This is a genomic window from Streptomyces sp. NPDC025638 (assembly GCF_055558775.1).
This window is the reverse complement of the sequence record NZ_JBVHLX010000016.1, coordinates 1-57,671: the sequence shown is the minus strand read 5'-3', so window position 1 is coordinate 57,671 and position 57,671 is coordinate 1. Positions and strand designations below refer to the sequence as shown.

General features: G+C 70.9%; 45 protein-coding genes and 6 pseudogenes (1 of these 51 running past the window's edge). 36 read left to right on the top strand and 15 right to left on the bottom strand.

Features of this window, described 5'->3' with window-relative positions; all coding sequences use genetic code 11:
- The 5 genes from ACZ4EG_RS34875 to ACZ4EG_RS34855 form a co-directional block, all read left to right on the top strand.
- Positions 1–283: the final stretch of an ABC transporter permease gene (locus ACZ4EG_RS34875; protein WP_467793455.1), read on the top strand. Its footprint begins 752 nt before the window's first position; only the last 283 of its 1,035 coding nucleotides appear in the window; the start codon falls outside the window, past its left edge; it ends in the stop codon at positions 281–283.
- Positions 280–1,233 carry a carbohydrate ABC transporter permease gene (locus ACZ4EG_RS34870; RefSeq protein ID WP_467793454.1) on the top strand — a complete coding sequence of 318 codons (954 nt, stop codon included), beginning with the start codon at positions 280–282 and terminating at the stop codon, positions 1,231–1,233. Before ACZ4EG_RS34875 ends, ACZ4EG_RS34870 begins: the two co-directional genes overlap by 4 nt.
- 132 nt (positions 1,234–1,365) lie before the next feature.
- Entirely contained in the window at positions 1,366–3,333 is a 1,968-nt protein-coding gene (locus ACZ4EG_RS34865; RefSeq protein ID WP_467793453.1) for a beta-galactosidase, read from the top strand.
- Positions 3,330–5,543, top strand: coding sequence for a glycosyl hydrolase family 95 catalytic domain-containing protein (locus ACZ4EG_RS34860; protein WP_467793452.1), 2,214 nt, complete (start codon positions 3,330–3,332; stop codon positions 5,541–5,543). The genes ACZ4EG_RS34865 and ACZ4EG_RS34860 overlap by 4 nt, the downstream gene beginning before the upstream one ends.
- A gap of 152 nt (positions 5,544–5,695) precedes the next feature.
- Complete coding sequence (locus ACZ4EG_RS34855) at positions 5,696–6,415, top strand: glycoside hydrolase family 12 protein (RefSeq protein ID WP_467793451.1); 720 nt, start codon at positions 5,696–5,698, stop codon at positions 6,413–6,415.
- 52 nt (positions 6,416–6,467) lie between these two features.
- Here the strand turns inward: ACZ4EG_RS34855 and ACZ4EG_RS34850 are convergent, their stop codons facing one another.
- The gene (locus tag ACZ4EG_RS34850) at positions 6,468–8,510 is read right to left on the bottom strand and encodes a glycoside hydrolase family 31 protein (protein WP_467793450.1); all 2,043 of its coding nucleotides are present in this window, start codon (positions 8,508–8,510) and stop codon (positions 6,468–6,470) included.
- Positions 8,511–8,562: 52 nt separating this feature from the next.
- Positions 8,563–9,585, bottom strand: a complete 1,023-nt coding sequence (locus tag ACZ4EG_RS34845; protein WP_467793449.1) for a LacI family DNA-binding transcriptional regulator — start codon at positions 9,583–9,585, stop codon at positions 8,563–8,565.
- Between the two features lie 256 nt (positions 9,586–9,841).
- Here ACZ4EG_RS34845 and ACZ4EG_RS34840 point away from each other — a divergent pair, with 256 nt between their 5' ends.
- Complete coding sequence (locus ACZ4EG_RS34840) at positions 9,842–10,651, top strand: GH12 family glycosyl hydrolase domain-containing protein (RefSeq protein ID WP_467793448.1); 810 nt, start codon at positions 9,842–9,844, stop codon at positions 10,649–10,651.
- Between the two features lie 123 nt (positions 10,652–10,774).
- The gene (locus ACZ4EG_RS34835) at positions 10,775–12,706 is read left to right on the top strand and encodes an acyl-CoA dehydrogenase family protein (RefSeq protein WP_453554466.1); all 1,932 of its coding nucleotides are present in this window, start codon (positions 10,775–10,777) and stop codon (positions 12,704–12,706) included.
- 1 nt (position 12,707) lies between these two features.
- On the opposite strand, the gene ACZ4EG_RS34830 is transcribed toward ACZ4EG_RS34835, so the two are convergent.
- A complete protein-coding gene (locus ACZ4EG_RS34830) occupies positions 12,708–13,157 on the bottom strand; it encodes a lamin tail domain-containing protein (protein WP_467793519.1) in 450 nt (149 codons plus the stop codon).
- Positions 13,158–13,355: 198 nt separating this feature from the next.
- On the opposite strand from ACZ4EG_RS34830, the gene dxr reads away from it, so the two are divergent.
- The 6 genes from dxr to ACZ4EG_RS34800 all read left to right on the top strand — a co-directional run bounded on the left by dxr (position 13,356) and on the right by ACZ4EG_RS34800 (position 20,758).
- Positions 13,356–14,624: a 1-deoxy-D-xylulose-5-phosphate reductoisomerase gene (gene dxr, locus ACZ4EG_RS34825; protein WP_467793447.1), complete on the top strand. Its 1,269-nt coding sequence runs from the start codon at positions 13,356–13,358 to the stop codon at positions 14,622–14,624.
- A gap of 8 nt (positions 14,625–14,632) precedes the next feature.
- Positions 14,633–15,922, top strand: a complete 1,290-nt coding sequence (locus ACZ4EG_RS34820; protein WP_467793518.1) for a M50 family metallopeptidase — start codon at positions 14,633–14,635, stop codon at positions 15,920–15,922.
- A gap of 169 nt (positions 15,923–16,091) precedes the next feature.
- Positions 16,092–17,249, top strand: coding sequence for a flavodoxin-dependent (E)-4-hydroxy-3-methylbut-2-enyl-diphosphate synthase (gene ispG / locus ACZ4EG_RS34815; protein WP_390712399.1), 1,158 nt, complete (start codon positions 16,092–16,094; stop codon positions 17,247–17,249).
- A 187-nt stretch (positions 17,250–17,436) separates the two neighbouring features.
- Positions 17,437–18,285, top strand: coding sequence for a GNAT family N-acetyltransferase (locus ACZ4EG_RS34810; RefSeq protein WP_467793446.1), 849 nt, complete (start codon positions 17,437–17,439; stop codon positions 18,283–18,285).
- Between the two features lie 126 nt (positions 18,286–18,411).
- A complete protein-coding gene (locus tag ACZ4EG_RS34805) occupies positions 18,412–18,981 on the top strand; it encodes a GNAT family N-acetyltransferase (RefSeq protein WP_467793445.1) in 570 nt (189 codons plus the stop codon).
- Positions 18,982–19,054: 73 nt separating this feature from the next.
- Positions 19,055–20,758 carry a proline--tRNA ligase gene (locus tag ACZ4EG_RS34800; protein ID WP_453554475.1) on the top strand — a complete coding sequence of 568 codons (1,704 nt, stop codon included), beginning with the start codon at positions 19,055–19,057 and terminating at the stop codon, positions 20,756–20,758.
- Between the two features lie 9 nt (positions 20,759–20,767).
- Here the strand turns inward: ACZ4EG_RS34800 and ACZ4EG_RS34795 are convergent, their stop codons facing one another.
- The 4 genes from ACZ4EG_RS34795 to ACZ4EG_RS34780 all read right to left on the bottom strand — a co-directional run bounded on the left by ACZ4EG_RS34795 (position 20,768) and on the right by ACZ4EG_RS34780 (position 23,184).
- Positions 20,768–20,920: a hypothetical protein gene (locus ACZ4EG_RS34795; protein WP_467793444.1), complete on the bottom strand. Its 153-nt coding sequence runs from the start codon at positions 20,918–20,920 to the stop codon at positions 20,768–20,770.
- A gap of 284 nt (positions 20,921–21,204) precedes the next feature.
- Positions 21,205–22,113, bottom strand: a complete 909-nt coding sequence (locus ACZ4EG_RS34790; protein WP_453554479.1) for an aminoglycoside phosphotransferase family protein — start codon at positions 22,111–22,113, stop codon at positions 21,205–21,207.
- A 43-nt stretch (positions 22,114–22,156) separates the two neighbouring features.
- Positions 22,157–22,654 (bottom strand): ferritin-like domain-containing protein, encoded by a 498-nt coding sequence (locus tag ACZ4EG_RS34785; RefSeq protein WP_467793443.1) that lies wholly within the window; start codon positions 22,652–22,654, stop codon positions 22,157–22,159.
- On the bottom strand, positions 22,651–23,184 hold the full coding sequence (locus tag ACZ4EG_RS34780) for a hypothetical protein (protein WP_467793442.1): 534 nt from the start codon (positions 23,182–23,184) through the stop codon (positions 22,651–22,653). The genes ACZ4EG_RS34785 and ACZ4EG_RS34780 overlap by 4 nt, the downstream gene beginning before the upstream one ends.
- 220 nt (positions 23,185–23,404) lie before the next feature.
- Here ACZ4EG_RS34780 and rimP point away from each other — a divergent pair, with 220 nt between their 5' ends.
- From rimP to ACZ4EG_RS34735, 9 genes are all read left to right on the top strand, one after another.
- Complete coding sequence (rimP, locus tag ACZ4EG_RS34775; protein WP_467793441.1) at positions 23,405–23,908, top strand: ribosome maturation factor RimP; 504 nt, start codon at positions 23,405–23,407, stop codon at positions 23,906–23,908.
- A gap of 2 nt (positions 23,909–23,910) precedes the next feature.
- Positions 23,911–24,897, top strand: a complete 987-nt coding sequence (gene nusA, locus ACZ4EG_RS34770; protein ID WP_453554486.1) for a transcription termination factor NusA — start codon at positions 23,911–23,913, stop codon at positions 24,895–24,897.
- Positions 24,898–24,999: 102 nt separating this feature from the next.
- Positions 25,000–25,296 (top strand): YlxR family protein, encoded by a 297-nt coding sequence (locus tag ACZ4EG_RS34765; protein ID WP_363298644.1) that lies wholly within the window; start codon positions 25,000–25,002, stop codon positions 25,294–25,296.
- 146 nt (positions 25,297–25,442) lie between these two features.
- Positions 25,443–28,520 (top strand): translation initiation factor IF-2, encoded by a 3,078-nt coding sequence (gene infB / locus ACZ4EG_RS34760; RefSeq protein WP_453554490.1) that lies wholly within the window; start codon positions 25,443–25,445, stop codon positions 28,518–28,520.
- Positions 28,521–29,023: 503 nt separating this feature from the next.
- Positions 29,024–29,317 (top strand): DUF503 domain-containing protein, encoded by a 294-nt coding sequence (locus ACZ4EG_RS34755; protein ID WP_453554492.1) that lies wholly within the window; start codon positions 29,024–29,026, stop codon positions 29,315–29,317.
- 59 nt (positions 29,318–29,376) lie between these two features.
- A complete protein-coding gene (gene rbfA, locus ACZ4EG_RS34750) occupies positions 29,377–29,838 on the top strand; it encodes a 30S ribosome-binding factor RbfA (protein ID WP_467793440.1) in 462 nt (153 codons plus the stop codon).
- A complete protein-coding gene (gene truB / locus ACZ4EG_RS34745; protein ID WP_467793439.1) occupies positions 29,835–30,740 on the top strand; it encodes a tRNA pseudouridine(55) synthase TruB in 906 nt (301 codons plus the stop codon). Before rbfA ends, truB begins: the two co-directional genes overlap by 4 nt.
- Positions 30,741–31,016: 276 nt before the next feature.
- Positions 31,017–34,628, top strand: coding sequence for a trypsin-like peptidase domain-containing protein (locus tag ACZ4EG_RS34740; protein WP_467793438.1), 3,612 nt, complete (start codon positions 31,017–31,019; stop codon positions 34,626–34,628).
- Between the two features lie 128 nt (positions 34,629–34,756).
- On the top strand, positions 34,757–35,704 hold the full coding sequence (locus ACZ4EG_RS34735; RefSeq protein ID WP_453554499.1) for a bifunctional riboflavin kinase/FAD synthetase: 948 nt from the start codon (positions 34,757–34,759) through the stop codon (positions 35,702–35,704).
- Positions 35,705–35,787: 83 nt separating this feature from the next.
- Here ACZ4EG_RS34735 and ACZ4EG_RS34730 read toward each other — a convergent pair whose 3' ends face one another.
- From ACZ4EG_RS34730 to ACZ4EG_RS34720, 3 genes and pseudogenes are all read right to left on the bottom strand, one after another.
- The gene (locus tag ACZ4EG_RS34730; RefSeq protein WP_467793517.1) at positions 35,788–38,586 is read right to left on the bottom strand and encodes a MinD/ParA family ATP-binding protein; all 2,799 of its coding nucleotides are present in this window, start codon (positions 38,584–38,586) and stop codon (positions 35,788–35,790) included.
- Positions 38,587–39,246: 660 nt separating this feature from the next.
- A pseudogene (locus ACZ4EG_RS34725) lies at positions 39,247–39,375 on the bottom strand (SCO5717 family growth-regulating ATPase); the annotation flags it as partial.
- Between the two features lie 316 nt (positions 39,376–39,691).
- Positions 39,692–40,054 (bottom strand): annotated as a pseudogene (locus ACZ4EG_RS34720) (hypothetical protein); the annotation flags it as partial.
- Between ACZ4EG_RS34720 and ACZ4EG_RS34715 the strand changes: the two are divergent.
- Positions 39,999–40,217, top strand: a pseudogene (locus ACZ4EG_RS34715) (hypothetical protein); the annotation flags it as partial. The pseudogenes ACZ4EG_RS34720 and ACZ4EG_RS34715 overlap by 56 nt on opposite strands.
- Here the strand turns inward: ACZ4EG_RS34715 and ACZ4EG_RS34710 are convergent.
- Positions 40,214–40,453 (bottom strand): annotated as a pseudogene (locus ACZ4EG_RS34710) (type VII secretion protein EccE); the annotation flags it as partial. The pseudogenes ACZ4EG_RS34715 and ACZ4EG_RS34710 overlap by 4 nt on opposite strands.
- A gap of 146 nt (positions 40,454–40,599) precedes the next feature.
- On the opposite strand from ACZ4EG_RS34710, the gene ACZ4EG_RS34705 reads away from it, so the two are divergent.
- On the top strand, positions 40,600–40,896 hold the full coding sequence (locus ACZ4EG_RS34705; RefSeq protein WP_467793437.1) for a hypothetical protein: 297 nt from the start codon (positions 40,600–40,602) through the stop codon (positions 40,894–40,896).
- Positions 40,897–41,381: 485 nt separating this feature from the next.
- On the opposite strand, the pseudogene ACZ4EG_RS34700 reads toward ACZ4EG_RS34705, so the two are convergent.
- Positions 41,382–41,651: pseudogene (locus tag ACZ4EG_RS34700) on the bottom strand (hypothetical protein); the annotation flags it as partial.
- 434 nt (positions 41,652–42,085) lie between these two features.
- On the opposite strand from ACZ4EG_RS34700, the pseudogene ACZ4EG_RS34695 reads away from it, so the two are divergent.
- The 3 genes and pseudogenes from ACZ4EG_RS34695 to ACZ4EG_RS34685 all read left to right on the top strand — a co-directional run.
- Positions 42,086–42,523: pseudogene (locus tag ACZ4EG_RS34695) on the top strand (EsaB/YukD family protein); the annotation flags it as partial.
- A complete protein-coding gene (locus ACZ4EG_RS34690) occupies positions 42,498–42,689 on the top strand; it encodes a hypothetical protein (protein WP_467793436.1) in 192 nt (63 codons plus the stop codon). The pseudogene ACZ4EG_RS34695 and the gene ACZ4EG_RS34690, both read left to right, overlap by 26 nt.
- A gap of 76 nt (positions 42,690–42,765) precedes the next feature.
- A complete protein-coding gene (locus tag ACZ4EG_RS34685) occupies positions 42,766–44,253 on the top strand; it encodes an outer membrane protein assembly factor BamB family protein (protein ID WP_467793435.1) in 1,488 nt (495 codons plus the stop codon).
- Positions 44,254–44,304: 51 nt separating this feature from the next.
- Here the strand turns inward: ACZ4EG_RS34685 and ACZ4EG_RS34680 are convergent, their stop codons facing one another.
- Positions 44,305–44,601 carry a DUF397 domain-containing protein gene (locus tag ACZ4EG_RS34680; protein ID WP_467793434.1) on the bottom strand — a complete coding sequence of 99 codons (297 nt, stop codon included), beginning with the start codon at positions 44,599–44,601 and terminating at the stop codon, positions 44,305–44,307.
- Positions 44,602–44,754: 153 nt separating this feature from the next.
- Here ACZ4EG_RS34680 and ACZ4EG_RS34675 point away from each other — a divergent pair, with 153 nt between their 5' ends.
- From ACZ4EG_RS34675 to ACZ4EG_RS34650, 6 genes are all read left to right on the top strand, one after another.
- Positions 44,755–46,242, top strand: a complete 1,488-nt coding sequence (locus ACZ4EG_RS34675) for an outer membrane protein assembly factor BamB family protein (RefSeq protein WP_467793433.1) — start codon at positions 44,755–44,757, stop codon at positions 46,240–46,242.
- Positions 46,243–46,441: 199 nt separating this feature from the next.
- On the top strand, positions 46,442–46,729 hold the full coding sequence (gene rpsO / locus ACZ4EG_RS34670) for a 30S ribosomal protein S15 (RefSeq protein WP_263213330.1): 288 nt from the start codon (positions 46,442–46,444) through the stop codon (positions 46,727–46,729).
- A 302-nt stretch (positions 46,730–47,031) separates the two neighbouring features.
- The gene (locus ACZ4EG_RS34665; RefSeq protein WP_453554537.1) at positions 47,032–49,278 is read left to right on the top strand and encodes a polyribonucleotide nucleotidyltransferase; all 2,247 of its coding nucleotides are present in this window, start codon (positions 47,032–47,034) and stop codon (positions 49,276–49,278) included.
- Positions 49,275–50,654: a M16 family metallopeptidase gene (locus ACZ4EG_RS34660; RefSeq protein WP_467793432.1), complete on the top strand. Its 1,380-nt coding sequence runs from the start codon at positions 49,275–49,277 to the stop codon at positions 50,652–50,654. The genes ACZ4EG_RS34665 and ACZ4EG_RS34660 overlap by 4 nt, the downstream gene beginning before the upstream one ends.
- Positions 50,655–50,707: 53 nt before the next feature.
- The gene (gene dapB, locus ACZ4EG_RS34655; protein WP_453554541.1) at positions 50,708–51,460 is read left to right on the top strand and encodes a 4-hydroxy-tetrahydrodipicolinate reductase; all 753 of its coding nucleotides are present in this window, start codon (positions 50,708–50,710) and stop codon (positions 51,458–51,460) included.
- 17 nt (positions 51,461–51,477) lie between these two features.
- Positions 51,478–51,930 carry a tetratricopeptide repeat protein gene (locus tag ACZ4EG_RS34650; RefSeq protein ID WP_453554543.1) on the top strand — a complete coding sequence of 151 codons (453 nt, stop codon included), beginning with the start codon at positions 51,478–51,480 and terminating at the stop codon, positions 51,928–51,930.
- A gap of 731 nt (positions 51,931–52,661) precedes the next feature.
- Here ACZ4EG_RS34650 and ACZ4EG_RS34645 read toward each other — a convergent pair.
- Complete coding sequence (locus ACZ4EG_RS34645) at positions 52,662–53,210, bottom strand: hypothetical protein (RefSeq protein WP_467793431.1); 549 nt, start codon at positions 53,208–53,210, stop codon at positions 52,662–52,664.
- Positions 53,211–53,300: 90 nt separating this feature from the next.
- Positions 53,301–53,537, bottom strand: coding sequence for a hypothetical protein (locus ACZ4EG_RS34640; RefSeq protein WP_453554547.1), 237 nt, complete (start codon positions 53,535–53,537; stop codon positions 53,301–53,303).
- Between the two features lie 210 nt (positions 53,538–53,747).
- Between ACZ4EG_RS34640 and thyX the strand changes: the two genes are divergently transcribed.
- The 3 genes from thyX (at position 53,748) to ACZ4EG_RS34625 (ending at position 57,395) form a co-directional block, all read left to right on the top strand.
- Positions 53,748–54,488, top strand: a complete 741-nt coding sequence (thyX, locus tag ACZ4EG_RS34635; RefSeq protein ID WP_453554548.1) for an FAD-dependent thymidylate synthase — start codon at positions 53,748–53,750, stop codon at positions 54,486–54,488.
- A gap of 193 nt (positions 54,489–54,681) precedes the next feature.
- Positions 54,682–55,581 (top strand): 4-hydroxy-tetrahydrodipicolinate synthase, encoded by a 900-nt coding sequence (gene dapA / locus ACZ4EG_RS34630; protein ID WP_263213342.1) that lies wholly within the window; start codon positions 54,682–54,684, stop codon positions 55,579–55,581.
- 128 nt (positions 55,582–55,709) lie between these two features.
- Positions 55,710–57,395: a ribonuclease J gene (locus ACZ4EG_RS34625; RefSeq protein ID WP_467793430.1), complete on the top strand. Its 1,686-nt coding sequence runs from the start codon at positions 55,710–55,712 to the stop codon at positions 57,393–57,395.
- Positions 57,396–57,671: the final 276 nt, after the last annotated feature.

Sequence of the window (57,671 nt, the reverse complement as noted above, 5' to 3'; positions counted from 1 at the left end):
CACCCTGCCCGCGCTGCGCCCGGTGATCGCCCTGCTCCTGGTGCTCCGCGTCGGCGACGCCCTCACCGTCGGCTTCGAACAGATCCTGCTGCAACGCGATGCCGTCGGGCCGGGCGCGGCGGAGGTCCTCGACACCTTCGTGTGGTGGAACGGAGTGCGCAACCAGGACTTCGGCTACGCGGCGGCCGCCGGACTGATCAAGGGCGTCGTCAGCCTCGGCCTGGTCCTCGCCGCGAACAAAGTGGCTCATCTCATGGGCGAGCAGGGGGTGTACAAGAAGTGACCGCCGTGATCGACAGGCCGCCGAACGACGAGCCGCCGAACGCCGGGCCCCGCCGGTGGCAGGCGCCGCCTCGCCCGGTGTGGGAGGAGCGACCCGGCAGGGCCGGCCTCGCGGGCAAGGGCCTGGTCCTTGCGCTCGCCTGCCTGGGCATCCTCTTCCCGCTGTGGATCGTCCTCGTCACCAGCCTCTCCTCACGCAGGACCATCGACGAGGCCGGCGGTCTGGTGATGATCCCCAAGGGCATCACCTTCGTCGCCTACCAGGAACTCCTCAGCGGCGGACAGGTCACCCGCGCGGCGGTGATCAGCGTCCTGATCACCCTCGTCGGCACGCTGTTCTCGATGACGGTGTCCGTCCTGTGCGCGTACGGCCTCTCGCGCACCGGGTCGCTCGGGCACCGCTGGCTGCTGATGATCCTGCTGGCCACGATGTTCTTCAGCGCGGGCCTGATCCCGACGTATCTGCTGGTGCAGTCGCTGGGCCTGACCGACACCTACCTCGCCCTGATCCTGCCGAGCGCGATCAGCGTCTTCAACATCCTGGTCCTGCGCGGGTTCTTCATGGGCATTTCGCAGGAACTCATCGACAGCGCGCGGATCGACGGCGCGGGTGACGTCCGGATCCTGTGGCAGATCGTCATGCCGCTCTCCAGGGCGGTGCTCGCCGTGATCACCCTGTTCTACGCGGTGGGCTACTGGAGCGCCTGGTTCAACGCCTCGCTGTACCTCAACGACCAGGACATGATGCCGCTGCAGAACGTCATGATCCAACTGGTCCAGAAACAGGAGGCCCCGGTGGGCCTGGGCCAGGCGATCAAGACGGGCCAGCTGTCGGGGCTCGCGGTGCAGATGGCGGTCATGGTGATGGCGCTGCTGCCGGTGGCCGTGCTGTCTCCCTTCGTCCAGCGGCACTTCAAGAAGGGCATGCTGACCGGCGCGGTGAAGGGCTGAAGCCCGAGCCGGGTGAGCGCCGTCGGGGTGCCGGCCGCGATGCGTCCGCTGCCGCGTCGTGGCTGGTCGCGCAGTTCCCCGCGCCCCTTCGGGGCGCGTCCCGATCCCAACCCGCCTGCGAGGAACCCCAAGATGCCCAAGCTGAGCGACGTCACCCGTGGCCGCGTCCTCTTCGGTGGTGACTACAACCCCGAGCAGTGGCCCGAGGAGACCTGGCGCGAGGACGTCCGGCTCATGCGGGACGCGGGGGTCAACTCGGTGACGATGGGCGTCTTCTCCTGGGCGAAGCTCGAACCCCGGCCGGGGGAGCGGGACTTCGGCTGGCTGGACACCCTCATGGATCTGATGCACACGGCCGGCATCGGCGTGGTCCTTGCCACCCCCACCTCCTCGCCCCCGCCCTGGATGGGCCGGCTCCACCCGGACACCCTGCCCCGCGACGCCGACGGGCGCACCGAGTGGTGGGGCGGCCGCCAGCACTTCTCGCACTCCAGCGCCACCTACCGGCGCTACGCGGCCGCCATCACCGAGGACCTCGCCGCCCGCTATGCCGGCCACCCGGCTCTCACCCTGTGGCACATCAACAACGAGTACTGCACCTTCGACCACGGCGACGAGGCGGCCGCCGCCTTCCGCCGCTGGCTGCGCGACCGGTACGGCACCCTCCGCGCCCTCAACACCGCGTGGGGCACGGCCTTCTGGGGCCAGGGACACGACAGCTGGGACGGCATCCTCCCCCCGCGCCGCACCCACTACCTGAAGAACCCGGCCCAGGTGCTGGACTTTCGCCGCTTCACCTCCGACATGCTCCTGGAGTGCTTCACGGCCGAGCGCGACATCGTCGCCCGGCACACCCCGCACATCCCGGTCACCACCAACTTCATGCCGCTGTGGACCGGCCAGGACGCCTGGCGCTGGGCCGAGGAGGAGGACGTCGTCTCGGTCGACCTCTACCCCGACCCGCGCGACCCCCTCGGCCCGCAGCACGGCGCGCTGATCCAGGACCTCACCCGGTCCCAGGGCCGCGGTCCCTGGATGCTCATGGAACAGGCGGCCGGACCCGTCAACTGGCGGGGTGTGAACCACCCCAAGCCCCGCGGCCTCAACCGCCTCTGGTCCCTCCAGGCCGTGGCCCGCGGCGCCGACGCCGTCTGCTACTTCCAGTGGCGCCAGTCCCGGCAGGGCGCGGAGAAGTTCCACTCCGGGATGGTCGGTCACGCGGGGGAACGGGGCCGTACGTACCAGGAGATCAGACGGCTCGGCGCCGAACTCGCGCTCATCGGACCCGAGGTGGCGGGCGGCCGCATCCACTCCGACATCGCGATCCTGCACGACTGGCACGCCTGGTGGGCCGGCGCCCAGGAGGGCCGCCCCTCCACCGAGGTCGACCACCCGGCCCTCCTGCACGCCTGGCACCGCGCCCTGTGGGAGTCCCACCTCACCACCGACTTCGCCCACCCGGAGCACGACCTGTCCGGCTACAAGCTCGTCGTCGTCCCCCAGCTCTACCTCCTCACCGACACGGCGATCGAGAACCTCCTCGCCCACGTCCGCGGCGGGGGCACCCTGGTCTGCGGCTTCATGACCGGAGTCGCCGACGAGGACGACCGGGTGCGGCCCGGCGGCATGGACGTCCGGCTGCGCGAGCTGTTCGGCATCCGCACGCTGCACGAGTGGTGGCCCCTGGACGCCGGGGAGACCGTCGCCTGCGACGGCTTCCGCGGGACCCTGTGGTCGGAGGAGATCGAGGCCGCGCCCGACGCCACCGAGACGGTCCGCTACAAGGGTGGGGAACTCGACGGCCTGGCCGCCGTCCTGCGCAAGGGGCATGCGTGGTACGTCTCCACGCTCCCGGAACCCGAGGCGCTGCGCGGACTGCTCGCCCGTGTCGCCGCCGACGCGGGTGTCCGCCCGGTGCTCGACAAAGTCGTGCCGGGCGTGGAGGCCGTCCGCCGCGGCGATCTGCTGTTCCTGCTCAACCACGGGCGCGAGTCGGTCACCGTCGAGTGCCCCGGCACCCACCGCGACCTGCTCACCGGCACGACGGTCACGGACGAGATCACCCTCGGCCGCTACGGCGCGGCGGTGCTCGGGCCATGACCACCGGCCCCGTCCACGGAACCTGGGAGCCCCTCCCGGCCGCCCGCTGGGAGGACGCCTTCCTCAGCGGCAACGGCCACCACGGCACCCTTGTGTTCGGCAATCCGAACGCCGACCGTGTCATCGTCACCCATCACACCCTCGTCCGCCCCAACGGCGGCGAGTCGGCCCGTCCTCCGCAGCTCGCCGCCGAACTCCCCGCCCTCCAGGACCGGTTGCTCGCGGGCGACCGGATGGCCGCCGAGGGCTTCACCGACGGCCGCCCGCTGCAGTGGGTGCAGCCGTTCCACCCCGCCTTCCAGATACGGCTGCGGCGGCCTCCCGGCGACCGGCACGACTATCGCCGTTCCCTCGACTTCGCCACCGGCGAGGCGACGGCCCGCTGCGACGGCTGGACCAGCCGGGTCTTCGTCTCCCGGGCGGACGACGTGATCGTCCAGCAGGTCACCGCCACCGACCTCACGCTCGACATCCGGCTGGACCATCGGCTCCCGGGCGCGCCCACCGGCCTGGGCGTCGGCCACGGCGCCCTGCGCACCCCCGAGGGCGCCGTGCTCAGCCTCCGTGCCCGTTATCCCGGCAGCGACCGCGCCTACACGGGCGTGACCCTGGTCGCGACCGGCGGGGGTACGACGACCCTCGTCCCACCGGGGGTGCGCCTCCAGGGCGGCGAGTCCGTCCTGCTGCTCACCCGGGTACGGCGTCACACCGGGGAACCGGCCGTCGTCGAGGAGGCACGGGCCCTGCGCGACCTCCTCACGGAAGCGCCGGGACCACGGTCGTACGAGGACCTCCTCGACCGCCATCTCTCCCTCCACCGCACCGCCTACCGCCGCGTGACCCTCGACCTCGGCGCCGATCCGGCCGAACGTGCCCTGCCCGGCTCCGCCCTGCTGGAGCACCCGCTCGGCCCGGCCCTCCTGGAACGGCTCTTCGCGGCCGGCCGCTACCACCTGCTCTCCGCGAGCGGCCTGTTTCCGCCGAGACTCACCGGCCTGTGGACCGGTGACTGGAACACCGCCTGGTCCGGCGCCTTCACCACCGACGCCAACCTCAACCTCCAGACGGCCTCGGCGGCGGCCGCCGCGCTCCCCGAAGTCACCGCGGCACAGGCCGAGCTGATGCAGCGTCAACTCGCCGACTGGCGTGACAACGCCCGCACGATCTTCGGCGCCCGGGGCGTGGTCGCGCCCTCGCACACCGACGGCGAGTCCGGGCTGTCGTACCACTTCAGCCGCGAGTACCCGCTGCACCTGTGGACCGCGGGCGCCGACTGGCTGCTCAAGCCGCTCGTCGACCACGAGGAGACCAGCGGTGAGCGGGACCCGCGCACCGCCGCCGCCCTCGCCGAGGTCGCGCGGTTCTACGAGGACTTCCTCACCCGCACCGACGAGCACGGGCACCTGGTCGTCGTCCCCTCCTACTCACCCGAGAACCGGCCCGTCGACGCGAGCTGGGGCGCGATCAACGCGGCCATGGACCTCTCCGCCGCCCGGCACGCCCTGCTCACGGCCGCCGCCCGCCATCCGGAGCACGCCGACGCCTGGCGTGCTCTCGCCGACCGGCTGCCCCCGCACCGCGTCAACGCCGACGGCGCCCTGGCCGAATGGGCCCGGCCGGGCCTGGAAGACACCTACGACCACCGCCACCTCAGCCATCTGTACGGGGTCTGGCCCCTCGACGAGATCAACCCGTACGACACCCCGGACCTGGCAAAGGCCGCCCACCGCGCCCTCGAACTGCGCGGCTCGGAGAACCACTCGGCCCACGGCCATCTGCACCACGCCCTGATCGCCGCCCGGCTCAGGGACACCGACCGGGTCGCCCGCGCCCTCGCCCGGGTGCTGGAGGGCGACTTCTTCCACGCATCCCTGATGAGCACCCACTACCCCGGCCGCGACGTCTACAACGCGGACGCCGCGCACACCCTGCCCGCCGTGCTGATCGAGATGCTCGTCCAGTCGACCCCCGACCGGCTGGTCCTCCTGCCCGCGCTCCCGGCGGCGTACCCGGAGGGCGAACTCCGCGGTGTGCGCACCAGGTTCGGCGCGGAGATCGACCTGACCTGGAGCCCCGGCGGTGCCACGGCGGTCGTCCGACCGACCCGCACCCACCGCATCGACCTGCGGACTTCCTCCGGCGCACAGCCGCTCGACCTGGTCGCCGGAGAAGAACACGTCCTCAACGTGGGACGTGGTGACTTCCCGTGATTCCCCTCAATCCATGGAAGGGACACCGTGACTCCGCCCTGAATGGGGCTTCCAGCTCAAAAGCCGCGGTCCAGCCCGAACCGATCCCTCGCGGGACGGACAGAAAGTAGCGCAGGCCGGGGAAGCGATTCCCCTCATCGAACAGGAGAGTCATGCTCGCACTCGTACCCGACAAAGTCGGCAAGGCCCTGCTCGCCCCCGCCCTGGCGCTCGGCGCCACCGTCGCACTCGCCTCCGCCCCCGCCCCCGCCTCGGCGGCCGTGTGGAGCTCCTGCGACCAGTGGGGCAACACGACACTGAACGGCTACACCCTCTACAACAACATCTGGGGCTCCGGCGCCGGCAGCCAGTGCGTCTGGGCCAACTCCGGCACCAACTGGGGCGTCTGGGCCGATCACCCCAACACCGGTGGCATCAAGTCCTACCCCAACGCCAAGAAGGTGATCAACAAGCCGATCACCTCCCTCGGATCGCTCACCAGCAGCTACAACGTCACGGTGCCGTCGTCCGGCGCGTACAACACCTCGTACGACATCTGGGACACGGCCTACCGCTACGAGATCATGCTCTGGGTCAACAAGACCGGAGCCGTCGGCCCGCTCGGCACCTCGCAGGGCACCCTGACGCTGGGCGGGCACACCTGGACCGTCTACAAGGGCAACAACGGCTCCAACGACGTCTTCTCGTTCGTCCGCACCTCGAACTCGACCTCCGGCACGGTCAACGTCCTGCCCATCCTGAAGTGGATCAAGGACACCAAGGGCTGGTTCGGCAACGTGACCATCGGGGACGTGCAGTTCGGCTACGAGATCACCAGCTCGTCCGGCGGCCTGAACTACACCACCAACAGCCTGACAGTCAGCAGCAGTTGACCCCGTTGTGCCGAGGTGCCGGTTCCGGGCAGGGGCCGGCACCGCGGCGCACTCACTCCGCGATCGGCAGCTTCGCTCCGTCCCGCAGGAACAGGGGGATGCGGTCCAGGGGGGCGTCGACCGTCACCGCCGTGCCGCCCTCGTACGGGGCACCGGTCCATGCGTCCGTCCACCACGCGCCCGCCGGGAGGTAGGTCGTGCGGCCCGCGGAGCCCGCCGTCAGCACCGGGGCGACGAGCAGGTCGCGGCCGAAGAGGTAGGCGTCGTCGACCGACCAGGACGCCTGGTCCTCGGGGAACTCCAGGAACAGCGGGCGCATCACGGGCAGGCCCTCCTCGTGGGCCTCCCTCATCACACTCAGGACGTACGGCTTGAGGCGCTCGCGCAGCCGCAGGTACTTCTCCAGCACGGCGCCCGCCTCCTCGCCGTACGACCAGACCTCGTTGGGGCCGCCCGTCATGTCCGGGCCCAGCGGCATGCCCGGGTCGCGGAAGCCGTGCAGCCGCATCAGCGGGGACAGCGCGCCGAACTGGAACCAGCGGACCATCACCTCGCGGTACGCCGGGTCGTCCGGGTCGCCGCCGTGGAAGCCGCCGATGTCGGTGTTCCACCAGGGGATGCCGGAGAGGGACGTGTTGAGGCCGGCCGCTATCTGGCGGCGCAGGGTCGCGAAGTCGGTGCCGATGTCACCGGACCACAGGGCGGCGCCATGGCGCTGACTGCCCGCCCACGCCGAGCGGTTGAGGGTGATCACCTCGGTCTCGCCGGCCGCGCGCAGGCCCTCGTCGAAGACGCGGGCGTTCTCGCGCGGATAGAGGTTGCCGACCTCCAGGCCGGGGCCGGCCCAGTAGCGCAGGTTCTCCTGGAAGCCGGGCTTCAGCTCGGGCTCGCAGGCGTCCAGCCAGAAGGCCGTGATGCCGTACGGGTCCAGGTAGTTCTCCTTGATCCGGGACCAGAGGAAGTCACGGGCGTCCGGGTTCGTGGCGTCGTAGAAGGCCACCTGGACGGTCGAGGCGACCTCCTTGTCGGGCCAGTCGGCGTGCGCCATCGGGCCGTACTGCGTGCCGATGAAGTAGCCGCGCTGCTCCATGACCGAGTGGTTCTCGGACAGCGGGGACACCGACGGCCACACGGACACCACCAGCTTGATGCCGAGCTCCGCCAGCTCCCGCACCATCGCCGCCGGGTCCGGCCACTCCTTCGGGTCGAACTTCCACTCGCCCAGATGGGTCCAGTGGAAGAAGTCGCAGACGATGGCGGACACGGGCAGCCCACGGCGTCTGTACTCCCGTGCCACGGCGAGGAGTTCGTCCTGGGTGCGGTAGCGCAGCTTGCACTGCCAGAAGCCCGCCGCCCACTCGGGCAGCATCGGCGTGCGGCCGGTCACCTCGCTGTAGCGGCGCTGGCCGTCGGCCGGGGTGCCCGCCGTGATCCAGTAGTCGATCTGGCGGGCCGAGTCCGCCACCCAGCGGGTGCCGTTGCCGGCCAGCTCCACCCGGCCGATCGCCGGGTTGTTCCACAGCAGGGTGTAGCCGCGGCTGGAGGTGAGGACCGGGATGCCGACCTCGGCGTTGCGCTGGACCAGATCCAGGACCAGGCCCTTCTGGTCGAGCCGGCCGTGCTGGTGCTGGCCGAGGCCGTAGAGCTTCTCGTCGTCGTAGGCGGCGAAGCGCTGCTCCAGACGGTGGTGGCCGCTGCCGGCCGCGGTGTACAGGCGCGGGCCGGGCCACCAGAAGTGGGCGCGCTCCTCGGCGAGCAGTTCGCTCCCGTCAAACGTGCGGACGAAGCGGATCAGGCCCTCGGCGCTCACCTCGGCCGTGAGGGCGCCGACCGTCAACCGCCCCTGTCCGTCTTCGGTCTTGACGGTGTACGGCGTCGCCGGGGCGTCGTCGAGCAGCGCGCCCGGGAGCCCCTGGAGTATCGGGCCACCGATGCGTGCCCGGACCCGGACCGCGTCCGGACCCCATGGCTCGATGCGTACGGTCTCCTGACGGCCACTCCACTCCAGCGCGCCGTCCCGCTCGCGGAAGGTGCCGACGGTGGGTGACGACTGCGCGAGGCTCACCTGGGGCTGGTTTTCGGCAGGCTGATTCACGAAGGGTGCTCCCGAAACGACATGAGGTGCCCCGGAGGGCAGCGAAGGCTGGTCAGGAGGAGGCGGGGGCGGCCGGGGCCGGACCCGAGCTGGCCCGTACCGTCAACTCGGGCGCGATCAGCACCACTTCGTCGGTTCCACGGCCGTCGAGCTTGGCCACCAGGTGCTCCACGGCGTACCGGCCCATCTCCTGCGCGGGGATGGCCACGGACGTCAGCCGCACCGACGCCTGGACGGCGACCTGCTCCGGGCAGATCGCGACCACGGACACGTCCTCGGGCACGGCCCGGCCCTGCTGGCGCAGCAGGGCGAGCAGCGGCTCGACCGCGGACTCGTTCTGCACGACGAACCCGGTGGTGCCCGGGCGCTCGTCGAAGATCCGGGCGAGGGTGACGGCGATCGCGTCGTACCCGCCCTCGCACGGGCGGTGCAGCACCCGAAGGCCCAGCTCCCGCGCGCGGGAACGGAGTCCGTCGAGGGTGCGCTCGGCGAAGCCGGTGTGCCGTTCGTAGACCGCGGGCGCCTCTCCGACGACAGCGATGTCGCGGTGACCGAGCCGGGCGAGGTGCTCGACGCACAGGGCGCCCGTCGCCGTGAAGTCCAGGTCGACGCAGGTCAGACCGGTGGTGTCGGCAGGCAGCCCGATGAGGACCGACGGCTGGTCGGTGCCGCGCAGCAGTGGCAGCCGCTCGTCCTCCAGCTCGACGTCCATCAGGATCATCGCGTCGGCGAGCCCGCTGCCGGTGACCCGGCGCACCGCGTCGGGGCCCTCCTCGCCGGTGAGCAGCAGGACGTCGTACCCGTGCGTGCGCGCCGTGGTGGCCACCGCGATGGCGATCTCCATCATCACCGGCACGTACATGTCCGTCCGCAGCGGAATCATCAGCGCGATGATGTTCGACCGGCTGCTGGCCAGGGCACGGGCTCCCGCGTTCGGGTGGTAGCCGAGCTCCCGGATGCTCTGCTCGACCCGCTGCCGGGTGATGGCGGAGATGGACCGCTTGCCGCTGAGGACATAGCTCACCGTGCTCGCCGAGACTCCGGCGTGCTGGGCGACCTCGGCGAGGGTGACCATCCAGCTCTCCAAGATGTGTGAAGCGCTTCGACAGTGCGCATTGCTGACAAGGGTGAGTACAAGGCTGAGTGAGGGTGTATCGACAGTATCTTCAGCGGGGGTGGGTGTCCATAGGCTGTCGAAGCGCTTCGACAGCTTTTCCCGAAGGTAATCGCGGTGGGAGCGCGGCGAGAGGGCGGCGAGAGGGCGGCAACCTTTCGGCCGGGTGGCGACCACAGACAGGCGGCACACGAACCGTCCCCCGGAAGGACCCCCGATGCAACACCGCAGACCGCGCCTGTCCACGAAGGCGAAGACGCTCGTCGCGGCCTCGGTCGCCCTGGCGGCCGCGGCGGGCGTCACCGTGGCGCAGGCCGGCGAGTCGAGCAAGAAGTGCACGGCCTTCGACACCATCGCGCTCGGCAAGTACTACCTGAACAACAACCTGTGGGGCCAGGACAAGGGCACCGGTACCCAGTGCGTCTGGGACAACTCCCGAAGCGGCCCGACGATCTCCTGGGGCACCAGCTACAGCTGGGCGAACAGCGCCAAGGGCACCGACTCGGACGTGAAGTCGTACGCCAGTACGGTCCTGGGCTGGCACTGGGGCTGGAAGGCCGACAAGGGGAGCACCGGGCTGCCGATCCGGGTCGGCGACCGCAAGAAGGTCACTGCCAAGTGGAGCTTCTCGGTCGGTTCGAACCCGGGCACCATGAACGTGGCCTACGACCTGTGGCTGCACGCCAAGGGCACCGCGGACTGGCAGGACCAGCCCACCGACGAGGTCATGATCTGGCTGAACCGCCAGGGCGGCGCGGGACCGCTGGGCACCAAGTACGGCAGCGTCAGCCTGGGCGGCTCCATGTGGGACATCTACCGGGGCAACATCGGCTGGAACGTCTACTCCTTCGTCCGGCGCACCAACACCACCGGCGCCACACTGAACCTCGACGACTTCACCCAGGCACTCGTTCGGCGCAAGCTGTTGAGCGATGACAAGTACGTCTCCGGCATCGAGTCCGGGACCGAGGTGTTCAAGGGCTCCGGGCGGCTCGATACGAAGTCGTACTCCGTCGAGATCGGCTGATACACGCGCCGATCGGGCGCGCGAGGACTGGTGGGGGCGGCCCGTTTCGGGTACCAACGATCCAGTAGCACTGGTCAGTAGCGAACGGTCCCCGACAACCCTATTCGCGGCGAGGTGAGCCTCATGTCCGCCCCCATCACCAAACCCACGGTCACCGAGCGGGAGGCCCGGCAGGTCGCGGAGGCCGCCCGGGAACAGGACTGGCGCAAGCCCAGCTTCGCCAAGGAACTGTTCCTCGGCCGCTTCCGGCTGGACCTCATCCACCCCCATCCGCTCCCGGCGGACGAGGACGTGCAGCGCGGGGAGGAGTTCCTCGCCAAGCTGCGCGACTTCTGCGAGACACGGATCGACTCGGCCCGCATCGAGCGCGAGGCGCGGATCCCGGACGAGGTCATAGACGGGCTCAAGGAGCTCGGCGCCCTCGGCATGAAGATCGACACCAAGTACGGCGGGCTCGGCCTCACCCAGGTGTACTACAACAAGGCGCTCGCCCTGGTCGGCTCGGCCTGCCCCGCGGTCGGCGTGCTGCTCTCGGCGCACCAGTCGATCGGCGTACCGCAGCCGCTGAAGCTGTTCGGCACGCAGGAGCAGAAGGACGCGTTCCTGCCGCGCTGCGCCCGCACCGACATCAGCGCCTTCCTGCTCACCGAGCCCGACGTCGGCTCCGACCCCGCCCGCCTGGCCACGACCGCGGTGCCCGACGGGGGCGACTACGTCCTCGACGGGGTGAAGCTGTGGACCACCAACGGCGTGGTCGCCGACCTGCTGGTGGTCATGGCCCGGGTGCCGAAGAGCGAAGGCCACAAGGGCGGCATCACGGCGTTCATCGTGGAGACGAACTCGCCCGGCATCACCGTGGAGAACCGCAACTCCTTCATGGGGCTGCGCGGCATCGAGAACGGCGTCACCCGCTTCCACCAGGTCCGGGTGCCCGCCGCCAACCGCGTCGGGCCGGAGGGCGCGGGCCTGAAGATCGCGCTGACCACGCTGAACACCGGGCGGCTGTCCCTGCCCGCCTCGTGCGTCGCCGCCGGCAAGTGGTCTTTGAAGATCGCCCGGGAGTGGTCCGCGGCGCGCGAGCAGTGGGGCAAGCCGATCGCGCAGCACGAGGCGGTCGGGTCGAAGATCTCCTTCATCGCGGCCACCACCTTCGCCCTGGAGGCCGTGAGCGAGCTGTCGTGTCAGATGGCCGACGAGAACCGCAACGACATCCGCATCGAGGGTGCGCTCGCCAAGCTGTTCGCCTCCGAGATGGGCTGGCTGATGGCGGACGAGCTGGTGCAGATCCGCGGCGGCCGCGGCTTCGAGACGGCTCAGTCGCTCGCGGCCCGCGGCGAGCGCGCGGTCCCCGCCGAGCAGATCCTGCGCGACCTGCGCATCAACCGCATCTTCGAGGGCTCCACCGAGATCATGCATCTGCTGATCGCGCGCGAGGCCGTCGACGCCCATCTCTCGGTCGCCGGTGACCTCATCGACCCCGAGAAGTCCCTGTCGGACAAGGCGAAGGCCGGCGCGAACGCGGGCGTCTTCTACGCCAAGTGGCTGCCGAAGCTGGTCGCCGGACCCGGCCAACTCCCCTCCTCCTACGGCCGGTTCAAGCACGGAGTGGACCTCGCCCCGCATCTGCGCTACGTCGAGCGGCACGCCCGCAAGCTGGCCCGCTCCACCTTCTACGCCATGTCCCGCTGGCAGGGCCGGATGGAGACCAAGCAGGTCTTCCTGGGCCGGATCGTGGACATCGGCGCCGAGCTGTTCGCGATGAGCGCGGCCTGCGTCCGGGCCGAGCTCCTGCGCAGCCAGGGCGACCACGGCCGCGAGGCCTACCGGCTCGCCGATGCCTTCTGCCGGCAGTCCCGCATCCGGGTCGACGAGCTCTTCGGCCGCCTGTGGAGCAACACCGACGACAACGATCGGAAGATCGTCAAGGGCGTCCTCGGCGGCGACTACGAGTGGCTGGAGCAGGGGATCGTCGACCCCTCGGGCGAGGGCCCGTGGATCGCCGACGCGACCCCGGGTCCCAGCACGAGGGAGAACGTGCACCGCCCCATCCGGTAGGTCAGCAGTACTTGTCGCTCGGATCCCGCGTCGTCCAGGAGCAGGAGTCGACCTTGGTGCCGCTCGCCTTGGTCAGCGTCGCCGTGTCGCTGGTGTTGTTCCACACGTAGGCGCGTCGGCCCTGGTACTTGTTCGACGCGGTGTCCGTGCCCTTGCCGGTGTGGATCTTCATGTACTTCCCGGCACCGATCTTGACGTTCGGGAAGACGTACTTGTGGTTGGAGGCGTCCTTCAGGATCCAGCCCCTGAGGGAGATCGCCGAGCCGCTGGTGTTCTTGATCTGCACCCACTCGCCGTTCAGGCTCGTGTTGGACCCGGTGTCCGAGCCGGGGCTGTCGAACCAGACGTGATGGATGATCACGCCGCCGGCCGCCTCGGCCGGGCTGCTGAGCAGGGTGCCGGTGAGCAGTGCCGCGCCCGCGAGAGCGGGCAGGGCAGCGCGTATGCGCAGGGTACGCGTGGAGAGATCCCCCCAGGATGTCGTCCGCGGGCCGGCTGTCCGGCCGACCAGAACAGAAGTGTTATCACAAGGTCTTCACGCCGGCTTCACAAAGGCGATTTCGTCCCATTCGGCAACGAGAGCTGATAAGGCACCCTCCCGAGGGGCGCACTTGTCCTGCCGGACACCGGTTGCGGCAACAATGGGGGGATGAGCGACAGTCCAGCGCCCCTCGCCGACCCGCACCTCGTCCACGACCCCCACACCGGGGACGGCCCCAAGGACGTGGTGATCCTCGGCTCCACCGGGTCCATCGGCACCCAGGCCATCGATCTCGTGCTGCGCAACCCCGACCGTTTCCGGGTCACCGCCCTGTCCGCCAACGGCGGACGGGTAGCCCTCCTCGCCGAGCAGGCGTACCGGCTGCGGGTGCGGACCGTCGCCGTCGCCCGCGAGGACGTCGTACCGGCCCTGCGCGAGGCGCTCTCCGCGCAGTACGGCGCCGGGGAGACGCTCCCCGAGATCCTCGCCGGACCGGACGCCGCCACCCAGCTGGCCGCCGGTTCCTCGGAGTGTCACACCGTCCTCAACGGCATCACCGGCTCCATCGGCCTCGCCCCGACCCTCGCCGCCCTGGAGGCGGGCCGCACCCTCGCGCTCGCCAACAAGGAGTCGCTCATCGTGGGCGGCCCGCTGGTCAAGGCGCTCGCCAAGCCCGGCCAGATCATCCCGGTCGACTCCGAGCACGCCGCGCTCTTCCAGGCGCTGGCCGCCGGTACCCGCGCGGATGTGCGCAAGCTGGTCGTCACCGCCTCCGGCGGCCCGTTCCGCGGCCGTACGAAGGCGGAGCTGGCGCGGGTCACCGTCGAGGACGCCCTCGCGCACCCCACCTGGGCCATGGGCCCGGTCATCACGATCAACTCCGCGACCCTCGTCAACAAGGGCCTGGAGGTCATCGAGGCACACCTGCTGTACGACATTCCCTTCGACCGCATTGAGGTTGTCGTGCACCCGCAGTCGTATGTCCACTCGATGGTTGAGTTCACCGACGGATCCACACTCGCCCAGGCGACGCCCCCCGACATGCGTGGGCCGATCGCCATCGGTCTCGGCTGGCCCGAACGGGTACCGGACGCGGCGCCCGCCTTCGACTGGACCAAGGCCTCGACCTGGGAGTTCTTCCCCCTGGACAACCAGGCCTTTCCGTCGGTCGACCTCGCCCGGCACGTCGGACAGCTCGCGGGCACCGCACCGGCGGTGTTCAATGCGGCCAACGAGGAGTGCGTCGAGGCGTTCCGTGCCGGTGCCCTGCCCTTCAACGGGATCATGGAGACCGTCACACGGGTGGTCGAGGAGCACGGAACACCCCGTACGGGAACTCCACTCACGGTGTCGGACGTCCTCGAAGCGGAGACCTGGGCACGGGCCCGGGCCCGGGAACTGACAGCGCACAAGGCGACCGCGGAGGCGCGTGCATGACAGCCCTGATGATGATCCTCGGCATAGTCGTCTTCGTGGTCGGCCTGCTGGTCTCGATCGCCTGGCACGAGCTGGGGCATCTGTCCACCGCCAAGCTCTTCGGCATCCGCGTACCGCAGTACATGGTCGGCTTCGGCCCCACCATCTGGTCGCGGAAGAAGGGCGAGACCGAGTACGGGATCAAGGCGATCCCGGCCGGCGGCTACATCCGGATGATCGGCATGTTCCCGCCGGGCGAGGACGGGCGGATCACCGCGCGCTCCACCTCGCCCTGGCGCAGCATGATCGAGGACGCCCGCTCGGCCGCCTTCGAGGAGCTCAAGCCGGGCGACGAGACCCGCCTCTTCTACACGCGCTCGCCCTGGAAGCGCGTCATCGTGATGTTCGCGGGCCCCTTCATGAACCTGGTCCTCGCGGTCGCCCTGTTCCTCACGGTCCTGATGGGCTTCGGCATCTCCCAGCAGACGACGAGTGTCAGCTCCGTCTCCCAGTGCGTGATCGCGCAGACCGAGAAGCGCGACACGTGCAAGAAGTCCGACCCCGTCTCCCCGGCGGCGGCAGCGGGACTGAAGGCCGGCGACAAGATCGTCTCCTTCGACGGGGTGAAGACCGAAAGCTGGAACCAGCTCTCCGACCTGATCCGGGCCAACCCCGACAAGAACGTGTCCATCGTCGTCGAACGCAAGGGCCACGAGGTGACCCTGCAGGCCAAGCTCGTCAGGAACAAGGTCGCCAAGAAGGACGGCCACGGGCAGATCGTCGACGGCTACACCTACGCCGGCTTCCTCGGCTTCAGCGCCGCGAGCGGCGTCGTCCGCCAGGACTTCGGCCAGTCCCTGACCTGGATGGGCGACCGGCTCGGCGAGGCCGTCGACTCCATCGCCGGCCTGCCCGGCAAGATCCCGGCCCTGTGGGACGCGGCCTTCGACGGCGCTCCCCGTCAGCCGGACTCCCCGATGGGCGTGGTCGGCGCGGCCCGCGTCGGCGGCGAGATCTTCACGCTGGACATCCCGCCGACCCAGCAGCTGGCCATGGCCCTGATGCTGGTCGCCGGTTTCAACCTCTCCCTGTTCCTCTTCAACATGCTCCCGCTGCTCCCGCTGGACGGCGGGCACATCGCGGGCGCCCTGTGGGAGTCCGTCCGCCGTCATCTGGCCAAGGTGCTGCGCCGCCCGGACCCCGGTCCGTTCGACGTGGCGAAGCTGATGCCGGTGGCCTATGTGGTGGCCGGGATTTTCATCTGCTTCACGATCCTGGTGCTGATCGCGGACGTGGTTAACCCGGTGAAAATCTCATAGCCACATCACGTTCGAGGCGGCCCGCAGCCCTGTGCTCCGGGCCGCCTTCCATTGAGTGGGTTAACCGGGTGGGATGTGCTCGGCCCTTGGCCAGTGCCGTAATCTCGAAGCCTGGAGCCCGCCGGTCACGGGACCGGACCTTGATCCACGACTTGGGGTTGCACAGCAGATGACTGCGATTTCTCTCGGCATGCCGTCCGTTCCGACCAAGCTCGCCGAGCGGCGCAGGAGCCGGCAGATCATGGTCGGCTCCGTGGCGGTCGGCGGAGACGCGCCGGTGTCGGTGCAGTCCATGACCACGACCCGCACGTCCGACGTCGGCGCCACCCTCCAGCAGATCGCCGAGCTGACCGCGTCCGGCTGCCAGATCGTCCGAGTCGCCTGCCCCACGCAGGACGACGCCGACGCGCTCTCCGCCATCGCCCGCAAGTCGCAGATCCCGGTGATCGCGGACATCCACTTCCAGCCGAAGTACGTCTTCGCCGCCATCGAGGCGGGCTGCGCGGCCGTCCGGGTCAACCCCGGCAACATCAAGCAGTTCGACGACAAGGTCAAGGAGATCGCCACGGCGGCGAAGGACCACGGCACCCCGATCCGCATCGGCGTGAACGCGGGCTCCCTCGACCGCCGGCTGCTCCAGAAGTACGGCAAGGCCACCCCCGAGGCGCTCGTCGAGTCGGCCCTGTGGGAGGCGTCCCTCTTCGAGGAGCACGACTTCCGGGACATCAAGATCTCCGTGAAGCACAACGACCCGGTCGTGATGATCGAGGCGTACCGGCAGCTCGCCGCCCAGTGCGACTACCCGCTCCACCTCGGCGTGACCGAGGCGGGCCCGGCCTTCCAGGGCACCATCAAGTCGGCGGTCGCCTTCGGTGCCCTGCTCTCCCAGGGCATCGGCGACACGATCCGTGTCTCCCTCTCCGCGCCGCCGGTGGAGGAGGTCAAGGTCGGCAACCAGATCCTGGAGTCCCTCAACCTCCGCCAGCGCGGCCTGGAGATCGTCTCCTGCCCGTCCTGCGGCCGCGCCCAGGTCGACGTCTACAAGCTGGCCGAGGAGGTCACGGCGGGCCTGACCGGCATGGAGGTCCCGCTGCGCGTCGCCGTCATGGGCTGCGTCGTCAACGGCCCCGGCGAGGCCCGCGAGGCCGACCTCGGCGTCGCCTCCGGCAACGGCAAGGGCCAGATCTTCGTCAAGGGCGAGGTCATCAAGACCGTGCCCGAGTCCAAGATCGTGGAGACCCTCATCGAGGAGGCCATGAAGCTGGCCGAAAAGATGGAGGCGGAGGGCACCGCGTCGGGCGAGCCTTCGGTGTCGGTGGCGGGCTGAGCGTCGTCCCCGGCGGGCCGCGCCCCGCAGGGGCGGCGGCCCGGCAGGGGCGCGGGGAACTGCGCGACCAGCCACACACGGCCGGCAGTCGCCCGCAATCCGGAACCCCCCGAGCTCAAGGGCGCACCGCCAAAGCAGCGCAGCTATAGTGCGGAGATCAGCAGAACCCCAGGGTGAGGCCCCGCACGTGTTGACCCAGACCACCTCTCGGGTGCTCGAACCGAGCGACCTGGACGCGGCGCTCGCGGTCCTCGACCGCGAGCCCGTCACGAATGCCTTCGTGACCTCCCGGGTCCAGATCGCAGGCCTCGACCCGTGGCGACTCGGCGGCGAGATGTGGGGCTGGTACGAGGACGGCATGCTGACGTCCCTGTGCTACGCGGGCGCCAACCTCGTCCCCATCTGCGCCACCCCGAGGGCCGTACGCGCCTTCGCGGACCGCGCGCGCAGGGCCGGCCGCCGCTGCTCCTCCATCGTCGGCCCCGCCGAGTCCACCTCCGAGCTGTGGCGCCTCCTGGAGCCGCACTGGGGCCCGGCCCGCGAGGTCCGCGCCCGCCAGCCGCTCATGGTCACCGACCGCCTGCCCGCCGACATCGTCCCGGATCCCTACGTCCGCCGCATCCGCAAGGACGAGATGGAGACGATCATGCCGGCGTGCGTGGCGATGTTCACCGAGGAGGTCGGCGTCTCCCCGCTGGCCGGTGACGGCGGACTGCTCTACCAGGCCCGGGTCGCCGAACTCGTCGGCTCCGGGCGCTCCTTCGCCCGCCTCGACCAGAACGGCAAGGTCGTCTTCAAGGCGGAGATCGGCGCGGCGACCACCCAGGCCTGCCAGATCCAGGGCGTGTGGGTGGCCCCCGAGCACCGGGGGAAGGGGCTGGCGGCACCGGGCATGGCGGCGGTGCTGCGGTATGCGCTGGCGGACGTGGCGCCGATGGTGAGCCTCTACGTCAACGACTTCAACACGGCTGCCAGGCGGACCTACCGAAGAGTGGGGTTCCAGGAGGTCGGCGCGTTCATGAGCATCCTGTTCTAGCTCGTGCTTCCAGCTCCTGCATCCAGCTCGTGCTTCCGACTCCTGCTGCCGGCTCCCGCGCAGCGTGATCCGGCCGCACTCCGCAGCGCAGTTCTGAGCCCGGTGCGAGACCTGTAGTCTCCCCGCATGCTGCGCTTTCCCGGTCACGGTCACCGCCATCCCGAGGACATCGTGATCGGCCCGCTCGACCTGCCGGCCCGCGTCGACGAGGCCCTCGCCGTACAGGCCGTCGCCTTCGACCTCGGCGCGGACGAGGTCGCCGTACGCCGTCAGATCGTCCTGCGCCACATGACCTTCCCGGGCGCCCGCGCCCTCGGGGCCACCACCCCCGACGGCCGCCTGGCCGGATTCGTGTACGGCATGCCCAACGACCGCGCCCATTGGTGGTCCACCGTCGTGGAGCCCTATCTGCGCGCCCAGGGCCACGACGGATGGCTCGACGACTCCTTCGTGATCACCGAGCTGCATGTCCACCCGCGCTACCAGAACCGCGGCATCGGCCGCGCCCTGATCACCACGATCACCGACGGCGCCGCCGAACCCCGCTCGATCCTCTCGGCGATCGACACCGACAGCCCCGCCCGCGGCCTCTACCACTCCCTGGGCTACCAGGACCTGGCCCGCCAGGTCCTCTTCCCCAGCGCCCCCAAGCCGTACGCCGTCATGGGCGCCCCGCTGCCCCTGCGCCGCTCCTAACCGATTTCCACCGGCACAGCAAGCCCGGCTAACCTCCTTGCCATCACCCTTTCCCGGCAGGAGTACGAGAACCATGGCGAACGCACCGGTCCAGCGCATGTCCCAGTTGATGGCGAAGACGCTGCGCGACGACCCGGCGGACGCCGAGGTCCTCAGCCACAAGCTCCTCGTCCGGGCCGGCTACGTCCGCCGCACCGCGGCCGGCATCTGGAGCTGGCTGCCGCTCGGCAAGAAGGTCCTCTCCAACGTGGAGCGGATCGTCCGCGAGGAGATGGACGCGATCGGCGCCCAGGAGGTGTCGCTCCCCGCCCTGCTGCCGCGGGAACCCTACGAGGCGACGGGCCGCTGGGACGAGTACGGCGCCGAGCTGTTCCGGCTGCAGGACCGCAAGGGCGGCGACTACCTCCTCGGCCCGACCCACGAGGAGATCTTCACCCTGCTGGTGAAGGACCAGGCGTCCTCCTACAAGGACCTGCCGGTCATCCTCTACCAGATCCAGACCAAGTTCCGTGACGAGGCCCGTCCCCGCGCCGGCATCCTGCGCGGCCGTGAGTTCCTGATGAAGGACTCGTACTCCTTCGACACCGAGGACGAGGGCCTCGCCCGGTCCTATGCCCTGCACCGCCAGGCCTACCAGCGGGTCTTCGAGCGCCTCGGCCTCGACTACCGCATCTGCGCCGCCACCGCCGGCGCCATGGGCGGCTCCAAGTCCGAGGAGTTCCTCGCCCCGGCCGAGGCCGGCGAGGACACCTTCGCGGACTGCCCGAACTGCGACTTCGCGGCCAACACCGAGGCGATCACGTACGAGCTGAAGCCGGTGGACGCCACCGACGTGCCCGCCGCCGAGGAGATCCCGACTCCGGACACCCCGACCATCGAGACCCTCGCCGCCCACCTCGGCGTCCCGGCCTCCGCCACCCTCAAGAACCTCCTGGTGAAGGTCGACGGCGAGATCGTCGCCGTCGGCGTCCCGGGCGACCGCGAGGTCGACATGGACAAGGTCGAGGCGCACTTCGCCCCGGCGGTCGTCGAGATGGTCACCGAGGCCGACTTCGCGGACCGCCCGGACCTGGTGCGCGGTTACGTCGGCCCGCAGGGCCTGGAGAAGGTCAAGTACCTCGCCGACCCGCGCGTCGCCCCCGGCACCTCCTGGATCACCGGTGCCAACAAGGCGGGCATGCACGCGAAGAACGTCGTCGCGGGCCGTGACTTCGAGGTGGACACGTACGTCGACGTCGTGGTGGTGCAGGAGGGCGACCCGTGCCCGAAGTGCGGCACCGGTCTCAAGCTCGACCGCGCCATCGAGATCGGCCACATCTTCCAGCTGGGCCGCAAGTACACCGACGCCCTCAAGCTCGATGTGCTCGGCCAGAACGGCAAGCCGGTCCGCGTGACCATGGGCTCCTACGGCATCGGTGTCTCCCGTGCGGTGGCCGCCATCGCCGAGCAGAGCGCCGACGAGCACGGCCTGGTGTGGCCCAAGGAGGTCGCCCCGGCCGACGTCCACGTCGTCGCCGCCGGCAAGGCCCTGCAGACCGAGCTCGCCCTGGACGTCTCCGAGAAGCTGCGGGCGGCCGGCCTGCGCGTCCTGGTCGACGACCGGGCCGGCGTCTCCCCGGGCGTGAAGTTCACGGACGCCGAGCTCATCGGCGTACCCCAGATCCTGGTGGCGGGCCGCCGCTCCGCCGAGGGCGTCCTGGAGCTCAAGGACCGCAAGACGGGTGAGCGCGAGGAACTGACGGTGGACGAGGCGATCGCCCGCCTCGCGGCGCAGTAAGGGAACTCCTCAGAACCCGACGGCGGCGGCAGTCACGCTGACGGCCGCCGCCGGGATGTTCGCGCACACCGGCACCGCCGCCTTGACGGCGAGCAACGCCGGGGGCGGCATCAACTCCGGCTCGCCCAGCGGCAGCACGGACACCCACACTTCGACATCCACCGGCCTGCCGGCGTCTTCCGCCGGCGGCTCAGCCGACGCCACCTGCCCTGATCGACCCCTGTGTGGCTCGACCGCGCGACCGGAACGGCCACCGTCCCGGAGGGCGTCCGCCTCGACCCGGGCGCCACGGCCAAGGCCTGGGCCGCCGCCCTGCTGGTGCGCGCCGCGGGCTCCTGGTCGGGCTCAGCCGCGACCCGGCCGTTGCGGGGGAGCCCCCGGCGGGCGGCTGGCAGATCCGCGTTCAGGACATCACCGGATCGCTCACCGTGTCTCCCGGAATCGCCCTAGAGCCACCCGGCGAACTCCAGCAACAGCTCGGCATCCTTCGGCCGTCCCACCCGGAGCGCTCGTACCCCGGACTCCACGGCCCGGAACAGGGTCCAGCCGCGCAGCCGGTCCTGGTCCACGTCCAGGGACTCGGCGAGCCGTTTGACCCGTCGGCGGGTGGTCGCCGCTCCCGACGGTGAGGCGATCAGGTCCTCCACGCGGTCGCGCACCAGCCGGGCCAGGTCGAAGGCGCACTCGCCGACCACCGGGTCCGGGCCCACCGCCAGCCACGGCGAACGTTCACCGGCGAGGACCTTGCTCTGCCGGAAGGTGCCGTGCAGCAGCCGGTGCTCGGGCGCTGCGGCCAGCAGTTCCGCACGGACCGCGAGCGCCGCGTCGACCAGTGGTGCCGCCTCCGGATCCGTACCGGCGCTCGCCCGCATCGCCTCCGCCTGCCGGCCGGTCCGTTCGGCCACGGTCTCGAAGCGAGGCGCGGCGTCGTCGCCCGGAGGCTCCACCCACAGCCGTCGCAGCGTCCCCGCCGCCTCCAGCAGTGCCTTCGCCTCCGGCAGCGACCGCAGCGACACGTCCGGATGCAGTCGTTCGAGCAGGAGCACGCCCTCGGTCGCGGCGGGTTCCAGCAGTTGTACGGCGCCCAGGCCGTCCCAGTGCCGCAGCGCCGCCCGCTCGCTCTCCGGCCGGGCCCGGGGCGGGGCCAGCTTCAGCACGGCCGGGGTGCCGTCCGGCCGTCGCACCAGCACGACGAGGCTGCTGCGGCCGCCCGGCACCTGGACCCGCTCGACGGTCAACTCGCGTAGCGCGACGGCCTGTTGTGCCGCCTCCGGCAGCTTCTCCAACCAGTCGTCGCCCTCGGGCGCCGTCTCACCGAGCGCCCTTGCCAGGCGCTGCGGCGGTTCGAAAGCCATGCGCGAGTCGTTCCCTTCCTGCTGTACGGGGCGGCGTGTTCGGTCACGCCGACGCGGTCGCCGAGGCCGCGGCCGGGGCCGAGGGCGATGCCGTGCCGGCCGCCTGGCCCGCCCGCTCGGCGAGACCAGGGAAGGCTACGCTCTCCCCGCGCCAGCGCACCGCCCGCACCGCTGCCTCCCGCAGCACCGCGGCGGCCGCGCCGCGTCGTTCGCCCACGGCCACCCGCACCAGGTCGGAGTACACCCCGGCCACCCGGTCCTCCAGTTCGGCGGCGAGCCGGACCGCCGCGGCCGAGTCCGGCACCGGGAAGGGCAGTGCGTACCCGGCGCTCGCGGCGACGGGCTCGCCGCCCAGGTCGCGCACCTCGCGCACCAGCGTGTCCCGCCGGGCCCGGTGCGCGTCGTACGCCGCCTGCGCCTGGGTCCGCCGCTCCTTGCCGATCCGCCCGCCGACGACCCCGTAGCCGTACACCGCCGCGTGCTCGGCGGCCAGCGCCGCCTGCAGGGCCTTCAGTTCGCCGCTCTTGGCCTCGTCGCTCACTTGCCACCCTCCGTCAGCAGATACGCGTGCGCCGCCCCGGCCGCCGCCACCGAGGCCAGCAGCCGGGCCAGCTCGCCCGGGACGTCCAGGAGGGCCTTGGCCCGCCGGTCGGCCAGCGACCGCTCGGCGGCGGCGAGATCGGCGAGGGCGTCCTTCTCGACCGCCGGGACGGTCGGGGAGGCGGACGGGGAGGCCGAGCCGGACTCCTTGGGCGAGCGCGACGGCGTGGGCGTGGGCGTGCCGTCCGTGAACGCCCGCGCGTGTGCCGCGACCTCGGCCCGCAGCGGCCGCAGCCGCTCCGCGAGCGCCGGATGCACGGCGATCACCGCGTCGTACCGCTCCACCAGCCCCAGGCTGTCCCGGGCCGCACGCGCGCGTGCCCGCTCGGTGGCCGACGGACTGCCGCCCGTGTCGCCGTGCGGATCGGCGCCCGAGGAACAGCCCACGAGCAAGGCCGCCCCCGCGGCCGAGGCGAACAGGGACCTTCTGCGCGGCCCCGAGGGGGTGCGCGAGAGCGGGGGGAACGGCACGGCAGACGTCCTCGGGGAACTCGTACGAAGAAGGGGGGCGGGCACGCCAGTGATCACGGTACCCGCGCACCCGTCCGGCACCAGTCACCGGCACCGCCCGGCACCCGTCACCGGCACCGCCCGGCCGCAGGTGGACGGCAACACCGTCCGCGACCGGATACCCTTTGACCAGACACGCGACCCATCCCACAACAGCACACGCGGCCGAGGAGTCACCCGGATGAGCACCACCCAGAGCGAGAGGCTGCGGGAACTGCTGGAACCGCTCGTCGCCTCACAGGGCCTGGATCTCGAAGAGATCGCCGTGGACTCCGTCGGACGCAAGCGAGTGCTGCGCGTGGTCGTCGACTCCGACACCGGTGCGGACCTGGACCGGATCGCCGATGTGAGCCGCGCGCTCTCGGCGAAGCTCGACGAGACGGAAGCGATGGGCGAGGGCGCCTACGACCTGGAGGTCGGAACCCCGGGCGCGGAGCGCCTCCTCACGGAACACCGGCACTACGCGCGCGCCGTGGACCGGCTGGTCAGGTTCCAGCTGGCCGAGGGCGGTGAACTGGTCGCCAGGATCCTGAAGGTCGACGACGAGGGCCTCGACCTGGAAGTCCCCGGAGTGAAGGGCCGCAAGGCCACCGCCCGCAGACTCGCCTTCCCCGACATCGACAGGGCGCGCGTGCAGGTCGAGTTCAGCCGCAAGGACAAGAACGAGAAGGAAGAGGAGGCGTAGCCGTGGACATCGACATGAGTGCCCTGCGGGGCTTGGTACGGGAGAAGGAGATCTCCTTCGACCTGCTGGTCGAGGCGATCGAGTCGGCCCTCCTCATCGCCTATCACCGCACCGAGGGAAGCCGCCGGCACGCGCGCGTGGAGCTCAACCGGGAGACCGGGCATGTGACCGTGTGGGCGAAGGAGGACCCCGAGGACCTCGAAGAGGGCCAGGAGCCCCGCGAGTTCGACGACACCCCGTCCGGCTTCGGCCGCATCGCCGCGACCACCGCCAAGCAGGTGATCCTGCAGCGGCTGCGCGACGCCGAGGACGACGCGACGCTCGGTGAGTACGCCGGCCGCGAGGGCGACATCGTCACCGGTGTGGTCCAGCAGGGGCGCGACCCCAAGAACGTGCTCGTCGACATCGGCAAGCTGGAGGCCATCCTGCCGGTGCAGGAGCAGGTGCCGGGGGAGTCGTACCAGCACGGCATGCGCCTGCGCTCGTACGTCGTCCGGGTGGCGAAGGGTGTGCGCGGTCCGTCCGTCACCCTTTCGCGTACACATCCCAATCTGGTGAAGAAGCTCTTCGCCCTGGAGGTGCCGGAGATCGCCGACGGGTCCGTCGAGATCGCCGCGATCGCCCGTGAGGCCGGTCATCGCACGAAGATCGCCGTCCGGTCCACCCGTTCGGGTCTGAACGCCAAGGGCGCGTGCATCGGTCCCATGGGCGGCCGGGTGCGCAACGTGATGGGCGAGCTGAACGGCGAGAAGATCGACATCGTCGACTGGTCGGACGACCCGGCCGAGATGGTGGCGAACGCGCTGTCACCTGCGCGGGTGTCCAAGGTGGAGGTCGTCGACCTGGCGTCCCGGTCCGCCCGGGTCACCGTGCCGGACTACCAGCTGTCGCTGGCGATCGGCAAGGAGGGCCAGAACGCCCGGCTCGCGGCCCGGCTCACCGGCTGGCGGATCGACATCCGTCCGGACACGGAGCAGTCCGGGGAATAGATCTCGGCCTGCGGTGGCTCAGATTACGTCAGGTTACAACGCGGCAACTGTTCGAGACCTTACCCAAAAGGGTGGGGTCGCCGCGGGGAGGTAGACTTAGCTGTGTCTGGCCGGATGCATGCCCGAGCATGCCCTGAACGCACCTGTGTGGGGTGTCGGGAGCGATCGGCCAAGACGCAACTGCTGCGCATCGTGGCGATCAAGGACACCTGTGTCCCCGATCCTCGCGGTACGCTGCCCGGCCGGGGTGCCTATGTGCACCCTGCCCTGGTCTGTCTCGACCAGGCGGTACGCCGCCGGGCGTTCACGAGGGCGCTTCGCGCCCCGGGAGCGCTCGACACAAAGGCGTTGCGCCGGTACGTCGAGCAGACGACAGTTGCCGAGCAGGCAACACCGTAAGAAGCGTCGCACGGAACGTCCGCGCGGCTCTGGTACCCCGCGAGTTGGAAGTAGGTCGAGATTGCGATGAGCACTCGATGAGCACGCGATGAGTACGCCCATGAAGTAGCGACGGTCCGGACACACCCGGACCTAAAAGGAGCGAAGTGGCTAAGGTCCGGGTATACGAACTCGCCAAGGAGTTCGGGGTTGAGAGCAAGGTCGTCATGGCCAAGCTCCAGGAACTCGGTGAATTCGTCCGTTCGGCGTCCTCGACGATCGAGGCGCCCGTAGTACGCAAACTGACTGACGCCTTCCAGGGTGGCAACGGCAAGTCCGCCGGCAAGCCCGCCCCGCGCAAGGCCGCCCCCAGGCCCGCCGCGCCCTCTCCGGTGCAGGCGGCGCGTCCGGCTGCACCGAAGCCGGCCGCCCCCAAGCCTCCCGTGGCCCAGCAGCCCGCGGCCCCCGCGGCTCCGGCCCCGGTGACCCCCGCGCCGGCCGCTTCCGGTCCGCGTCCGGTCCCGGGTCCCAAGCCCGCGCCGCGTCCGGCTCCGGCCGCGCCCGAGTTCACGGCCCCGCCGTCGGCCCCGGCTCCGGCCCCGGCCGCCGCGCAGGGTGCGCGCCCCGGTGCCCGTCCGGGCCCCGGCGGCCCGAAGCCCGGTGCCCGTCCGGCCGGTCCCGGCCAGGGCCAGGGCCGTCCGGGTCAGGGTGGTTCGCGTCCCGGTGCCCAGGCCCCGCGCCCGGGTGCCCGTCCGGCCGGTCCGCGTCCGGGCAACAACCCCTTCACGTCCGGTGGCTCCACCGGCATGGCGCGCCCGCAGGCGCCCCGTCCGCAGGGCGGACCCCGTCCCGGCGGCCATGGCGGTCCCGGCGGCGCCGGTCCCCGTCCGCAGGCGCCCGGCGCCCAGGGCGGCGGTCCGCGTCCGCAGGCTCCCGGCGGTTCCCGTCCGAGCCCGTCCGGCATGCCCCGTCCGCAGGGCGGTCCGCGTCCCGGCGGCGGTCCCGGTGGTCCGCGTCCGAACCCCGGCATGATGCCGCAGCGTCCCGCTGCCGGCCCGCGTCCCGGCGGCGGCCCCGGTGGTGGGCGTGGTCCGGCCGGTGCCGGTCGTCCCGGTGGCGGCGGTGGCCGTCCGGGCGGCGGCGGCGGCTTCGCCGGTCGTCCCGGTGGCGGCGGCGGTGCCCGTCCGGGTGGCGGCGGCTTCGCCGGCCGTCCCGGTGGCGGTGGCCCCGGTGCCGGTGGTGGCGGCGGCTTCGGCGGTGGCGGCGGTGGCCGTCCCGGCTTCGGCGGTCGTCCGGGTGGTCCCGGTGGCCGTGGTGGCACACAGGGCGCCTTCGGTCGTCCCGGCGGTCCCGCGCGTCGTGGCCGCAAGTCGAAGCGGCAGAGGCGCCAGGAGTACGAGGCCATGCAGGCCCCGTCGGTCGGCGGCGTGATGCTGCCTCGCGGCAACGGCGAGACCATTCGCCTGTCGCGCGGTGCCTCCCTCACCGACTTCGCGGAGAAGATCAACGCCAACCCGGCGTCGCTCGTCGCGGTCATGATGAACCTGGGCGAGATGGTCACGGCCACGCAGTCCGTCTCCGACGAGACGCTGCAGCTCCTCGCGGGCGAGATGAACTACGGAGTTCAGATCGTCAGCCCCGAGGAGGAGGACCGCGAGCTGCTCGAGTCCTTCGACATCGAGTTCGGCGAGGACGAGGGCGACGAGGAGGACCTGGTGGTCCGTCCGCCGGTCGTCACCGTCATGGGTCACGTCGACCACGGCAAGACCCGACTGCTCGACGCCATCCGCAAGACGAACGTCATCGCGGGCGAGGCCGGCGGCATCACCCAGCACATCGGTGCCTACCAGGTCGCGACCGAGGTCAACGACGAAGAGCGCAAGATCACCTTCATCGACACCCCGGGTCACGAGGCGTTCACCGCCATGCGTGCCCGTGGTGCGAAGTCGACCGACATCGCGATCCTGGTCGTCGCGGCCAACGACGGCGTCATGCCGCAGACGGTCGAGGCGCTCAACCACGCCAAGGCGGCCGACGTCCCGATCGTCGTCGCGGTCAACAAGATCGACGTCGAGGGCGCCGACCCGACCAAGGTGCGCGGTCAGCTGACCGAGTACGGCCTGGTGGCCGAGGAGTACGGCGGCGACACGATGTTCGTCGACATCTCCGCCAAGCAGGGTCTGCACATCGACAGCCTCCTGGAGGCCGTCGTCCTCACCGCCGACGCCTCGCTCGACCTGCGGGCCAACCCGGCCCAGGACGCGCAGGGCATCTCGATCGAGTCCCGGCTCGACCGCGGCCGTGGTGCCGTGGCGACGGTCCTCGTCCAGCGAGGAACGCTGCGGGTCGGCGACACGATGGTCGTGGGCGACGCCTACGGCCGAGTCCGCGCCATGCTCGACGACAACGGCAACAACGTCGCCGAGGCGGGCCCGTCGACGCCGGTGCAGGTCCTGGGCCTGACCAACGTCCCGGGTGCGGGCGACAACTTCCTGGTGGTCGACGAGGACCGTACGGCCCGTCAGATCGCCGAGAAGCGCGCCGCCCGTGAGCGCAACGCCGCGTTCGCCAAGCGCACGCGCCGCGTGTCCCTGGAGGACCTGGACAAGGTGCTGAAGGCCGGCGAGGTCCAGCAGCTGAACCTGATCATCAAGGGCGACGCGTCCGGATCGGTCGAGGCTCTCGAGTCCTCCCTGCTCCAGCTGGACGTCGGCGAAGAGGTCGACATCCGGGTCCTGCACCGCGGCGTCGGTGCGGTCACGGAGTCGGACATCGACCTGGCGATGGGCTCGGACGCCATCGTGATCGGCTTCAACGTCCGTGCGGCAGGCCGCGCGGCGCAGATGGCCGAGCGCGAGGGCGTGGACGTCCGCTACTACTCGGTCATCTACCAGGCGATCGAGGAGATCGAGGCGGCCCTCAAGGGCATGCTCAAGCCGGAGTTCGAGGAGGTCGAGCTCGGTACGGCGGAGATCCGCGAGGTCTTCAAGTCGTCCAAGCTCGGCAACATCGCGGGTGTTCTCATCCGCTCGGGCGAGGTCAAGCGCAACACCAAGGCGCGCCTCATCCGCGACGGCAAGGTCATCGCGGAGAGCCTCACCATCTCCGGTCTGCGTCGCTTCAAGGACGACGTCACCGAGATCCGCGAAGGCTTCGAGGGCGGTATCAACCTCGGAAACTTCAACGACATCAAGGTCGACGACGTCATCGCGACGTACGAGATGCGCGAGAAGCCGCGGGCGTAATTTCGGCCGACGGCTGATGCTGGCCGACGGGGATCACTCCCTGTCGGCCAGCAGTCTGCCCACCCGCACACCCGACTCGCTCGGCTGGAAAGGTGCCTGCCCGCCCACCTGTCTCGGTTGGCCGGAAGGGCCGGCCGGCCCGGTCTCGGGGCTTCGCCCCGGACGCGGGGTGGTCCCGGGGCTTGCCTCGGAGCCCGGCTGGGGACCTCGTCCCCGGGCACCCTCGTGGGGTCCGTCCGCCGGCTTGGTTGGCCGGCAGGGCGCCAGCCCGCCTCGACCGCAAGGTCGGCCCTGTTCTGGGGCGGGAGCCCCAGGGTGGGTGACCATCCCGCCGACCGAGTCGGGTGGGCGGGTGGGCGAGCCGTAGGGGGCGGAGCCCCCGTCGGGCGGGCAAAGATAAACCCCGTCGAGCCACCGGCAGGTTCGTTGTACGGTTCTGATGTCCCTGCTCACACCAACGCAGGGCCATCGATCCCGTACCGGCGGGTGAACCGGCTACACACATGTACGTGGGGACTCTGTCCTTCGACCTCCTCCTCGGCGACGTACGGTCGCTGAAGGAGAAGCGCTCCGTCGTCCGCCCGATCGTTGCCGAACTCCAGAGGAAGTACGCCGTGAGCGCGGCCGAGGTGGACCACATGGACCTCCACCGGCGAGCGATCATCGGCCTCGCCGTGGTCTCCGGAGACGCGGTACACCTCACCGACGTGCTGGACCGGTGCGAGCGGCTGGTCGCCGCGCGCCCCGAGGTGGAACTGCTGTCCGTGCGACGGCGTTTCCACGGTGACGACGACTAGACCGCAGAACTCCACAGAACTCCACACAACGCAGAGAAGAAAGAACGGGAGACGGACCAGTGGCCGAACACGCGCGGGCGAAAAGGCTGGCGGACCTCATCCGAGAGGTGGTGGCCCAGAAGCTGCAGCGCGGGATCAAGGACCCGCGGCTCGGCTCGCACGTCACCATCACGGACACCCGGGTCACCGGGGACCTGCGGGAGGCGACCGTCTTCTACACCGTCTACGGCGACGAAGAGGAGCGGAAGGCCGCGGCCGAGGGCCTGGAGAGCGCCAAGGGCATCCTGCGCTCCGAGGTCGGCCGTGCGGCCGGCGTGAAGTTCACGCCGACCCTGGCCTTCGTCGCGGACGCCCTCCCGGACACCGCCCGGAACATCGAGGACCTCCTGGACAAGGCGCGCGCCTCCGACGCGAAGGTGCGCGAGGCCTCCGCCGGCGCCGCCTACGCCGGTGAGGCGGACCCGTACAAGAAGCCGGGTGCCGAGGACGAGGCCGACGAGACGGACGACGCCGCCGAATGACCAGCAAGCCCACCCCGCCCGACGGCCTCGTCATCGTCGACAAGCCGTCGGGCTTCACTTCGCACGACGTCGTCGCCAAGATGCGGGGCATCGCAAGGACCCGCCGCGTCGGCCACGCCGGCACCCTCGACCCCATGGCGACGGGCGTCCTCGTCCTCGGCATCGAGAAGGCGACGAAGCTCCTCGGGCACCTCGCCCTCACCGAGAAGGAGTACCTCGGCACCGTCCGTCTCGGCCAGAACTCGGTCACCGACGACGCCGAGGGCGACATCACCTCGTCCACCGACGCCTCCAAGGTCACCCGCGAAGCCGTCGACGCCGGCATCGCCAAGCTGACCGGCGACATCATGCAGGTGCCGTCCAAGGTCAGCGCCATCAAGATCGACGGTGTGCGGTCGTACAAGCGGGCGCGGGAGGGCGAGGACTTCGAGATCCCCGCGCGACCCGTGACCGTCTCGTCGTTCGCCGTGTACGACGTCCGGGACGCCGTCGCCGAGGACGGCACCCCGGTGCTCGACCTGGTGGTCTCGGTGGTCTGCTCCTCCGGCACCTACATCCGGGCCCTCGCCCGTGACCTGGGTGCCGACCTGGGCGTGGGCGGACACCTCACCGCCCTGCGCCGCACGCGCGTCGGGCCGTACAAGCTGGACTCGGCACGCACCCTCGACCAGCTCCAGCAGGAGCTGACCGTGATGCCGATCGCTGAGGCCGCCGCGGCCGCGTTCCCGCGCTGGAACGTGGACGCCAAGCGGGCCCGGCTGCTCACCAACGGCGTGCGGCTGGAGATGCCCGACGAGTACGCGGGCACCGGCCCCCTGGCCGTCTTCGACCCCGAGGGCCGCTTCCTCGCGCTCGTCGAGGAACAGAAGGGCAAGGCGAAGAGCCTCGCCGTCTTCGGCTGACCCGGCCCGGCCGGGTCAGGCCGGGGACCCGCGGGTGTCTGCCCGTGGAGCGGCGACCACGGGGTACATCCACTGCCGCCGCTCCACGGTCCCCCCTCGGTTCCCCCACCCCTAGGGTGTATCCACCTGCCCCCGCCTATTCACCCGACCGAGCAGGCGCTCGGAGTGAACCGGGGGAGCGGAAGGGGGCGCTTTCCCCGCGTGATCTGTCCCGCTGATCATTCCGTGCCTACCGTCGAAGACAGGGCACGGATGCACGGGCGGGGAGGTTCGATCATGGCGGTACAGGGCCTCAGGACCGGGTGCGGCCGCCGATCGGCGTACGGTGCGCCGGAGGCGACGGATCAGTTGGCTCTTCCGGATCGGTCGAGTCCTTCGTATGCCTCCCTGGTGCGGATCGGCGACCTGGCCGGCCGACCGCGCGGCACCGGCTTCCTGGCCGACCACCACGGCACGGTCGTCACCAGTCACGAGGCCGTCGACGGCCTGTCCCGGCTCGTGCTGCACGCCGCCGGCGAGCGGACCTGCGTCGTCACCGCCGACGCCGTCACCCCGCTGCCCGCCCTCGACCTGGCCCTCGTACGCACCGAGGGCCTGGGCGGGGACCCGCTTCCGATCACCGTGCGGGAGCGGATCAAGGCCGGTACGTATGTGCGGATCGCCGCGGACCGCTGGCGCGAGGCCCGGGTGCTCGGCGCGACCCGGGTGACGTACACGGCCACGGACCGTGTCCATCTCCTCGGCGACGCACTGGAGTTGGCGATCGGTACGGCCGGGCGGGACGCGCTGCGGCTGGGCGGCGGGGCGGCGGGCGGGCCCGTGCTCGACGCCGAGACCGGCGCCGTGCTCGGTGTGCTCGGTACGGCGCTCCAGTCGGGCGAGCGCGACGCCGGCTTCGCGGTGCGGCTGCGCCCCGCCTCGGGCCCGCTCGCCGAGCTGCTCGCCCGCAACGCGGCGACCGTGCCCGCCTACGGCGCCGACCTCAACCTGGCGGGAGTGCTGGAGCTCACGGCCACCTCGATCGGGCAGGACGGCCCGCAGGGAGCGCTCGACGGCCATGTCTGCCGGGTCGGCGCCGGGGGACCGGTCCCGGTGGAGCCGGTCGAACGGGCGGAGGCGGCACGGGAGTTGACCGCCTTCGCGGCCGGCGGAGCCACCGCGCTCGGCCCTGTCGGAGCCACCGTGCTCGGCCTCGTCGGCGCCCCGGGCAGCGGTCGTACGACGGAGCTGGCGGCCCTCGCCGCCCGCCGCAACCGTGGCACGGAACCGGCCCCCACGCTGTGGCTGCGCGGCGCCGATCTCCAGGACGGCGACGAGTCGGTGGCCGACGCGGTGCGCCGGACGCTGGAGCGGGCGGCCCGTATCGTCACCGCCTCCCGGTCCCTGCTCCCCGGTGACCTGGGCGACATCACCCCGGAGCGTCTCGCCCGCCTCGCCCGGCGGACCGGCCGCCCCCTGCTGCTCCTCCTCGACGGCCCCGAGGAGATGCCGCCCGTCCTCGCCCACCGTCTGCGCGAGTGGACCGAGGGGACCGCGGCGTGGCTGCGCGAGACCGGGGCCCGGCTGGTGGTCGCGTGCCGGGAGGAGTACTGGGAGGGCGCCGGGGCGCGGTTCCCGCGCGAGCACCTGCACCCGTACGTCCCCGCCGACGCCCCGCACACCCTGCCGCCCTGCGTACACCTGACCGACCTCACCCCCGATGAGGCCCACCGGGCCCGCTCCCGCTACGCCGTCCCGGTCGGCGCCCTCACCGAGCGCGACGCCCGCCACCCCCTCACCCTCCGGCTCCTCTCGGAGGTCCGCGCCGCGCTCCCGGACGCCCCGGCCACCACCGGCCTCGACCGTCATGACGTCCTCTCCGCCCACCTCGACCTGATGTGCCTGCGCATCGCGGTCCGGCTCGCCGCGGAGAACGGACTGCGGGGCACGGCCGTACGCCGTCTCGCGGCCCGGGTCTCCGGACAGATCCACGAGGCCGCCCGGCGCAGTCTGGGTCCCGGGCACGGCGAACTGGACCGGGAGGCCTTCGAGGCGGTGTTCCCCTGGGGCCCCGCCCCGGCCCGACTCGGCGGCGGCACCGGCTGGGCGAGCGCCGTGCTCGCCGAGGGCCTCCTGGTCCCCGCCGGCGTCGGCTACCGCTTCGCCCACGAGGAGCTCGCCGACTGGATCCAGGGCATGCACCTCGACCTGGACGAGGCCCTGCGGGCCCTGGTCCACCGCCGCCCTGCCCCGTCGGCGGCCGAGCCCCTGCCGGTCCCGCACCACCGCGTCGGCCCCGTCGTCCAGGCCCTGCTCCTGCTCGCCCGTCAGCACGGCGCCCCCCGGCTGGCCCGCCGCGTGGAAGAGCTGATCCACGCCCTGGACGCCGACCCCGCCTCCTGGTGGGCCGCCCGTCTGCTCGCCCGGACGCTGCTGCGCGTGCCCGACGCGACGCCGTACACCGACGTGCTGCGCATGCTGGCCGACCGGATCGTCACCTGGCGCCGCCGACAGCGCCCGGTACCGGCCGAGTTCGGCCCCTCCTTCTGGACCGCCCTGCCCGTCCCGGAAGACGAGCGCTTCGAGCTGCTGCGCCGGCTGGTCCTGGCGGACGAGGCCCCGCCGGTGCCCGGGGGAGCGGACGGGGGCCGGCCCGAAGGCCTGAGCGGAAGCGCCCTCGACGTCCTCGGGGCCCGTCCCGGCAGCACCCGGTACCTCCGCTACCTCGACGCCGTGGCCCGACTGCTCGCCGCCGACCCCACCGCCGTACAACCCCACCTGACCCGCTGGTTCGACGACGAGCGCCCACTGCCCGCGACCCCCCACGCCACCGTGGCCACGGCCGCGCAGGCGCTGCTGCACACCCATCGGCACGGCGCCCTGGACGAGCTCACCGAGCTCCTGGTGAACAGCGCGCACCGGCGGTCCGACGAGCTGCTCTCCGTGCTGGCCGAGGACGAGCCGTCGGCCGTGTGCCGGGCGGTCGACCGGTGGGCGCACGACGCGCGGCCGGACCGGCGGGCGGCCGCGGTGGCGTACGGGCTGAGCGTCGCGCCCCACGTCCGTACCGAGGCCGACCGCGAGCTGCTGCGCTACGCGGCGCTCGCCCTGCTCGCCCGCCCCGCGGACCGCGGGCTGCACGGCGGCGCGCTCGCCCTCCTCGTACGGGACCCGCGTACCCGGGCCCGCCACCTCCCCCAGGCCCTGCGGCACTTCGCCTCCGGCGACCCCCGGATCCCGCCGAGCGCCCTGGTCCCTGCCCTGGACACCCACCCGGACCCGGTCCTCGACGCCTTCCGTGACCGGGTGCGCGTCGGTCCGGACGCGGGCGAGGCGCTGCGCGCCCTCGCCGACGTCACCACACCCGCGCTGGCCCGCCGGGTCGCCGTGCTCGTCCGCGAGGCCGTCGAGCTGCGGCCGGACATCGCGCGGCACGTGGCGGCGTACGTCGACCGCAGCCTCGACCACGGCCCGGCCGCCCGCGCCGTGCTCCTGCCCCTGGTCACCGGCCTCCTCGACGCGGGGCCGGAGCGGGTGCGGGCGGCCGTCGCCGCCGTGCTCGCCGCGCCCGGCACCCCGGCCTCCCGCCCGCTGCGCCGCGAGCTCCTGGAGTTCCTGCTGACCCATGAGCGCGAGCCGGACGTCCTGGACGCCCTGCTGCACTCCGTCGCATACGGCGGCGAGGACGTCCGCGACCTCGTCCACCGCACCGGCCTCCTCCTGGTCCGCACCCCGGACGGAGCGACCCGCTTCGACCGCGGCCTGGTCGATCTGGGCCGCCACGTCCCCGGCTTCGCCGTGCTGATGGCCCGCTGGCTCACCGACACTCCGGACGAGTGGGCCGCGGTCGTGGGGCCCGGCACCCGGCGCATGATCGGGAACCTGGCGGGCGTCGGGGTCCCGGCCTGACCCCGGTTCCGCACGTGCGCCCCGTCACAGCCCCCATGCCGATGCGGGCCCGGGGCGCACGGCATGGCACCCTTAGACCTGCGTAACAGGGTCGGTAGATACGGACACGGGTTCGAGGAGCGGTCACAGTGCAGCGCTGGCGTGGCTTGGAGGACATCCCCCAGGACTGGGGGCGCAGCGTCGTCACCATCGGTTCCTACGACGGAGTCCACCGCGGTCACCAGCTGATCATCAAGCACGCCGTGGACCGCGCCCGTGAGCTGGGCGTTCCCTCCGTCGTCGTCACCTTCGACCCGCATCCCAGCGAGGTCGTCCGCCCCGGCAGCCACCCGCCGCTGCTCGCTCCGCACCACCGCCGCGCGGAGCTGATGGCGGACCTCGGCGTGGACGCGGTGCTGATCCTCCCCTTCACGACCGAGTTCTCGAAGCTCTCGCCCGCCGAGTTCGTCGTCAAGGTCCTGGTCGACAAGCTGCACGCCAAGGCGGTCGTCGAGGGCCCGAACTTCCGCTTCGGGCACCGGGCCGCGGGGAACGTCGAGTTCCTCGTCGAGCAGGGCAAGGTCTACGACTTCGAGGTCGAGGTCGTCGATCTGTACGTCACCGGCGCCGCGGGCGGCGGCGAGCCCTTCTCCTCGACCCTGACCCGGCGCCTGGTCGCCGAGGGCGACGTCGAGGGCGCCCGCGAGATCCTGGGCCGCCCGCACCGCGTCGAGGGCGTGGTCGTACGCGGCGCCCAGCGCGGCCGTGAGCTGGGCTTCCCGACGGCCAACGTCGAGACGCTGCCGCACACCGCGATCCCCGCCGACGGCGTCTACGCGGGCTACCTCCACGCCCAGGACGAGATCATGCCGGCCGCGATCTCCGTCGGTACGAACCCGCAGTTCGACGGCACCGAGCGCACGGTGGAGGCGTACGCCATCGACCGCGTGGGGCTCGACCTCTACGGCCTGCACGTCGGCGTCGACTTCCTGTCCTATGTGCGCGGGCAGGCGAAGTTCGACTCCCTCGATGCCCTGCTGGAGCAGATGGCCGAGGACGTGAAGCGCTGCCGCGAGCTGATCGCGGCGGACGAGTAGGCGCGCGACGACAAGCGGCGTCGCACAAGGGCGGCCGGTGCCTTCGAGGCACCGGCCGCCCTTCGTGTTCTGTCGCCGTCGCCCTACTGCTGGGGCGGGGCCTGCGGCGGGTACGGCTGACCGGGCTGGCCCGGCTGCGGGTAGGGCTGCGGGTAGGGCTGCCCCTGCTGCGGCGGGTACGGCTGGCCGGGCGCCGGAGCCTGGGGGTAGGGCTGGGCCGGCGGCTGCGGCTCCTGTGGCTGTTGGGGTTGCTGCGGTGGGTACGGCTGCGCCGGGGCCTGCTGCGGGTACGGCTGGCCCGGATACGGCTGCCCCTGCTGACCCGGCTGGCCAGGAAGGGGCTGACCCGGCATCGGCGGGGCGGCCACCGGCGGCGGGTTGCCGTCGTTGGTCCACAGCCCGTGTGCCTGCTGGTGCCGTACGAAGTCCTCGGCGACCATGGCCGCGAGGTTGAAGTACGCCTCCCGTACCTTCGGCCGCATCATGTCGAGGTCGACCTCGGCACCGGCCGCGAGGTGCTCGTCGAAGGGCACGACCACGACACCGCGGCACCGCGTCTCGAAGTGGCCGACGATGTCGTCCACCTTGATCATCTTGCCGGTCTCACGCACACCGGAGATGACGGTGATCGAACGGGACACGAGGTCGGCGTATCCATGCGCGGACAGCCAGTCCAGCGTCGTACTGGCGCTGCTCGCACCGTCCACCGACGGTGTCGAGATGATGATCAGCTGGTCCGCGAGGTCCAGCACACCGCGCATGGCGCTGTACAGCAGTCCGGTGCCCGAGTCGGTGAGGATGACCGGGTACTGCCGGCCGAGCACGTCGATGGCGCGCCGGTAGTCCTCGTCGTTGAAGGTCGTGGACACGGCCGGGTCGACGTCGTTCGCGATGATCTCCAGGCCGGAGGGGGCCTGCGAGGTGAACCGCCGGATGTCCATGTACGAGTTGAGGTACGGGATCGCCTGGACGAGGTCACGGATGGTGGCCCCGGTCTCGCGGCGCACCCGGCGGCCGAGCGTGCCGGCGTCCGGGTTGGCGTCGATGGCGAGGATCTTGTCCTGGCGCTCGGTGGCGAGCGTCGAGCCGAGGGCGGTGGTTGTCGTGGTCTTGCCGACACCGCCCTTGAGGCTGATGACCGCTATCCGGTAGCAGGACAGCACGGGCGTCCGGATCAGGTCGAGCTTGCGCTGCCGCTCGGCCTCCTCCTTCTTGCCGCCGATCTTGAACCGGCTAGGCGTCGCCGCGGGCCGTCCGCTCTTCGCCTTCTGCCGCTTGTTGTTGAGCAGCCGGTCCGACGACAGCTCCACGGCCGCGGTGTAACCGAGCGGCGCGGCACCCGGGTTGGTCGGCTGCCGCTGATCGTGCCGGATGGGCTGCGGCCAGGCGGCGCCGGCCCGGGGGTCGACCGGCTGCTGCGGCATCTGGGGCGCCTGGGGCGCTTGGGGAGCCTGCGGTGCCTGGGGGTCGTGCGGGACCTGCGGTGCTTGCGGTGCCTGCGGTGCTTGTCCGGGCTGCTGGGCCTGCTGCGGGTGCCCGGGGAAGGCCTGCGGGGCGTCGGGCTGCCCGGGCTGACCCTGTGGGGCGGGTGCCTGCGGGAAGCCGTAACCGCCCGGGTGAGCCGGGGAGTTGGGCGCGCCCGGGGTGCCGGGGGCGGCCGCGGCGCCTGCGGGCTGCGGGAAGCCGTAGCCATCCGGTGCCGGCGGGGTGGGGGCGCCCGGCTGCGGGAAGCCGTAGCCGGCGGGCGCGTTGGGAGCCGGAGCCGGAGCCGGAGCGGGGGTGGCGGCCGGCGGCTGGGCAACGGTGTTGGGCTGTTGCGGTGCCGGAGGCTGAGGGGCTGCCGGGGCGGGAGCTGGGGCGCCGGGGTTCGGGAAGCCGTAGCCGCTCTGGGGGTTGGGCGGCTGAGGTGCCGACGCAGCCGGGGCGGGCGGCTGCGGGAAGCCGTAGCCGGCCTGGGGGTTGGGTGCGACGGGAGCTTGGGGCGCCGGAGGCTGCTGTGCCGCCGGGACACCGGAGGCGTAGGGCTGCGGGGGCGGCGGGGGTGCGGGCTGGTTCCAGGCGGCCGGTGCGGGCTGCGGTGCCTGGGGCTGGAATGGCTGCTGCGGGGCCGGCGGCACGGCGGACGGGCCCTGCGCGGCCGCGGGCTGCGGCGGACCGGGCACCGGGTCCGGCTGCTGCGGCGCGGGCTGCACGGGCCACTGGGCCGCCGGAGCGGGAGCGGCGGACTGGTACGACGGCGGCAGCGGCGGCAGCCCGCCCTGCGGGGCCGGCGGCGGGGCCCAGGCGGGCGGCGCGTCCTGCGGCGCGGGAGGCATGACCGGTACGGCGTCCTGGGGGACCTCGTCCCCGGGCGCGCTGTCCTGCGGTACGGCGTCCATGGGCTCGACGTCGGCAGGGGCGGAGTCCTGAGGCGACGCGTCTTCGTCGAGCTCGGGCTCCGCGGGCGCCTCGTCGGCGACTTCGGCCTCAGTGGTGATCGCGTCGTCCGTCACGACCTGAGCCACGTCATCGGCGTCATCCGACACGGCGTCACCCTGAGGGGTGTCTTCCGTGAGCTCGGCTTCGGCGGACTCGGTCTCGACCTCGGCCTCGATTTCCAAGGAGTCGGACTCGACATCCTCGTCCGCCTCCACGTCCTCCGCAGCGGCAGCCTGCGGCGCGACCTCCTCGGCCTCGGCCTCGGCCTCCGCCTCCGCGGACACGGACCCGGTGTCCTCCTCGTCGGCCCCGTTCGCGACCACGTCGGCGTCCGCGGAGCCGTCGTCACCCGCACCCTCCTCGGGCTCCTCGGGCTCCTCGGGCTCGACGGCGGCCTCGGCCGCGGCCTTCCGCTCCGCGACCTCGGCGATCTCGCGCTTCAGCGCAACGGCGGAGAACCGCATGGTCGCGCCGCTCTCCAGGTCACCACTGCCGGACTCCTGCTCATCCGCGACAGGAGCGGCAGGCGAAACCGGAGCGGCGGGCGGAGCTGGAGGTGCCGCGGGCGTGGAAGGGGCCCACTGAGCCTGATACCCACCCGCCGGAATGTTCGGAACGGCCGTCGGCGACGCGGGCTCCGCGGGCCGCTGCGCCGGTGGCTCCGCCTGCGGCTGCTGCGGCTGCTGCGGCTCGAACCCGCTCCCCACCGGCAGCCTGGGCACGGCGACGGGGCTCCCGCCCTGTGGCGCGGCCGGTGCGGGCGGCGCGGCAGGCGTGAACGGCGCGCCGGGGCCCGGAGCCGGAGGCACCGGTGGCGTGAAAGGCGCCCCCGGCGCAGGAGCCGCCGGAGCGGGCGGAGCGAACGGCGCACCGGGTGCGGGCGCGGGCGGAGGCGGACTGAACGGCGCACCGGGTGCCGGAGCCCCGGCCGCCTGAGTCGCGTGCGGGGGAGGGGTCAGCCCCGGAAGCGGAGCGCCCGCCGGGAACGGCGAACCCCCCGGCCCGCCCGCCCCCGTGGGCCGGGCCGGCGCTCCGGAAACCCCGTCGGCCCCCGCACCCGCGTCCGAATTCCCCGAACTCCCCGAATCCCCCGAGGCTCCCGACGCCCCGGGCGACGCGTTCTGCGTGTACCAGGCGGGCGGTGCGTAGTCGATGGTGAACTCGCCCGTCGTCTCGATGGCGGACTCGGCGTCGGGCTGGTCATCGCCGGGTGTGGCCCAGCCCCCGCGGATCCCGTCCCGATCGCTGCTCACAGTTCCTCCTGGTGTGGTCGAGCACCCTCATGCCGTGCCGGGCCGACCATGTTCGTGTCGTTCTCAGTCGTCCGAAGTCGTTCGAGGTAGTCCGATCCACCGGCTCTCCCCCTGGGCCGCCGACGCCCGGTCCACGGGTTCTGGCATCGCGCCCGGTCCCAGCCTAATCACCGCACGCCCCACCTCGGCAGGCCCGTCCACCTGTCAGCACCCGCCCATCACCGCACACCTTGCCCGGAAGAACCGTACGCAGCCTTCCTATTGGCGCACAATTGGCGAACATAACGGGCAAGACTGGCCAGTTCAGGCCATCCGGTCAGTCCATCCGCCGTGGCGTACCCAACAGTCCGATCTCGGCCTCGGTGGGCTGCGTCATCACGTACTGCCGGTCCCGGTCGGTGCACCACAGCGTGACGCCGTCGGGGAGCGCGGGCAGGGATTCCACCTCGGTCCGGGCCAGCCCCATGGTGCGCCCCAGTTCCATGGCCTCGTCCGGGGAGACCCGCTGGATGCCGGCGAGCCGCGCCTGCTTCAGCAGCCGGGGCGCGACCGGACTGAGGTACGGCAGCAGCGTCACCACCGACTGCCATGGACCGGACGCGACCCGCCCGCGCGGAGGCCGCATGCCGCAATCCCGTACCACCAGGACGGGGGTACCGGCGGACGCGCCCTGGGGCGGGTTGCTGGACGCGCTTGCGCTGCCGATAGGTGACGCCGGGGTGGACACGGAGGGGCAGCCCGCCGTGCTGGGGCTCAACCGGCCCACGCTGTACGACGTCGTGCTGATCGGCGGGCTGTGGACGGCTCAGGTGCTCGCGTTGCGCGCCGCCGCGACAGGGGCCGCACCCTCCAACACGCGCCGGGCCGCGACCAGTTCGTCATCACTGCGTCCGGTCACCCGCAGGTGCCCGCACAGCGACACCTCCTGACGCTCCCCGCGCGCGAGGGTGAGGCTGAAGGTGGTGGCCAGCGCGGGTACGGCCGTGACCTGGGCGACGAGCTGGGGCAGCGACGCCTCTCTGCCGCCGCCCAGTTGGGGCCACCGGCGGATCCAGTACGTCGTGTGTCTGCGGATGTCGCGGAGTTGAGATCACCGTCGATACGCACAAGTTCGGCAAGGCTGTTGAGGGAGCGGCTGACGCAGTCGGTGATTTCGCGGGCTCTGTCAAAAGAACATCGCCGGCGGCTTGTTCTGATCTACTTCAGCATGGAAGGGGGCATGCGATGCCCACGACACTGCCGGTGCCGATCGAGTTCCGGTTGCCCGACGGGTGGTTCTCGGCCCGTCCTGACGGGATCGGCGACCCCGGAGTAGCCTTTGCGGCAATGCATCCGCAGCCGGACGCCGGGTTGGCTGCCAACATCACCATCGACGGCGGACTCCCGTCGGAGGGGGTGACGCTGGCCGATCTGGTTGACGCGTCGGTGAGGCGCCTACGCGAGGTCGCCGAGGCGGTGGCTGTGACCGACCGGTGTATCTTTCCCTGGCGGACGTTCAGGACCCGCACAGGCGTGCGATGATCAGGCTGGCTCTGACTGCCACCGCAGCGCAGCACGACGCCGTTCTGGGGGATTTCCAGGACTTCGTCCGCACCGTTCGTCCGGACCGCGGGACGGACGAATAGCGATGGGCCGGCTTCGGGACAGTTGGAGTCGTTACCGGGACTGGCGGACCGGCACGAAGTACCCCGAGAGCGGAGTTGTTCCGCGCCCCGTCCAGGAGCTCCGTGCCGCCCTGCTCGCTCTCAACGAGGGGGACGTGCCGTTCCGCGTGCGCAATCCCGTGGGTGCGGAGAAGGCGGATCTTGTGGCGGAGTGGCAGCTCGTGCTGCCCTTCCGACGATCAGCGTGCCTACGGCAACGGCTGAGAGGCCCCAAGCTGCTGCGGACAGGCGGACTTTCGCCATGACGTGATCCATTCAGGGTGGGTTCGGACAGGTTGCCGACCAGACCGCCGGCGCAGGGCTTCGTGGGCGTGCCCCACTTTCTCCTCCGCGGTCAACGGATACCAGACCTGTCTGCACCAGCGCATTGTCCTTACGGCGGGAGACGAAGACGCCCCGCCCGGCGGGCATCGGCCGTGGTCGCACTTCGCCCAGCAGATCACCCTCGCTCGGGTCACCGGCCAGGACCACTCCCTGTGCGCCGAGTTGAGCCGTTGCATGAAGGCCTCGAATGAGGCCCGCCCCGCACCAGCCGTCGGCCGCGCGATGATGAACCGCACGCCGACGTCGCGGGCGAACGGCAAGCAACTCGGCGAGCCCGGCCAACGGATTCCTGCCCATGCCGATCGTCGGCAGCAACTGCATGAGCACGCTCTCGTGCTGCCCCCGCTGAAGTTCCGGGGGCGACTGAAGCGCGACCTCTTCCGTGGGCACTTCGGACGGCAGCGCCCGAGGCGGGCGCTGCACGACGATGTGACTCACTGCGCCCCAATTCCCTTGTCGGGCCGCACGAATGAGGTCCGCCCCCCGTTTACAGGCGGACGCAGGCTGCCGCGTGATCCTTCTGACTCCACGAATGACCGGGTGGCGGTAGGGTGCCGGGTGTTCGCTTGAGCACACGCGAACGAGGCCCCGCAAACCGGGGTATTCCGTGCGAGGTGTCAGCGCATGCCACTCCTGGTGGGGCCCGGCGGCGCCCTGTGTGTCGTCCGCTCGAGCCCAGCCGGGGGAGAGGCGCAGGATTCTCACATCACGGACGCAGGACCATGACTGAGGGGGAGTACAAGGTGAGCACGACGGCCACGGGGACAGCTGTGCCCGGCGTCGGGACGGGGTCGGGGCTCGGTTTCTGCCGCGTCAGGAACGTCGCGCCCGACAGCCGGATCGACGTTGCGTTGCCCGACGACATCCCGGTCGCCGACATCTACCCGGAGATCCTCCGGCTCTCCTGCCAGCGCCCTGCCGAAGGCGCTCCGGTCGGCCACCACCTCGTACGCCGGGACGGCACCGTTCTCGACAGCTCGCCTTCCTTCACCGCGCAGCGGATTCTCGACGGCGCACTCCTCACCCTGCGCCCCTTCTCGGAGTCACTTCCGCCCGCGGTCTTCGACGACGTCTCGGAGGCGGTCGCCTCGGCGGTACCCCGGCATCGCCCCCTGTGGAGCGGCGAACTGACGCGTGCCGTGGGACTCGTCGGCAGCGGCAGCCCTCGTCGCCGCGCTCGGCCTCATCGTCCCGCGCCGCGGTCTCAGCCCCTTCTGGGGCCGATCCCTGGAGATCATCGAGGGCTCCGTGCTCCTGACGCTGGTACCTCTGGCGCTCGCGGTGTTCCACGTGTACGCCACCGCTCGGGCGATGACCAGCGAGTGACCCCCGGCCGGCCCCGTCGGTACGGCCCGCACACGTGGCGATGCAACCTCGACAGTCGAGAAAGGGATCTTTCAGCGTGAGCTTCGGCCCGCCTCCTTCCGTCTTCACGCAGTCCACACTGACGGCGCACGACAAGCGGAAGAGGTATCGAAGGCGTCTGTTCGGCATCGCGGCGGCCGTACTCGCTGTCGCCCTGGGTGTGGGCGGCTGGCTCCTGACGCGCGCCGACGACGGCGAACCGTCCGACACCCAGCAGGAGGCGGCCGCTCCCGCCGCGGACGAGGTCAGGGAGACGACCGAGAAGATCCCGACCACGCCCGAGGGACAGGTGGTGGTCGACCACAACGAGGAGGGACTGGCGGGGGTCACCGAGTCGCACCCGCGCTACGCTCCCGGCACCTGGGCAACGGGCAAGATCCTCGCCAAGGGTGTGGCCGACAGGATTGTCGGCATCAAGGTCGAGCCGCACTACGACGAGACAGCCTGGACCCTCAAGCTGGACGGGCACATCTGTGCCACCAGCAGCCACGTCACGGTCGACGGCCGCACGGCTGTCGTGGTGCAGCCCGCCAAGCGCAAGGGCACCGACGGCGCGGGCATCTGCGACGAGGTGGTGTTCGTCGACCTGAACAACGGCAAGAAGCTGTGGCAGTCCTCGATGCCCTCGGCGAACTCGGCCTTTGTCACCAACACCAATCTGACCCTGACCAAGGGCGTGGTCGCCGTCGCCTGGGGCGAGGGCTCAGTGGCGTACGACATGAAGAACGGCAAGGAACTCTGGAACAGCGCAACCCGCTCCAAGTGCGAGGACCGGGGTTTCGCCGGAGGGAGGGCGCTGCTTGCTCTGGAACGCTGTGGAGACGCGCCCGACACCACCTACCGGGTCGAGAAGCTCGACCCACGCACGGGCAAGGCGCAGTGGACATACACGCCGGCTGCCGGAGTCGAGGCCGTCTACCTGCCGTCGTCCGACCCACCGGTGCTGGCCGTCGCGGCCGGGGACACCTCGGTCACCGACCTGATCACGCTCGACGGCAAGGGCAGGCACCTCGCCACGATCTCCATGGGGAGCGGAGCGTACGACCCCAAGTGCGGTGACGGGATGGGCTTCTTCGGCGTCGTCGAGAAGTGTCCCGGCATGGTCGTCGGCCGGAGCCAGGTTTTCGTCACGAGCAAGGACCAGACCGAGATCGACCAACCGGAGAACTGGATCGTCGCCTTCGACGTCAAGACCGGCAAGACCGAACGGAAGATCGACGGGCGTCCGCAGTCACCGGTCTTCCCCCTGCGGATGGGCGGTGACGACCTGCTGGTGTACCGGCGTTCGTTCAGCGACATCGAACCCGACGCCGTCGTGAGGTGGAACCCGCGCACTGGCAGGGAGACGCCCCTTCTCGTCTTCAACCTCTCGGGCGGCGACAACCACATGCTGGGCGATCCCGAGCAGTCGGACATCGTCGTGGAGCAGGGCCGGGTCTTCTTCGCCAAGCAGGAGCTGTCCGCAGACCCCAAGCATCCGAAGTACCCAGTACTGTCGGCCCTCGGCATCGGGAGCGCCGGCTGAGCCGGAGGGATGCGTGGACGGGCGGCACACGCGCGTGCCGCCCGTTTCCGGTCACTGCGTGGTGAGCCCTCCGTTGTGCTCCGTCGGCTCCAAGTCGAACTCCCCGTCCCGCGCTCCCAGCACGAACGCCCGCCACTCGGCCTCCGTGTACCGCAGCACGGTGTCCGGGTCGAGGGACGACCGCATGGCCACGGCACCTTCGGGCAGGTACGCGATCTCGACCCGCTCTTCGTGCTCCTCCGTGCCTGGTGCGCAGTGCCATTCGACGTCCGAGATGTCGAGCGCGTACAGCTCGTCCCGTTCCCGCTCCTTGCGTGCCTTGAGTTCCCTGTCCTCGGCATCGGTCATGGCGACCAGGTCCTTCCTGCTGTCTCAACGAGCTGCGCAGTCACCCTACTTGCCAATGTTGTCCCAGGTCAGACGTTCACCGATGTGCGCCCGTTTGCGAAGGGTGACAACATCGTCACGGGCGTCGGCCTTCCGGTAGAAAGGTTTTCACCCGTGAGTTTCGGCCCCCCGCCGTCCCCGTACACGCAGTCCGCACTGGAGAGCGACCGGCGTAGAAGACGCGGCAGACACTTCGTCATGGGTGTGACGGCCGCGGTGGTCGCGGCCGCGTGTCTGGCGGTCTGGGGTTTCGCCGAGGGCGGTGGCGGGACATCGGCCGGTGAGCGTCGGGCGGCTGCCCGACAGGATCCCGACGACATCAGGGAGACCGTGGAGGCTCCCCCGAAGTCGGTCGAGGGCAAGGTGGCGTTCGAGTACACCGAGCAGATCAAGGAGGTGGGGAAGAAGGTCGGGGCACCGGGCACTTGGGCCACGGACAAGGCATTCGCGAAGGGCTTCGGGAACCACATACAGGGCGTAGCCATGGACGTTGCCAAGGAGAAGGAGAAGGAGAAGGAGAAGGACGTCAAGGGCAGGACATGGAAGCTGACCTTTCCCGGCCCCCTCTGCGCTACGACACGCCACGTCAGCGTGGCGGGCTGGACGGCCGTGGCCTTCTCCACGGAGGCCGCTGAGCCCGCGGCATCCCCCGATGTCACCCTGACACGGCTCTGCGACGGCCTCGCTCTCGTCGATCTCAACAAGGGCAGGAAGCTCTGGCAGGCCAAGCTGCCCGGGGAGAATCCGCCCACCGGCGTCACCGTGACCATGACCGATGGCGCCGTCGCCCTCGCCTGGAGCGAGGGCTCGGCCGCCTACGACATGACCAGCGGGCGGCGGCTGTGGGCCGACACCACCCCCTCGGCCTGCGCGGACGAGGGCTTCGCCGGGGGGCGGCACCTGCTAGCGCTCCTCAGCTGCGGTGACTCGGCCGCACCCACGTACCAGGTGCAACGCATCGACCCCCGCAGTGGCCGTACCCAGTGGACGTACAGAGTGGCCCGCGGCGTCAAGGACGTCTACCTGGTCTCCTCGTCGCCGGCCGTCATCGCCGTCGCGGCGGGTGACGACCTCGTCACCGACCTGATCTCCCTCGACGACGGGGGCCACGCCCGCGCGAGGATCCCGTTGATCCGGCAGCACCAGATCGTCGACTGCTACAAGACCTTCAGCCCCGAGGTCGACAGCTGCCATGCGATCGTCGTGGGGGAGCGGCAGGTCTACATCGCCACGGACGAGGACATCGTCGCCTTCGACCTGGCCACTGGAAAGAGCGAGCTCAAGTTCGACTCCCCGTCGGGCGGGCAGATGTACCCCATAAGAATGAGCGGCGGCAAACTGATCGCCTACCGCGAGAGCGGTGGCTATTCGCCCAGCGTCTTCGTCGCCATCGACCCGGCCACGGGACGGGAGAAACTCCTCCTGCTCTTCGCGGAGAGCCCCGACGTGGATCTGCCGCCCTTCCGCGATCCGACAACGGGCGATGTCCTGTACGAGCACGGCCGGGCCTACTTCTCCGTGACGAGCGTCGACGGACCGGAGAACAAGGGCGAGATGGGCGAGATCGCCACCGTGGCGGTCGGCATCAAGAGCGTGGGCTGAGCCGGGGGCAGGGCCATCCGTCCGGGCTGGTACCCTGAGTGACGGCCGTATGTGTACGCACCCCCGGAGCCCCGCAGGAACCCCCTGCAAGCCCTGGAGGCCGCGCGCAGCGGATCCCCGCCTTCCGAGTGATGGAAGTTCCCCCGAGCAGAAGACCGGGGGCGCTCGGTCGGCCACTCACAGACTATGAGGAGTACGCGTGTCGCTCGACGCCGCTACGAAGAAGCAGATCATCGGCGAGTTCGGTACCAAGGAGGGTGACACCGGCTCCCCTGAGGTCCAGGTCGCCATGCTCTCGCGTCGGATCTCCGACCTGACGGAGCACCTCAAGACCCACAAGCACGACCACCACTCCCGCCGTGGTCTGCTCATCCTGGTCGGTCAGCGCCGTCGGCTGCTGCAGTACCTGGCCAAGAAGGACATCCAGCGCTTCCGTACGCTGGTCGACCGCCTCGGCATCCGCCGCGGTGCCGCGGGCGCCAAGTAAGACGCCGTGAAGGGAGCGGTTCCCGATACGACTCGGGACCGCTCCCTTTGCCGTACGTGCGGAAACGTGCGGAGTGTCACTCACGCTTTGTAGTGTGGTAGCACAACGCATTACGGACGACACAGCACAACAAGAAGAGGAGAGGCGCACCTAGCCGCCGCCGGTCCTCGGTAGTGGCCCCCGGGGGGAAGCGAACCCCGGGTGCTTCGATCGAAGACCGGCCCGCACCGCACGGAGCGCTTCTCCGCAACCGTCCCCCTGCCATACGGGCAGCCAGGGACGAAGACGAGGAGAAAACGCTAGTGGAGAACGAGACCCACTACGCCGAGGCCGTCATCGACAATGGCGCCTTCGGCACCCGTACCATCCGCTTCGAGACGGGCCGCCTGGCCAAGCAGGCCGCCGGCTCCGCCGTTGCGTACCTGGACGACGACACCATGGTGCTGTCGGCCACCACCGCATCCAAGAACCCCAAGGACCAGCTCGACTTCTTCCCCCTGACGGTGGACGTCGAGGAGCGGATGTACGCCGCCGGCAAGATCCCCGGCAGCTTCTTCCGCCGTGAGGGCCGTCCCTCCGAGGACGCGATCCTCACCTGCCGTCTGATCGACCGCCCGCTGCGCCCGTCCTTCAAGAAGGGCCTGCGCAACGAGATCCAGGTCGTCGCGACGATCATGGCCCTCAACCCCGACCACCTGTACGACGTCGTGGCGATCAACGCCGCGTCCGCGTCCACGCAGCTGGCCGGTCTGCCCTTCTCCGGCCCGATCGGCGGCGTCCGCGTCGCGCTGATCCGTGGCCAGTGGGTCGCGTTCCCGACGCACACCGAGCTCGAGGACGCCGTCTTCGACATGGTGGTCGCCGGTCGCGTCCTGGAGGACGGCGACGTCGCGATCATGATGGTCGAGGCCGAGGCCACCGACAAGACCATCCAGCTGGTCGCGGGCGGCTCCGAGGCGCCGACCGAAGAGGTCGTCGCCGCCGGCCTCGAGGCCGCCAAGCCCTTCATCAAGGTCCTGTGCAAGGCCCAGGCCGACCTCGCCTCGAAGGCCGCCAAGCCGACCGCCGAGTTCCCGATCTTCCTCGACTACCAGGACGACATCCTGGAGGCGCTCTCCGCCGCCGTCCGCCCGGAGCTCGCCTCCGCGCTGACCATCGCGGGCAAGCAGGAGCGCGAGTCCGAGCTGGACCGCGTCAAGGTGCTCGCCGCCGAGAAGCTCCTGCCGGAGTTCGAGGGCCGCGAGAAGGAGATCTCCGCCGCGTACCGCTCGCTCACCAAGCAGCTGGTCCGCGAGCGCGTGATCAAGGAGAAGAAGCGCATCGACGGCCGTGGCGTGACGGACATCCGTACGCTCGCCGCCGAGGTCGAGGCCCTCCCGCGGGTGCACGGTTCCGCGGTGTTCGAGCGTGGCGAGACCCAGATCCTGGGCGTCACCACCCTGAACATGCTCCGCATGGAGCAGCAGCTGGACACCCTTTCCCCGGTGACCCGCAAGCGCTACATGCACAACTACAACTTCCCGCCGTACTCCACCGGTGAGACCGGCCGCGTCGGCTCCCCGAAGCGCCGCGAGATCGGCCACGGTGCCCTCGCCGAGCGCGCGCTGGTGCCGGTGCTGCCGACGCGCGAGGAGTTCCCGTACGCGATCCGCCAGGTCTCCGAGGCGCTGAGCTCCAACGGCTCGACGTCCATGGGCTCGGTCTGCGCCTCCACCATGTCGCTGCTGAACGCCGGTGTGCCGCTGAAGGCCCCGGTCGCCGGTATCGCCATGGGTCTGATCTCCCAGGAGATCGAGGGCGAGACGCACTACGTCACCCTCACCGACATCCTCGGTGCGGAGGACGCCTTCGGTGACATGGACTTCAAGGTCGCCGGCACCAAGGAGTTCGTGACCGCCCTCCAGCTCGACACCAAGCTGGACGGCATCCCGGCCTCCGTCCTGGCCGCGGCCCTCAAGCAGGCCCGCGACGCCCGTCTCCACATCCTCGACGTGATGATGGAGGCCATCGACCGGCCCGACGAGATGTCCCCGCACGCCCCGCGGATCATCACCGTCAAGATCCCGGTCGACAAGATCGGTGAGGTCATCGGCCCCAAGGGCAAGATGATCAACCAGATCCAGGAGGACACCGGCGCCGACATCACCATCGAGGACGACGGCACGATCTACATCGGTGCCGCCGACGGCCCGTCCGCCGAGGCCGCGCGCGCCACGATCAACAGCATCGCCAACCCGACGATGCCCGAGGTCGGCGAGCGCTACCTCGGTACGGTAGTGAAGACGACCACCTTCGGTGCGTTCGTCTCCCTGCTGCCCGGCAAGGACGGTCTGCTGCACATCTCGCAGATCCGCAAGCTGGCCGGCGGCAAGCGCGTGGAGAACGTCGAGGACGTCGTCGGCGTGGGCCAGAAGGTCCAGGTCGAGATCGCCGAGATCGACTCCCGCGGCAAGCTCTCCCTGATCCCCGTGATCGAGGGCGAGGAATCCGCAGCCGACAGCGGCTCCGCCGCGGGCGGCGAGGACAAGAAGGACGACACCGACAAGTGACGTCGAGTAGCTCCAAGGCGACGGCCCGCACCTCTTCGGAGGCGCGGGCCGTCGCCCGTACCCAAACCCTGATCAAGGGCACCGGAGGGATCGGTACGGTCCGTAAGACCACCCTCCCCGGCGGCCTGCGCATCGTCACGGAGACCCTGCCCTCCGTGCGCTCGGCGACCTTCGGCATCTGGGCGCACGTCGGCTCCCGCGACGAGACGCCCGCGCTGAACGGCGCCACGCACTATCTGGAGCACCTGCTCTTCAAGGGCACCGGCCGCAGGTCGGCGCTGGACATCTCCTCCGCCATCGACGCGGTCGGCGGCGAGATGAACGCGTTCACGGCGAAGGAGTACACGTGCTACTACGCGCGCGTGCTCGACACCGACCTGCCGCTCGCCATCGACGTCGTCTGCGACATGCTCACCGGCTCGCTGATCCTCGAAGAGGACGTCAACGTCGAGCGCGGCGCGATCCTCGAGGAGATCGCGATGACCGAGGACGACCCGGGCGACTGTGTGCACGACCTGTTCGCGCACACGATGTTCGGCGACAACGCCCTCGGCCGCCCGGTCCTCGGCACGGTCGACACGGTCAACGCCCTGACCGCCGACCGCATCCGCCGCTTCTACAAGAAGCACTACGACCCCACCCACCTGGTGGTCGCGGCCGCGGGCAACATCGACCACAACAAGGTCGTACGACAGGTCCGTGCCGCCTTCGACAGGGCGGGCGCCTTCAAGACCACCGCGGCCGAGCCCGTCGCGCCCCGCAACGGCCGGCGCAGCATCCGCACCGCGGGCCGCGTCGAGCTCCTCGGCCGCAAGACCGAGCAGGCGCACGTCGTCCTCGGCATGCCCGGCCTGGCCCGCACGGACGACCGCCGCTGGGCGCTCGGCGTGCTGAACACGGCCCTCGGCGGCGGTATGTCCTCCCGTCTCTTCCAGGAGGTCCGGGAGAAGCGCGGTCTGGCCTACAGCGTGTACTCGTACACCTCGGGCTTCGCCGACTGCGGCCTTTTCGGCGTGTACGCGGGCTGTCGTCCCTCGCAGGTCCACGACGTGCTGAAGATCTGCCGCGACGAGCTCGACCACGTCGCCGGGAACGGTCTGTCGGACGACGAGATCGGCCGCGCCATAGGGCAGTTGCAGGGCTCGACCGTCCTGGGGCTTGAGGACACCGGCGCGCTGATGAACCGTATCGGCAAGAGCGAACTGTGCTGGGGCGAGCAGATGTCCGTCGACGACATGCTGACCCGGATAGCGGCCGTGACCCCGGACGAGGTCCGCGAGGTCGCCCGCGACATCCTGGGACAGCGCCCGTCGCTGTCGGTCATCGGCCCGCTCAAGGACAAGCAGGCCTCCCGGCTGCACGACGCCGTCGCCTGAAACCCTCCGGGTGAACACCCCCGGCCGAACTTCTCCGGTTAGGAAGCAAGAAGATGAGCAAGCTGCGCGTGGCGGTCCTCGGTGCCAAGGGCCGGATCGGTTCCGAGGCGGTACGGGCCGTCGAGGCCGCCGAGGACATGGAGCTGGTTGCCGCCCTCGGCCGGGGCGACAAGCTGGAGACCCTGGCGGAGACCGGTGCCCAGGTCGTGGTCGAACTGACCACCCCCGCCTCGGTGATGGGCAACCTCGACTTCTGCGTGCGCCACGGCATCCACGCGGTCGTCGGCACGACCGGCTGGACCGACGAGCGCCTGGCGCAGCTCAGGGGCTGGCTCGCCCAGTCTCCGGAGGTCGGCGTGCTGATCGCGCCGAACTTCTCCATCGGGGCCGTCCTGACCATGAAGTTCGCGCAGATCGCGGCACCGTACTTCGAGTCGGTGGAGGTCGTCGAACTCCACCACCCGAACAAGGTCGACGCCCCGTCCGGCACCGCCACGCGCACCGCCCAGCTCATCGCCGAGGCCCGCCGCGCCGCCGGCACGGCCCCGGCGCCGGACGCGACCGTGACGGCCCTGGAGGGCGCCCGCGGCGCCGACGTCGACGGCATCCCGGTGCACGCGGTCCGTCTGCGCGGCCTGCTGGCCCACCAGGAGGTCCTGCTGGGCGGCGAGGGCGAGACCCTCACCGTCCGCCACGACTCCCTGCACCACAGCAGCTTCATGCCGGGCATCCTGCTCGGCGCCCGCCGCGTGGTGTCGACCCCGGGCCTGACGTTCGGCCTGGAGCACTTCCTGGACCTGGGCTGATTCGAGGACCTCAGCACATGCGCGCGAAGATCTCCTATGCCGTGACGGCCGCCGTCCTGGTCTTCTACTTCGTCCTGGTCGGCAGCCGCGGCGTCATGCTCATCCAGTCCGGCACGCTCATCACCGTCACCTTCGGGGTCGCGGTGCTGATCCTGCCGGTGATCGGTCTGTGGTTCCTGTGGAAGAACACCCAGTTCGTCCGCAACGCCAACAGGCTTGCCGCCGAGCTCGACGCGGAGGGCGGCCTCCCCGTCGACGAACTCAAACGCACCCCCGGCGGCCGCATCGACCGTGACTCGGCCGACGAGGTCTTCGCCAAGCGCAAGGCCGAGACGGAGGCGTCCCCCGACGACTGGCGCAGCTGGTTCCGCCTGGCCGTCGCCTACCACGACGCCCGCGACACCCCCCGAGCCCGCAAGGCAATGCAACGAGCCATCACCCTCCACGCAGCCAAGCCGGCCCAGCCCTGACAGGGAGGCGTACACGTACGCATCAGGGGGCCGGCCTGCGCTACCACGGACGGGCCCCCTCACCTTGCCTCCGCCGCCAGCCCGGCCGACACCGAGCCGCGGATGCTTTCAATGGGCCTTGACCGTGGCCACACCGGAGCGGACCCCCGTCCGCACGTGTACGCAGGAGGGGTCGGCCCGCATCACCGCGGACTCCCCTCGGCCCCGCCTGCACGAAGGAGAGGCCAGCCCCCTCGCGTTGCCCCGGGTGGCAAGTGGTCGGCACTGTGCCGCGCATGCTTTCGGCGGGCCTTGGCCCGGGTGCAGCAGGACGGTCTGCCCGCATCACCGCGGGGCCCTTTCGCCTTGCTTCTGGCGTCTCCGTCGGTCCTCAGCCGCCCATGTCTTCAATCGGCCTTGGCCGTGGACGTACCGGAGCGGACCTTTATCCGCACGTGTGTACGAGGAAGGGGTTGGCCCGAACTATCGCGGACCGGTCTTTCGCGCGTTGCCTGGGGCGTTAGCCCCGCCGCATTCCGACATCCGCGCCTTCAGCGGGGCCTCGGCCGCGCCTGCGCGAGAGGGCGTCCCGCATCACCGCGGACCGGTCCCTTCGCGTCGTCCCGGGTGGCAGCCTCGCCGTATTGCGTCATCCACGCCTTCAGCGGACTCTCGGCGCACCTGCACGAAGCAGACGCCGGCCCGCGCTGCAGCGGACCGGTCCTTCGCGTCGCCCCGGGCGGCAGCCCCCGTCAGCGGCACTCCGCCGCCCATGCCTCCACCGCGTCCGCTGCCCTGTCGAAGGCCGAGGAGCGGCTCAGGAAGTCGAGGCCGTGTGTGGTCAGCAGCGGGGGCGTGTCCTCGGCGGGGCGGTCCATCCGTACGAAGGTCAGCGCCTGGCCCTGCACCGTGCGGGGAAGGCCCAGCCAGCGCACCGGCTGTTGCACCGTGCGCACCGAGACCACCCGCTTCCAGGGCACCGTACGCGTCACGAGGAAGGCCACCTGGCGTACCCCGCGCGCGCTCACCCACACGCCCATGCGCAGCAGCCGCAGCGCGCTGACGATGATGGCCAGCGCGATGCAGAGGATCACCGCGGCGGAGGAGGACGAGCCGGTCAGGGCGATGAGGACCGCCGCGAACAGCACATACGAGGCGAGGAGAAGGCACAGCGCCGCGACGGCCACCCGCCACGGCCCGGGCCGGTAGGGGCGCCGCCAGCGCGTGCGGTCGTCGTACGGCAGGGCGACGTCGTCGGCTGCCTCGAAGGTGTGGTCGGCCGTCAGGAAGGGCAGGGGCACGGCTGGTCCTCACTCATTCCATGCATGGGCTGTGCCCGGTGAGGCTATCCGCCTGGGTACACGCTCACCACCCTTGGGGGGCCGGAAGGGTCAGTGCCCCTGGGACGCCTGGGACTGCTGGGTTTGCGTGGTGGAGGGGGTGGACAGCGCCGGCCAACCGAGCACCACGGAGCCCACGAGCCCGGCAACGATCGTGAGCCCCAGCAGCCAGCGCCCGGCCATCTGACCGACGGAGGACCGCTGGCGGGGCGGTGGAGCGACATTGCTGCGGAACGTGTCGGCTTCGGCGAGGAAGGCGAACGGGACGGGCTCGCGCCGACGGAACATCGGACTGCGTCTCCCTTCGGGGATCGAACGAGTGGGTCTCACCAACACAGACGAGCGAGAGACGCAAAAGGTGCCCTCTTGCCCCGAATTCACAGAAGTTCTCCGAAGTTCGCCGAAGATGTCGCGCCCCGGTACCGAACGCCCCGATGTCAGTGCCGGGCCGTAGAGTGGGCGCCGCCCGAGAGAAGTGATGGAAGGACCCTCCGAGCCGTGACCGACACCCCCGCCGACGCCCTCAAGCCCAGCTTCCGGAGCGACGTCACCGTAGAGCTGGTCAAGCACAGCGCGGCCGACTCCGACGTGCTGTGGGCCGCCCGCGTCTCCACCGCCGGCGAGCAGTCGCTGGACGAGCTGAAGAAGGACCCGGAGCGCTCCAAGGGCCTGATCAACTATCTGATGCGGGACCGGCACGGCAGCCCCTTCGAGCACAACTCGATGACGTTCTTCATCAGCGCACCGATCTTCGTGTTCCGCGAGTTCATGCGGCACCGAGTGGGCTGGTCGTACAACGAGGAGAGCGGCCGCTACCGCGAGCTCCAGCCGGTCTTCTACGTCCCCGACGAGTCCCGCAAGCTGGTCCAGGAGGGCCGCCCGGGCAAGTACGTCTTCGTGGAGGGCACCCAGGCCCAGCAGGAGCTGGTCGGCCGCGTGATGGAGGACTCGTACGTCCACGCGTACGAGGCGTACCAGGAGATGCTCGCCGCCGGTGTCGCCCGCGAGGTGGCCCGCGCGGTGCTCCCGGTCGGCCTGTTCTCCTCGATGTACGCCACCTGCAACGCCCGCTCGCTGATGCACTTCCTAGGCCTGCGCACCCAGCACGAGCTGGCCAGGGTGCCGTCCTTCCCGCAGCGGGAGATCGAGATGGTCGGCGAGAGGATGGAGGCCGCATGGGCCGAGCTCATGCCGCTGACGTACGCCGCCTTCAACGCCAACGGCCGCGTCGCGCCGTAGCGCGGTACACGTGTGCGGGTCAGCCTGGCGAAGCGTCCGTATTGCGGCATTTGTGGAAGTTCATCTAGCCTGATCAAACGGACCCGGCACTGCTTGAACCCCCGAGCAGGCAGTGCCGGGCTCCACATTTGTCATGACTTTCCCCGCACCCCAAGGGCAGACCACGCATTGAGCAGCGAGTAGCGTGTTACCCATGGCTCCGACCTCCACTCCGCAGACCCCCTTCGGGCGGGTCCTCACCGCCATGGTCACGCCCTTCACGGCGGACGGCGCACTTGACCTCGACGGCGCGCAGCGGCTCGCCACCCACCTGGTGGACGCAGGCAACGACGGCCTGATCATCAACGGCACCACCGGTGAGTCTCCCACCACCAGCGACGCGGAGAAATCGGACCTCGTACGAGCCGTACTGGAGGCCGTCGGCGACCGGGCCCACATCGTGGCCGGCGTCGGCACCAACGACACCCACCACAGCATCGAGCTGGCGCGCGCCGCCGAGCGCGTGGGCGCGCACGGCCTTCTGGTCGTCACCCCGTACTACAACAAGCCCCCGCAGGAGGGCCTGTACCGGCACTTCACGGCCGTCGCCGACGCCGCCGAGCTGCCGGTCATGCTGTACGACATCCCAGGCCGCAGCGGCGTCCCGATCAACACGGAGACACTCGTCCGCCTCGCCGAGCACCCGAGAATCGTCGCCAACAAGGACGCCAAGGGCGACCTCGGCCGCGCCAGCTGGGCCATCGCCCAGTCCGGCCTGGCCTGGTACTCCGGCGACGACATGCTCAACCTGCCGCTGCTCTCCGTGGGCGCGGTCGGCTTCGTCTCGGTCGTCGGCCATGTGGTCACTCCGGATCTGCGGGCCCTCGTCGAGGCCTTCACCTCCGGCGACGTACAGAAGGCCACCGAGATCCACCAGAAGCTGCTCCCGGTCTACACCGGCATGTTCCGCACCCAGGGCGTCATGACGACGAAGGCCGCGCTCGCCCTCCAGGGCCTGCCCGCCGGGCCGCTGCGCGCGCCCATGGTCGAGTGCTCGACCGAGGAGATTGCCCAGCTCAAGATCGATCTTGCCGCGGGCGGGGTACAGCTCTGACACCAGACTTCACAACTGAATAGGCAGGACACCGGTGCCTGCACCCCACAACGACAACTGCTTCTGCACGAACGTCACGCGCGCCACGTGCCCTACCGGTACGTGGCGTGCGTGGTGAGGAGAGTCTTTTGAGTCATCCGCATCCTGAACTGGGCCCGCCCCCGCCGCTCCCCGAAGGTGGTCTGAGGGTCACCCCACTCGGTGGCCTCGGCGAGATCGGCCGCAACATGACGGTCTTCGAGTTCGGCGGCCGCCTGCTGATCGTCGACTGCGGAGTGCTTTTCCCCGAGGAGGAGCAGCCCGGAATCGACCTGATCCTGCCGGACTTCTCGTCCATCAGGGACCGCCTCGACGACATCGAGGGCATCGTCCTCACCCATGGCCACGAGGACCACATCGGCGGCGTTCCGTACCTTCTCCGCGAGAAGCCGGACATCCCGCTGATCGGCTCCAAGCTGACCCTCGCACTCATCGAGGCGAAGCTCCAGGAGCACCGCATCCGCCCGTACACCCTGGAGGTGGCCGAAGGGAACCGCGAGCGCGTCGGCCCCTTCGACTGCGAGTTCGTCGCGGTCAACCACTCCATCCCGGACGCCCTGGCCGTGGCCATCCGCACTCCCGCCGGCATGGTGGTGCACACGGGCGACTTCAAGATGGACCAGCTGCCGTTGGACAACCGCCTGACGGACCTGCACGCGTTCGCGCGCCTGAGCGAGGAAGGCATCGACCTCCTCCTCAGCGACTCCACGAACGCCGAGGTCCCCGGCTTCACCCCGCACGAGCGGGACATCTCCAACGTCCTGCGCCAGGTCTTCGCGGGTGCCCGCAAGCGGATCATCGTGGCGAGTTTCGCCAGCCACGTCCACCGCATCCAGCAGATCCTGGACGCGGCACACGAGTACGGCCGCCGGGTCGCCTTCGTCGGCCGCTCGATGGTCCGCAACATGGGCATCGCCCGCGACCTCGGCTATCTGAAGGTCCCACCGGGCCTGGTGGTCGACGTCAAGACGCTGGACGACCTGCCGGACAGCGAGGTGGTCCTGGTCTGCACGGGGTCCCAGGGCGAGCCGATGGCGGCCCTGTCCCGGATGGCCAACCGTGACCACCAGATCCGCATCGTCGAGGGCGACACGGTCATCCTGGCCTCGTCCCTCATCCCCGGCAACGAGAACGCGGTCTACCGCGTCATCAACGGCCTGACCCGTTGGGGCGCGAACGTCGTCCACAAGGGCAACGCCAAGGTGCACGTTTCCGGCCATGCCTCCGCGGGCGAGCTGCTGTACTTCTACAACATCTGCCGCCCGAAGAACCTGATGCCGGTCCACGGCGAATGGCGCCACCTGCGGGCCAACGCCGAGCTGGGCGCCCTGACGGGTGTACCGCACGACCGGATCGTCATCGCCGAGGACGGCGTGGTCGTCGACCTCGTCGAGGGCAAGGCGAAGATCTCCGGCAAGATCCAGGCCGGTTATGTGTACGTCGACGGCCTCTCGGTCGGCGACGTCGGCGAGCCGGCGCTCAAGGACCGCAAGATCCTCGGCGACGAGGGCATCATCTCGGTCTTCGTGGTGGTCGACTCGTCCACCGGCAAGATCACGGGCGGCCCGCACGTCCACGCCCGCGGCTCCGGGATCGACGATTCTGCCTTCGGAGAGGTCATCCCGAAGATCACCGAAGTACTGGAGCGGTCGGCGCAGGACGGCGTCGTGGAACCCCACCAGCTGCAGCAACTCATCCGCCGCACGCTGGGCAAGTGGGTCTCTGACACCTATCGGCGCAGGCCGATGATCCTGCCGGTCGTCGTGGAGGTCTGACACACGTACGACCCCTCGTACGCGTGAACCCGGAGCGGGGCGCCTCGATTTGCATCGGGGCGCCCCGCTCCAGTACGTTTACGGCTCCGCCTGAACGGGAACCCACCGCCGCCGCGTGCGCGCAGGAGGTCGTCCCGGAGCGGGTGGAAATTCCGACTCAGAATCTCTGATAAAGTCGGATCCGCCGGAAAGGGAAACGCGAGAGCGGGAACCTGGAAAGCGCCGAGGAAATCGGGTCGAGAAAAGATCTGATAGAGTCGGAAACGCAAGACCGAA

Coding starts and splice junctions, on each gene's coding strand:
- ACZ4EG_RS34845 (WP_467793449.1), bottom strand. CDS start 9,585: ATGGTCACCCTCGCCGAGGTCGCCCAGCACGCCGGAGTCTCGGCGAGC.
- ACZ4EG_RS34730 (WP_467793517.1), bottom strand. CDS start 38,586: ATGCGGTTCTCCGCCGTTGCGCTGAAGCGCGAGATCGCCGAGGTCGCG.
- ispG (WP_390712399.1), top strand. CDS start 16,092: ATGACTGCGATTTCTCTCGGCATGCCGTCCGTTCCGACCAAGCTCGCC.
- ACZ4EG_RS34805 (WP_467793445.1), top strand. CDS start 18,412: ATGCTGCGCTTTCCCGGTCACGGTCACCGCCATCCCGAGGACATCGTG.
- dapA (WP_263213342.1), top strand. CDS start 54,682: ATGGCTCCGACCTCCACTCCGCAGACCCCCTTCGGGCGGGTCCTCACC.
- ACZ4EG_RS34680 (WP_467793434.1), bottom strand. CDS start 44,601: ATGACCGATGCCGAGGACAGGGAACTCAAGGCACGCAAGGAGCGGGAA.
- ACZ4EG_RS34865 (WP_467793453.1), top strand. CDS start 1,366: ATGCCCAAGCTGAGCGACGTCACCCGTGGCCGCGTCCTCTTCGGTGGT.
- rimP (WP_467793441.1), top strand. CDS start 23,405: ATGAGCACCACCCAGAGCGAGAGGCTGCGGGAACTGCTGGAACCGCTC.
- ACZ4EG_RS34835 (WP_453554466.1), top strand. CDS start 10,775: ATGTCCGCCCCCATCACCAAACCCACGGTCACCGAGCGGGAGGCCCGG.
- ACZ4EG_RS34640 (WP_453554547.1), bottom strand. CDS start 53,537: ATGTTCCGTCGGCGCGAGCCCGTCCCGTTCGCCTTCCTCGCCGAAGCC.
- ACZ4EG_RS34755 (WP_453554492.1), top strand. CDS start 29,024: ATGTACGTGGGGACTCTGTCCTTCGACCTCCTCCTCGGCGACGTACGG.
- dxr (WP_467793447.1), top strand. CDS start 13,356: ATGAGCGACAGTCCAGCGCCCCTCGCCGACCCGCACCTCGTCCACGAC.
- ACZ4EG_RS34705 (WP_467793437.1), top strand. CDS start 40,600: ATGCCCACGACACTGCCGGTGCCGATCGAGTTCCGGTTGCCCGACGGG.
- ACZ4EG_RS34650 (WP_453554543.1), top strand. CDS start 51,478: ATGCGCGCGAAGATCTCCTATGCCGTGACGGCCGCCGTCCTGGTCTTC.
- ACZ4EG_RS34800 (WP_453554475.1), top strand. CDS start 19,055: ATGGCGAACGCACCGGTCCAGCGCATGTCCCAGTTGATGGCGAAGACG.
- ACZ4EG_RS34860 (WP_467793452.1), top strand. CDS start 3,330: ATGACCACCGGCCCCGTCCACGGAACCTGGGAGCCCCTCCCGGCCGCC.
- ACZ4EG_RS34840 (WP_467793448.1), top strand. CDS start 9,842: ATGCAACACCGCAGACCGCGCCTGTCCACGAAGGCGAAGACGCTCGTC.
- ACZ4EG_RS34790 (WP_453554479.1), bottom strand. CDS start 22,113: ATGGCTTTCGAACCGCCGCAGCGCCTGGCAAGGGCGCTCGGTGAGACG.
- truB (WP_467793439.1), top strand. CDS start 29,835: ATGACCAGCAAGCCCACCCCGCCCGACGGCCTCGTCATCGTCGACAAG.
- ACZ4EG_RS34740 (WP_467793438.1), top strand. CDS start 31,017: ATGGCGGTACAGGGCCTCAGGACCGGGTGCGGCCGCCGATCGGCGTAC.
- ACZ4EG_RS34855 (WP_467793451.1), top strand. CDS start 5,696: ATGCTCGCACTCGTACCCGACAAAGTCGGCAAGGCCCTGCTCGCCCCC.
- ACZ4EG_RS34820 (WP_467793518.1), top strand. CDS start 14,633: ATGATGATCCTCGGCATAGTCGTCTTCGTGGTCGGCCTGCTGGTCTCG.
- dapB (WP_453554541.1), top strand. CDS start 50,708: ATGAGCAAGCTGCGCGTGGCGGTCCTCGGTGCCAAGGGCCGGATCGGT.